Source organism: Flavobacterium sp. TS_SC_5 (genome assembly GCF_056156265.1).
This window is the reverse complement of sequence record NZ_CM149588.1, coordinates 2,167,627-2,225,297: the sequence shown is the minus strand read 5'-3', so window position 1 is coordinate 2,225,297 and position 57,671 is coordinate 2,167,627. Positions and strand designations below refer to the sequence as shown.

Here is a 57,671-nt window from a genome sequence, read left to right as displayed (position 1 = left end):
AGACTATTGCAGCTACAAACAAAAAATGATTCTTTATGGAAAATTAAAAGCCGAAGAAGAATTTAACAAGGGAACGCAACCTAATTTTTTCCATTTTTACATTCGTCCATTGTATCAATTTTTATATCAATACTTGTTAAGACTCGGAATTCTTGATGGCAAAAAAGGAATTATTATTTGTTATCTGAACGCTTGGAGTGTTTTTGTACGCTTTCAGGAATTAAAAAAAATAAAATTGAATCCTTAAGATTTCCAGAATTTTAATTTCTTTTTTAATCGTTGTTTATTGGCAAATTTTTCTTGAAATTGATTTGTAGATTCCCACAATTTCTCAAAAATAAAATTGCTTGATTCTGCATAATATTTTGCGTATTCATCGCTCATTACAGCAATCATTTCTTTTTTTGGCGTAAGCCTGCTAAGGTTTTTCATTCTCGAATCAAAATCCATTTTATCATGAAAATTCATTCGGTTTAAATCTACCAAATAGAAATTATACTTTCCATTATTGACTTTTTTGATCAATGTATTTCCTGGGGAATGGTCCAAAAACTCAATTCCTTTTTCATGCAAATCGAAAGAAAATTTGGTAAATTGTCTCAGAATATTTTCATGATCCGGATAATCAGGCATTTGCACCAGTTCTCTAAACGTTAATTCGGTTTCAAGATGTTCACTTGCATAATAACTGTCTTTTAAACCCAAACAACTGTAATTTTCAAGATAAGCAATGGGTTGTGGTGTGCCAATTCCTTTCTCTAACAAAGCAGTGGCGTATTCAAAAGAACGTTTGGCTTTAGACTTTCGGAAATATTTGTACGCAATTTTATTGATTAGATTTGGGATTTTGAAGGATTTGATATTTATCGTTTTTCCTTCTAATTCAAAAAGTTTTATTTTGTTTCTTTGTCCTTCACCAAAGAGAGTTCCTTTAGAGTTAAATCCCTTTATTAAGGAATAAACTTCATTTGAGTTATTTAAGGTTTTAGAATGTATATATTTTTCAATCATTTCAATAAGAAAAATTAATGCTTAGTATTTTTTCAAAATCGGTTCCCAAAAATCAATAACTTTAGGTTTATTAATACCATGGCATCCAAATGGAAATTTGTTATTAATTAATTCAAAAGCAATTTTAGGTTTTCGGTCTATTGCAAAATGTAAGGCTTCTTTATAATCCGGGATTTTAAAATTTATCTCAAATTCATGCGCTTTCAAAGACCAAAAAACATCTTCTATAGCATAGATTTCTTTTTTATCCGCATTCAAAAATTCAAAAATAAACGGTTCATTCTGTTTTGCAATTGAATAATGCGATGCTGTTCTACGCAATGAAAAACCGCCATTTCCTACTTTAAAAAAAGTTTGTTCCCTGTCATTTTTCTTTTTCGATCTAAATTTTCTGGCAATCAAATTAAAACCCTTAGCCCACATAGACTTCTTTAAACTTGCAATCCATGGAGCTCCAATATAATCATAACCTTTATCACACCATTCTTTCAGTTCATCTTTAAAAACAAAAGCATCTAATTGATAAATTAATATATATTCTGAATCCAAAAAACGTTCGTAAAATGAAGTTGACAATAACAATTCATTATAACCTTCAATATTTTCAAAATAGCGTTTTGGAAAACTTTCAATAGCAATTTTATCAAATTTTTCTGTAATATAGGAACTGTCTAAACCTTCAGGTTGAACCACAACAATTTCATAATTTTTAAGCACTTTAACGCATTGCAAGAAGGATTTCTCTTCAAGTTCTCCAAAAAAAGATTTATATATGGGGATGACAACTTTTACTAAATTCTTCATTTTATTGTGTTAGTTTAAATCAAAAATATAAAACAAAGTATTTATTAATACTTTGTTTCGTAATCAGCATTAGCAATTTTTCCGGTTTCATCTATCTTCCAAGAGCTGGAATTATTGGCGGTTTTAAAATAAAAAAGCTGCTCTTCAGAAAGGTTATTCATGTCTATATACCAACCGCCATGCAAAGCTACGTATGGATAATCCGTGCGCAAGGCTGTTTTAAATTTCTTGTTTTTTCTATGGTAAAAAGGTTTATATAAAGCAAAAGTTGTATCAATATCGGCATCAAAAACACCTTCGGAAATCTTTTTTTTCCAAAACTTAGCTTCCCAATTAATAACTTTTTCTCTATTAGGATTATTTAAGGGAATATCATCAATTTTTAATCCGAAACCTACTTTCATTCGTTTCTTATTTTTCGTTAAAACAGCTTGGAATTTTATCAAAAAATCCTCCGGACAATCGGTTAAAGGAACAATGTCTGGATCCGTAACAACATAATATCCATTCCCATATTTAACAAACAAATCATATCTTTTCCAAAAAACTAAATGGCCATAATTCTTTTTTAACCTGTGAATGGTTACTTTATTTTCGATTTCATCAAAATAACGTAATAAGGGATCGTAGGTAGAATTATTATCAATAATAACAAGGTTTGAAAAACTTCTTGTCAATAAAAAATCGATTAGCTTTTTTAAATATTCCAGTTGATTAAAGCTAGTAATAATGATTGGGATTTCCTTTGACTCTGTCAATGTCAAAGTCTTATGATCCTTACCGAGAAATTTGTAGAAATAAAAACAAATTCGAATATATAAATATTTTAAAACTGTTAGAATCATTTAAAAAAAAGATGAATTAATATTCAAAAGCCAAATCAATTATATAGATAGTTGCTATAATAGACAAGCAAAAATAATCTTATAATTAATAAAAGCACTACTATTCTAAATTAAATTTAAGATTTATACCAATTAGAAAGATTATTTTTGCAGCAGAATATAAAACTACTTTAAATGGAAAATATCAACGACGAAATACATAAAGCTTACGAAGTAATAAAAGAGGGTGGAATCATCTTGTATCCTACTGATACCGTTTGGGGAATTGGTTGTGACGCCACAAACCCTGAGGCTGTAGCCAAAATATACAAGCTTAAGAAAAGAGCAGAAACTCAAAGTATGATTGTTTTGATGAATGGTGAAAAAATGATGTACAATGTTTTTAAAGACATTCCCGAAGTTGCCTGGCAAATCATGGATTTATCTGAAAATCCTACAACCATAATCTTGGACAAACCAAGAAATGTAGCTTCAAATTTAGTTTCAGGAGACAACTCATTGGGAATCCGAATCGTGAAAGAGCCTTTTTGCTTTAAGTTAATGGAAAAAATGAAAAAACCATTGGTTTCAACATCAGCAAATATCTCCGGACAGCCTACTCCTATTGCCTTCAAAGATATTAGCCCGGAAATTATAAAAGGTGTGGACTATGTTGTAAATTTGCATCGCGAAAAAATAGCCGGTAAACCTTCGACTATTATAAAATTGAGGAATGATTCTCAGGTGAAAGTGATTCGGAAATAGTTATTATTTACCGCTAATTCACTAATTCAATTTGAAAAATGGATGATTTAATTTACAAAGAAGAATGTTATAAAATTGTTGGACTTTTATATGAAGTCCACAAAAATCTTGGCAGAGGTTTTTCTGAAATTGTTTATAAAGATGCATTGGAATTTGAATTTAACGAAAATAATATTCATTACGAAAGAGAGAAGGAATATACCGTTAAATATAAAAATTCAATTTTAAAACATAAATTTTACGCAGATTTTATTATTCATGACAAAATAATTCTTGAGATAAAAACTGTTGAATGTTTTAACAATAGCCATTACAATCAATGTTTAAATTATTTGAAAATTTCTGGAAACAAACTTGCAATTTTAGTTAATTTCAACCTTAACTCTTTAGAATACAAACGTATCGTTGATACCAAAAAATAATTAGCGAATTTGCGGTAATAAAAAATGAATTACAAAACAGCATTAAATAATAAAATTTTCGAAGTCATCTCTCAAGCTTCACAAGAACTTAACGTTGATAGTTATGTGATTGGTGGTTTTGTTAGAGATTTACTTTTGAACAGAGACTTCAAAAAAGACATAGATATTGTTGCCGTGGGCAGCGGAATCGAATTGGCTTTAAAAGTGTCTCAATTACTTCCTAATAAACCAAAAGTTCAGGTTTTCAAAACCTACGGAACAGCAATGTTGCGTTTTGAAGATACTGAAATTGAATTTGTAGGCGCCCGGAAAGAATCCTATCATTTTGAAAGCAGGAATCCGGTTGTAGAAAACGGAACATTAGAAGACGACCAAAACCGTCGTGATTTCACCATAAATGCGTTGGCTTTATCTTTAAATGCTGAAAATTTTGGAGAATTATCCGATCCGTTTAATGGTCTGGAAGATTTAAAAAACAAAATAATCAGAACACCCTTGGATCCAGATATTACTTTTTCTGATGATCCGTTGCGTATGTTGCGAGGCATTCGTTTTGCGAACCAATTGGGCTTTGAAATTGAAGAAAATTCGTTGAACTCCATTACTAAAAACGCAGACCGAATCAAAATCATTTCCGGAGAACGCATTGTTGATGAATTAAATAAAATACTTTCGACAGATAAACCCTCCATAGGATTTTTGCTATTGTTCAAAACTGGACTTTTAGAGATCATTCTGCCAGAATTAACAGCATTAAATCAGGTAGAGGAAATTGAAGGTCATACACATAAAAATAATTTCTATCATACATTAGAGGTTGTTGATAATATTTGCCCGCATACTGATGATGTTTGGCTTCGTTGGGCGGCATTGTTACACGATATTGGAAAAGCACCTACAAAACGTTTTAATAAAAAACAAGGTTGGACTTTTCACGGACATGAATTTCTTGGTGGAAAAATGGCGAAAAAAATATTTGAACGCTTGCACATGCCATTGAATCACAAAATGAAATTTGTGCAAAAAATGGTTATGATGAGTTCTCGTCCGATTGTTTTGTCCCAAGATACAGTAACGGATTCTGCGGTGCGCCGTTTGGTTTTTGACGCAGGCGAAGATGTTGAGAATTTAATGACGTTGTGCGAAGCCGATATTACGACCAAGAACCCTAATAAATTTAAGAAATACCATAATAATTTCGAAATCGTCCGCAAGAAAATTGTTGAAGTAGAAGAGCGCGATCAGGTTCGTAATTTCCAACCGCCAATTTCTGGAGAGGAAATCATGAAGATTTTTGACCTAAAACCTTCTAAAGAAATCGGAATGCTGAAGGAAGCCATAAAAGAAGCCATTTTAGAAGGAGAAATTCCCAATGAATATCAGGCGGCATATGATTTCATGTTAAAAAGAGCCACAAAAATTGGACTAAAGATTAACGCTTGTTGAATTAAGAATTAATCGCTTTTCAAATATCTTTGCAAAAATTAATTTCAAACAATGAAAAAAGAGAATAATTACGTTATCATTTGGTTGTTATCAGGATGCTTATTATTGTTTATAATGGTTATAGTGGGAGGAATTACACGCTTGACAAATTCCGGTTTATCCATGACGGACTGGCATTTAGTTACCGATACTTTCCCTCCTTTAACAGAAGAAAAATGGTCACAAGCTTTTGAAGAATATAAAAAATTTCCAGAGTATCAAAAAATCAATATTCATAATGATTTTACGCTAAGCGATTATAAATTCATCTATTTCTGGGAGTGGTTTCACCGCTTTATAGGTAGAATAATTGGTCTGGCATTTATAGTCCCCTTTGTTTATTTCTTGTTCAAGAAACGTCTTTCGACCGCAACCATCAAAAAATGTGTTGTTTTGCTTTTCATGGGCGGTTTTCAAGGATTTTTGGGCTGGTTCATGGTTCGTAGTGGTTTAATTGACAATCCCGATGTAAGTCATTTCAGATTGGCCTTACACCTCACATTTGCTTTCATTACGTTTGCCTATACGCTTTGGGTTGCTTTGGATTTAATTTACCCAAACAGATCCAAAGTAATAGTCCCTTTGCGTAATCTTGCACGCGTTGCATTAGTATTTCTGGTTATCCAAATCATTTATGGTGGTTTTGTTGCCGGATTGAATGCCGGTTTAATTCACAACCACTGGCCTTTAATGAGCGACGGACAATTCATTCACGACAGTGTATTTATTGAAAAAAGCACTTTGTTTTTGAATATTACCGAAGGAAAAAGTGGCGTTCAATTTGTTCATCGTACCATGGCTTATGTTGTAGTCGGGCTTATTTTGGCGTTGTACTTTATAAGTCGTAAACACTTGCTTACCGTGCTACAGAAAAGAGGAATCAAGACTTTGGTGATTATTGTATTTTTACAATTTACACTAGGTGTGTTTACTTTGCTATACGGTGTTCCGCTTTGGTTAGGATTGATACACCAAGTAATGGCTTTCATTTTACTGACAGCAATGACATTTTCTTTGCACAGATTATCAAAATAAAATCATAATTCAAAACCAATATTGCCTGACTATATTGTCGCATTTCTTTGTTTATTAACCTAAATGTCTAAACTTGCAGCTCAAGATAAATTTTTAGATTTATCAGATTATGGAAGAACCTTCGGAAAGTTTCTTGCCAATCAATTAAAAAATACCCGGGTTACTCCCATACATGTTACGCTGCTTTTTGGTATTTCCGGTTTGATAGCCATTTATTGTATTATTGATGGATCTTACTTTTTGGCTGGTTTTTTCATCTTGCTAAAATCTGGAATCGATGCTGCCGATGGCGAACTGGCTCGCTTAAAAAACACACCTTCCTACACCGGAAGATACTTGGACAGCATATTCGATATCATCCTAAATTTTCTCTTTTTGATGACCATTTGTTACGTCTCAAAAACATCTTTTTGGCTTACTATCTTGGCCTTTATTGGAATCCAATTACAAGGTACTTTATACAATTATTACTATGTCATTTTACGAAATAAATCCGTTGGCGGAGATACGACAAGTAAAATTTTCGAGTACAAATCACCAAGGGCTTTACCCGGAGAAACCCAAAAATCCGTCGATATTATGTTTCGCATTTACACTATCGTTTATGGCACGTTTGATAAGATAATTCACCTACTCGATAAAGAGGCCTACAAAGTAAAAACGTTTCCTAACTGGTTTATGACGTTACTTTCTATTTACGGTTTAGGCTTTCAATTATTGATTATAGCGATCATGTTACCATCAGGTCTAATAGATTATATCATCCCTTTTTTCATTCTCTTCACAGTATTGATTTTTGTACTAATTGCCATTCGAAAGACGTTTTTTAAGGTGTAAATTCATCATAGAGAATATCTATATCGAAAACACAGATTTCACATTACCATTGCGTTAGAATTATATACTTATAGTTATAATTTAACATCAATTTCAATTTAACAAATTTCCTCAAAACGCATAAACAACACTATTTATAGGAATTATACAAGAGATTTACAGAATTATATAACAATCAAACAGCTTAAAATTATCAAATTTGTATAGAACAAATAGTAATTTAAAACTTAGAAATTATGCCAAATTCAAAAGAGATTGAAGGAAACTGGAATGAGTTGAAAGGAAAACTTAAACAAAAATTTGCCGATTTGACGGATGATGATTTACTATACGATGAAGGTAAAGAAGATGAAATGTGGGGTAAATTACAACAAAAATTAGGCAAGACACAAAAAGAAATTAAATCATTACTTGATTAATTTTTAGATCTTAAAGGTATTTAAACTGTTTCAATTGTTGGAGTTAAAAAATTTCATTTTAAGATTTTTTGAGTCACATTTGAAACAGTTTTTTTTTGTTTTAAAACTACCCGATCCACTTTTTAAAATCGGTTACTTTTTCTCTGCTTACAATCACATCTTCTTCTTTAAAAGTGGGCAAAATAACTTTCAAACGAGAGTTGCTGTAAACAACAATTTCTTTGATTGCTTTCAGTGGAATTATAAATTTTCTGCTGATTCGAAAGAAATCTGCGGGATCTAATTCCTGTTCCAAAAGTTCCAGCGTACATTCCATTAAATAATTCCTATTGTCAAAAGTATGTAAATAGGTTCCTTTATTTTCACTGAAAAAACATTCAATTTCATCAGTCGAAATCACTTTCAGATGTTGGCCTATTTTTACCGTAAAACGTTTTTTATAATTTTTCTCAAATGGATTAGTCAACATTTTTTTGATCTGCTCAAAATCCATCCCGAAGTCTCGGGAGCCGGTTTCTTGTTTTGGTAAACGCGCCTTAAATTTAGAGACGGCAACCTCTAAATCATCCTCATCAATAGGTTTTAAAAGATAATCGATGCTGTTCAATTTGAAAGCCCGAAGTGCATATTCATCATAAGCGGTCGTAAAAATTACGGCACTCTTAATATTTACTTTCTCAAAAATTTCAAAGGACAACCCATCCGACAACTGAATGTCCAGAAAAATCAAATCCGGATGTTCATTTTTAGAAAACCAATCTAGTGCTTCTTCTACAGAGTGTAACATGGTTTGAACCTGCACCCCTAATTTCTCTACTTTACGTTGCAAGAGTCGTGCAGCTGGTTTTTCGTCTTCGATGATAATTGTTGTCATGAACTTTTACTATTGCTTTTGATAATGAAATGTTTTCGGAACTAATGGATTGAGAACAGTGTTTTCAATTTGTTTTATTCCCAGTTGCTATTTTTTTGTTTCTCCATGAGCTCTTTGATTTTTCTTTCCTCCCAGTTTCGACCTAAAATAATAGCCGGAATAAATACTGATAAACCGTGTGCGGCTATACCAATACCCCAAAACAAAGCAGTAGCAAAATTATTCCATTGAAAATAACTTTCGCCAGGTTTAAGGTTTTGTGTATTCAGTACTATAATCATTATGTTGATAACGATGTAAACAATAAGATGCGTGTAAAAACCCTTTATTTTACGAACTCTTTTTAGTGCATTATCGTATGCTATTTGATCTGTTGTAGTCATGATTACTCGTAGGTATTAGTTTTACTATTTTCTTCTTTAATGTATTGTTGAATTTTTCTTTCTTCCCAGTTTTGTCCAAAAAATGGAATCCAATTAAAAACTCTAATAGCGTGAAATAAAAGTCCAATTCCCCAGCTTCCGAAAGTCCAAAAGAAAAATAAATGGTTTGGAGAATATCTAAAATTAATTAAGATCAGAATTCCATTTACAAGTACAAATGAAGCAAGGTGCGAATAAAACCCTTTTAACTCCTCAACTTGCTTTTTAGCGATTTGATACTGCTCAAATTCGCTATTGTTTGGTTTATTTAGTTCCATTTGTTTGTTTTGTTTTTGTTTAAAATCTCTTGAATTTTTTGCTCTTCCCAATTTTTGCCGTAACCAAAGGTTTCCAGTGCGTGAAACGTAAGTCCCATTCCCCAGCCTAAAAGTGGGAACCAAAACCACTGAAAAGGATGTGGCGAACTCAGGTTGACAATGACTAAAATTGGGATTACAATACAGTACGAAATTAAGTTCCCGTAAAATCCTTTTAATCTTTCTACTCTTTCTTTAGCTCTTGCGTAGGCTAAATTTTCGTTGCTAATTGTATTTGTTTCCATAGCGGTTATTTGTTTGGTTAAAATAGGAATCAGTACTTTAAAGTCTGTTTCCGTTTGTTCTACTAAAACTTTTCTCTTTGATAGCAATGCATATCGGCTTACAATGTTTTGCAATCCCACACCTTGACGTTCTTGTAAAACTTCTTTTTTTTGTAAATTATTTTGAACCACCAGGTAATTATCCTGAATGAATATGGTAATTTGCAATGGTTTATTTTCACTTACTACATTGTGCTTAATGGTATTTTCTAGCAACAATTGCAAGGAAAGCGGCACTACTTTAGCTTCTGAATTATCAAAATCAGCTGGTAAATGAAAGGTGATGCTGTTTTCAAAACGCATTTTCAATAAATTCATGTACGTTTTGGCAAAAGCCAATTCCTCGGCTACACTCACTAATTCTTTGTCTTTTTGTTCCAAAACATACCGGTAAATTTTGGATAATGAAGTTGTAAATCGCTGCGCATTTTCTGGATTTTCTTCTATGAGTGAACTCAACACATTCAAACTATTGAACAAAAAGTGTGGATCAATTTGGTTTTTTAAACTTTCAAACTTTGCATTGGCTGTCCCGGCAATTATTTTTTGTTCTTTGACTTTATTTTCATTGTATACTTTGTAGAAATAGATGGCATGTATTGTTAGAGTAACAAAAAAAGTTATAATACTTGGTACTACATAGTTTTCCGGTTTTTCATTTTCCAGAAACTCTTGCAAACTTTGGTTATTATAGACTACCTCTTCAAACAAGTGCAATAAAAAAATTACGATTAAAGACAAGACAACCGAACCCGCGAAACCAACCAACAATCTCTTTTTAGAAAAACGATCAACAAAGAGAGCATCCAATTTCATAAAAAACAGTGCATTTGTTCCATACAACGTAAGCGTATACAAGGCCGTAAACAAAAAATGAGTTAGTAAACGCTGGTTGAATCCTACTGTTCCGCCCATAACTACCGTAAATAGTTGCATTAAGACAAAAACAACTACGGTTAGTTTGAATGCTTTTTGTAATTGTTGAAGAAATAAGTTCATTTTATAAGTTCTTTAGGATCATGCAAGTCGCAGCAGCGTCAATCGTTTTTATGTTATTTGCAATTTTTTTGAGCATTTTTAGCTCTATCCAATCCCCATTTTGGAGAAAAAGGTGTTTCATGTTTAAAAGTAGCAAAAAGTCCAATAGCTTTTTCAATTTGTGCGCACATTGGTTTAGTATCGGTTCCCCAAAATTGCGCTCCACCAATTTCAAATTCGGCCTTACCAAAAACAACTCTTGGATTTTCTGGCGCAATTGCCTGTGCTTTTCCGTACAATTCCATCACCGTTCCGGATAATTTTTGTCCGTTTGTCATTGGGTCAAAAGCAATCCAAGCGGTGTGAATCATCGCTTGCATCACCATCAATTCGGCATTATTTGGATTTTTATCCATTTCTATATCCAGTGATTTTTGTGCTTTCGAAAGTAATAAATTCATTTGATCTTTATCTTTCGTTCTAAAAGCAGTTGTCGTATTCACTAATGCCACGTAATAATTAGGCAACCAACTTGTTTTTTCCGCAGCGGCAATTCTTTCAAATAAATCCGAAGCTTCAGTGTTTTTTCCTTCGCCCCATAACTGGAAGGCTTTTCCCATTCCTTGCTCAAATTGCCCTTGAGCAGATACTAAACTACAAATAAAAAATACGATTGTGGTGATAACTTTTGTCATGATTTCTTGGTTTTAAATGGTTATTTTTTTGATGATTGAAACGTTATGTTATTTATACTTCAAAAGTAAATTGGTTTCTATTTATTTAAAATTTATTGATACTGAACTGTCAATTTTGATGGATGAATTGTGATTGGACTTGAATTTCAAATATTTTCATTGCTATTGAAATTGAAATTGTCATTTAAAGATTCCTCAACTGATTGTCTTTTTTATCATTGCTAATCGTCCAAAAGAATCCTACAAAGAAAAAACGATCGGCTGTAGGAATAATTTCTTTTCTGTTGTAAAAGCCTGCATTGTCCGGATTGTTCGCGTATTCGTATCCAAAGACATTCTGAGAACCTAAAACATTGGAAACCGAGAAGTATAAAATCTTTTGTTGACTCAATAAATACGCCCAATTAAAACTCAAACTGTTATAGGATTTCGTTTTTCCATTCATGAATTTCGTTTCGTTTGGATTGTTGTAGGGACGCCCGGAACTGTAGGAATTCGTGAAACCTATTTGCGATTTCCAATCCTTTATCCAATATTTAGTAACGATTGACAAACTGTGATCCGCCACAAAACTTGGCGTCACTTGAGAACTGAAATTTTTATAATCTCTTTCCGTATCGATGTACGAATAGGAAACCCAATATTCTAAATTTTTGATTGATTTTCCGTCTCTCCAAAACAAATCCAAACCTTTGGCATAACCAGAACCGGAATTATCATAAACCGAATTAAAAGCTGCCATTTTAGTGTCGAATTTCAATAAATCGCGATAATCTTTATAATAGGTTTCAGCACGAAATGTTTTTCCATTTTTATTGTATTGAAAATTCAAAATGTAATGTGATGCCTTTTCGCTTTCAAACTGATGATTGTTGGAATACTTGATGTATTCCGCACTTGGAGTTTGGGTAAAATCGCCATACGCAAATGAAAACTGACTGTTTTTAGCCATTTTATACGCAAATGAAATTCGGGGTGAAATAGCAGTTTCGTCAAGCAAATAATTATTCGAAGCTCGTATTCCTATTTTGGCAGCCCATTTTTTAGAGAAGAAAATATCAGCTTCTGTATAAACAGCAGTAATGTTCGCATCATAACCATTGGTAAAAACCGAACCTGAATTTTCGTTGAAATCTTCGTTGAATTGAGTCACAAAATAATCTGCTCCAAAGGAAAGTTTCACTCTTTCTGAAAAGCTTTTTCTTAATTTTAATTTCAAATGAGCTGCATTTTCATCATTCGACACTTTATCTGAATCTAAATTTATTTTGTTGTTGCTGTAGCCATAACTCAATCCAGAAGTGATTTGCCAATTGTTCCCAAAAACGCCTTTGTAAGACGAATTTAAATAGAAATTATTGTTGTTTAAATCAACTCTGATTTTCTCCGGTGAATTGATGCTTTCCTGATTTATGTCAAATTTAGACGAATCAAAAGCAGCGTATACTTTCAAAATTCCGTTATTGAAGTTATAGCGATACACCGTTTCTCCAGACAACGATTGAAAAGGACTGTTCCAATCCACGTTTTGAGGAATCACCTCTTGGTATGGCGCTAAATTCACGTAATTCGTATTCACGCTCAACGAACTTTTTTTCCATTTTTGGGTATTTCCAATTCCTAAACCAACGGTCATTAATGATATTTCGGTTTTATTTTGGTCTGGATCATCTTGCGTATTTAACAACAAAACACTGGACAAGGCTTCGCCATATTCCGCTGAATACCCACCTGTTGAAAATGATATTCCGCTGAACAAAAAAGGAGAAAACCTGCCTCGTGTTGGCAAATTATTTGTGGTTGCGCCATACGGTTGCGCCACCCGAATTCCATCTACAAAAGTTTGTGTTTCATTGGCCTCGCCACCACGAACAAACAATCTTCCATCCTCGCCTACCGTTTGTGTTCCCGGCAACGTTTGCAAAGCCGCAATAATACTTCCCGCAGCACCCGCGGTAGTTACGATGTCTAATGGTTTCAAAACCGAAACTCTTGCTTTATCGCCCGCTTCTAATGTTCCGGCCGTAATAACAACGGCATCAAGCGACGTCACACTTTCTCGTAGTTTTATGGTTTTATTTTGGAAATTAGCCACATCAATCACTGTTTTAGAAGTTTCATAAATCAAGAAACTCACCACTAATGTTTGATTCCCTTTTACAGTAGTTGTAAAACTAAATGCACCAGTTTCAGTAGTTGAGGCGCCATCATAAGTCCCTTCGATAAAAACATTAGCGCCAGAAACCGGTTTCCCTTTCTCATCAAGTATTTTTCCGGAAATTGTTGTTTGTGCAAAAAGTAGTGCCGAAAATAAAAAAAGACTGAGTGCGATTATGGTTTTCATTTTATTTGATTTTTGATAAAGCGAATGTATTTTAGAAACAATGGAAGAAAAACTATACTGTACCGAACTGTTGAAATTAGAGGATGAGTTGTAATGAATTTAATTATAGATTATATTTACAACATACAATTTAGTTCTATCAGCCGAATTTGCATGAGGGATAGCAGTGGAAATCCTCTCTTGTCTCGTTGTCAAAACGAGGCAAGAGAGATTGTAACGGATAGCCCGACCGCAGCTTTTGCGGAGGGCATGCCCAAAAAAAATAAGAAAATCAACCATGGAAGTAAACACAGAAAAAGAAAAAATGATTGCCGGTGAGTATTATTTAGCCGGAGATCCAGTTTTAGTAAAAGACAGGCGAAGATCTAAAAACCTGCTCCATAGACTGAATGTTACGGAATACAGGATTACTAAAAAAGCTAGAGAAATACTTAAAGAACTGATTCCAAATGCGGGACCAAATCTTTACATTGAGCCGCCATTTTTCTGTGATTATGGCTATAATATCAGTTGTGGCGAAAATGTTTATTTCAATGTTAACTGTGTCGTTTTGGATTGTGCAAAGGTTACTGTAGGCTCCAATGTATTTTTTGCTCCGGGGGTTCAATTGTACACCGCTACTCATCCGCTGGATGCTGAACTGAGGAAAACACTAGAAAATGCATTGCCAATAACCATTGGTGATGATTGCTGGATTGGCGGCAATTCTGTTATTTGTCCGGGAATCACTATCGGAAATGGTTGTGTTATTGGGGCAGGATCTGTGGTTACAAAAGACATTCCCGACAATTCTTTGGCGGTAGGAAATCCTGCAAAAGTGATTCGGAAATTGAATGTTTAATCAATATCGGAATTACAATTTCTCAAAACTAAATTTTCCTATCTTTGTTATAACAACTTAAACAAATCATAATGAAACATCTAAAAACATTTCTAGTCTTGGCACTTATTGTTGTCGCAAACTCTGTTTCGGCGCAATCTACTTTTGATAAATGGCCTGCCATAAAAGAATTTCATGAAGTAATGTCGCAAACTTTCCATCCGGCAGAAGAAGGAAATTTGACACCAATAAAAGCACGTTCGGAAGAAATGATGAACAAAGCAGCGATGTTATTAAAATCAGATATCCCAACAGAATTTAGAACCGACGCCATATTAGCATCAGCAGAACGATTACAAACTAAAAGTAAAGCACTTCACAAATTAGTACTGTCTAATGGAGCTGATGCAGCAATTGTGAAATCAATTACTGACTTACACGACACTTTCCATGAAATTGTAGGACTTTGTTCCGATGTGAAAAAATAAAAATCTAAAGCCTAATCAACCGATTAGGCTTTCTTCATTATAATACAAATGCTACAACTTAATAAAATTCACCACATTGCCATTATTTGTTCTGATTATCAAAAATCAAAAACGTTCTACACGAGCGTTTTAGGATTAACAATTGTTCAGGAAATTTACCGTCAGGAAAGACAATCATACAAACTTGATTTGGCACTTAACGGAGAATATGTGATAGAATTGTTTTCATTTCCAAATCCACCACAACGTCCTTCAAAACCTGAAGCGGCTGGTATGCGCCATTTAGCTTTTGAGGTGAATGACATTCAAAAAACAAGAGATTATTTAATAAATCAAAATATAACTTCCGAATCAATTCGTGTAGATGAAATTACTCAAAAAAGCTTCTTCTTTATCGCAGATCCAGATAACTTACCGGTTGAATTTTATGAAAAATAAAATCTCTTCCAAAACGATAAAATGAATATAATTATCACTCTCTTTTTTTCATAATGAATACTAAATATAAAATAAAAAGGAGTTACCGCAAAACCAAGTACATACTATACAAAGAAACTTTGGTTGATTTCAAAGAACATTTCTAGGCTTTTCTCGGTTCTTTTATAGGGATTGGAATAATCGCTTATTTACAATCTCACACATTACCACAATCTGATGTGATTTATTTAATAGGTTCCTTTGGACCATCGAGCGTATTGGTTTATGGTGTCATCCAAAGTCCATTGGCACAGCCGAGAAATCTTATTGGAGGGCACTTAATTTCTGCAATCATAGGCGTTACAGTATATAAATTCGTCCCAGATATTGTTTGGTTAACCGCTCCACTTGCTGTTTCCCTCTCCATTGTTTTTATGCAAATGACTAAAACATTGCACCCTCCAGGCGGCGCAACGGCACTAATAGCGGTAACTGGCTCAAATGAAATAAAAAATCTAGGCTACTAGTATGTATTTTCTCCTGTTTTAACCGGTGTACTTATTTTACTGGCCGAAGCTTTAGTTTTTAATAACATGACATCAAACAGACAATATCCAACTCATAAAAAATACCATCAGTTCCGAAAAAGAGTCGCATGTGTTTTTAAAATTAAACCAAACGACTAAAAACTTTAATTTCGGAGGTAAATATTTAGTTCTAAAACAAGATTTACTTTTTTCCTTTTCTTCGAAAATATTTCGATATTGATGTATTCCTTGTTTACGCATACGCAAAAATCTTATCAACAAATCTAAAATCTGAAATCTAAATCTAAAATTATATTTTACCTTTGACCTTTCAATAAAAACAAAGATTATGGTTTATAAATTTAGAGTGATTCTAGACGCGGAAGAAGATGTTTTTAGAGACATTGCAATACTTGAAGACGATACTTTAGAAGATTTACACAATGCTATTTTCAATTCCTTTGGTTTTGACGGAATGGAAGTGGCTTCTTTTTATACTTGTGATGAAACTTGGAACCAAGAAGAGGAAATTTCACTTTTTGATACCGGTGATGTTCCAGGCGAACAAAAAATCATGAGTGATTATCAACTATCAGATATTTTAGACAAGCAAAACACCAAAATTCTTTATGTCTATGATTTCATAAATATGTGGACATTCCTTGTAGAGCTTGCTGCCGTAGAAGATCAAGTTGTTGGTAATTTGTATCCGGAAACCATATTTTCTCATGGAGAAATGCCTGACGAAGCAATGGAAAAAAACTTTGAATCTGACAATGCTGATGACTACAACGCTGAATTTGAAGATGGCTTAGACGAAGATGATCTGGATATGTTTGAGGGCGATGATAGTTTTGAAGACTATGGATTTGAGGAGAACTGGAATTAATCCTCTCCCCGACCCTCTCCAAAGGAGAGGGAGACTAACCACATAAAAATAAAATGAATTTCCGTATCGATACCCAAGGACATTTTTTTTTAATGGCTTTCTTTGTTAGGCATTACTCCAGACAATTATAAAAAAATTTAATAAATACAAAATCACGTCTCGTCTCCCCCTCCTTCGGAGGGGGTTGGGGGGAGGAAACCTTATAAAAAAACATGATCAACTTATATAACACACACATCGAAAACTTATCCATTCATAGAGTGGGAAATAAAAGTAGAAACGAAGCCATTTTTTTATCGGAGCAACCCTTTAATCTGAATGATGAGATTGTGCCTTTGATGAAAGAATTCTTCTTTAAACCTTTTCGAGAAAAAGAAGAAAATTATTTTCAATTTGCCCATGAAATTGATTTGGATTACAATGACATGTTCAAATATGCAACGGAAGTTTTTGATAATCCAAGTACGATTCATGACGTTTCTAAAAAAATCACCTCACACTTATTTGAACAGTCCAATCATCCGCACATCAAGAATGGTGAAGTATATATTACTTATTTAACGAACGTGAGCATTGACAATAATGTGGTGGATGCTATAGGAATTTTCAAGAGTGAAATACAAGCGGATTTTTTGCAGTTTGAAGAAAAAGCAACACACTTAGAAATGATTTTACAACAAGGTGTCAGTTTGAATAAACTGGACAAAGGTTGTATTATCTTTAATTACAAGAAAGAAGAAGGATACAAAATCCTGACTGTGGACAGTAACCGTTATGATGCCAGATATTGGTTGGAGCATTTCTTATCTGTAGATGCTTTTGAAGATGAAAACTTCATCACTAAAAAGTATTTAAAATTTTGTCAGAACTTCGCTAAAGACGTTGTTTTCCCAGCCGAAGACAAGAAAGAAGAAGTGATGTTTATGAACCGTTCGGTAAACTATTTTGCCAAAAACGATGAATTTGAAGAGACAGAATTTTTAAATGAAGTATTGGATAATCCAGACCTTATTCCAGAGTTTAAAAACTACAAAATGGACAAAGGAGAAAAGTACAGCATTGAAGATGTAACTTCTTTTCCTATTGCAAATGCAGCAGTTTCTGATGCCCGAAAATCAATCAAAAACGTTATTAATTTAGATACACACATCCAAATTAAAATGGACTTCATCAATCCTGAAAGTGCTGAGAAATATGTGGAAAAAGGATGGGATGAAGAGAAACAAATGTATTATTACTTAGTTTATTTCAACAAAGAAGAGAAAAGTTAGTGTGCAGTAATTAGTGTTCAATGATCGGTGACTGTTTAAAGAGCGATAATTAAAAATATATTAATCTCCAATTACGAAAGTAGTTGGAGATTTTTTTTTTAGAAATAAACGCAAAAACCAACCATTGAAATTTGGATTATTTGTAAATTTACGAGTCCAAAAGCCAACAAAAAATGACGCCAAATTTTTTTAAAGAAAGTCCGTTCAAAACCTTGATTTCATTTCATAAGCTTATCGAAGCTTTGGAAGAAATTGCCATAAGCAATGTAGATTATCGAGCAAATTATGCTAAAGCATTACTAAAAGAAATAAAGCCCTTTCCTGAATTTAGAACTGGCATAGAAAATTTGGATTTGATTCACGAAAACGAAACTTTAATCCAATATTTACTGGCTGATTTATTCCCAACGGCTTTAACAAACAATGAAATTAAGGCAGTTACGATTCCATTTCAGAATTTTACTTTTAATTATACAGAACGCTTCAAAAAAATTGTAAATGAAGCAGGTGTATTATTTGACATGGCCATTCGGGATTTTGATGAACATCAATTTTATGTGATGAGTTGTACGCTGATTTTGAATCAGTTTTACGGTCAGAAAATTGATTTTAATAAACCTTTATTTTACGATATTCCAAATAAAAAAGGAATTATGAATCAGTATCGTATTTTGTATAATGCTGATTTTTTAGAAATAATTGCAACTGATAAAGCACCAAAACTATCACAAGACGATATTGATTTGTTAATGGATAATTATGACGACATTGCTTTGTGGAAAGAAAAATTTCCTGTTGAGAGTTGGATTCTAAAAGGTTTTGGTATCGCTATTTTGTTTGATGCAACAACCGAAAGTTCTATTTCCAAGTTGAAAAGTAATCTACTGAAACCGGAAAGAGAACAAATAACGCTACAGGAAAATTTCGAATCTATTTTTCGTTCCATTTTCAAAATAGGCGATTTAAGAGTTGGCGTCATTGTTTACAATGCAGAGGAAGATAAATTTGTAAAACCAACGTTGAATGACACTAGTTTGAGCAGCTTTATTCTTTCAACTGAAGAAGAAGTACCTTGTAAAAACGCATTATTGGGTTGTTCTTTTGAAAATTTATTAGAAAACAACAAAGCCATATCCATTTCTAATGTTGAAAAATTTGCTCGCGAACCCGGAAACCAAATATTTGGTAGTCATTTATTAAACCAAAACATTCACAGTTGTATTTTTGCGCCCATTACAAAAAACGGAATGCTTTTAGGAGTAGTTGAGCTTGTTTCAGCCAGTCCGAGAGAACTGAACAGCATTAATGCAAGCAAATTAGACTTGATTTTACCTTATTTGATTGATACGGTGGAACGATACAACACGGATATGCAAAACCAAATTGAGGCAATAATCCAAAGAGAATATACGGCAATTCACCCCAGCGTATATTGGAAATTTCGTAAAGAGGCACAGAAATATTTTCAAACGCAGACCCGAGATTACATTTTTAAAGAAATTGTTTTCAAAGAAGTTTATCCTTTATACGGACAAATTGACATTAAAGGTTCTTCAAATCACCGAAACGAAACCGTAAAGGAGGATTTAAAAAACCAGATGAATGCGCTTATCCAAATCTTTGACAATCAAAAAACAAAGACGAATTTAGTTTTATTAGAACAACGAAAATTCGAACTGCAATCGCTTCTAAAACAACTAGATTCGCCTTTGAAAGCAGATACGGAGCAACAAATTCAGCTTTATATTGAAAATGAAATTCATCCCATTTTAAGAAATACCAATACTGATTTGGCCGGAGAAACTTTAGAAAAAAATTATTTTGATAGTTTGGATGAAAAATCCGGCATGTTTTATCATTCGAGAAAGAAATTTGATAACGCCATGTCGATTATCAATAAAAAACTTGCTTCAATTCTTGATAAAAAACAAGCCGAAGCGCAAAATATCTATCCACATTATTACGAACGTTTCAAAACGGATGGTGTAGAACACAATCTTTACATTGGATCTTCCATTGCGCCATCAAAAGCTTTTGACGCCATTTACCTTCATAATTTAAGGTTGTGGCAGTTGCAAACCTTATGTGAAATGGAATTGGAACATCACCAATTGAAATATTCTTTACCGTATGAGCTCGATGTAACTTCATTGATTTTAGTTTTTAGTTCTCCCATTTCCATCCGATTTAGAATGGATGAAAAACGTTTCGATGTCGATGGTACATATAATGCCCGCTATGAAGTGGTAAAAAAACGCATTGACAAAGCCAATATAAAAGGAACAAAAGAGCGGATTACTGAAAAAGAAAAAATCACAATCGTTTACTCCCATAATAACGAAGAAACCGAATATTTGAATTACGTCAAGTTTTTACAATTCAAAAATGTTTTGGAACCTATCATTGAACAATTTGAAGTCGAAGAATTGCAAGGAGTTTCAGGTCTAAGAGCCATTCGAGTAAAAGTTAGCAATAAAAATTCCGACGAAACTCAAAAAAGCTTTTCATATCAAGATTTGTTGGATGAATTAAATTAAGCTGACACCATTTTGAAAGCAATTACAAATGCAATTACAGATAAAACAATTCCTATCATAAAAAAATTATAAGCAATTCGTAATAAACGGTATTTTTTTTCGAGAACCACTCCTAAAAAATACAAATCTTTGATCATAGAATTATAAAGGTATTCCTTGTCTTTCATCATTTCATTCATGGCCCACTGATATTCTGCCAAATCCATTTTATAAAAATTTCCAAAAAAAAGTAAATTCACTTTTTTGTCTTCGATATCTTGACGAGTAAAAATCCCCTTAGTCACTTTTGGTCGTGTGGAAAGTATTGCAAAAATAATGGTGGTCACACTGGACATCAACATAATAAAAGTAGGAATCATCAGGTGCGCATTACTTGGGCTGTCTAATTTTGGGATCAAAGTAGAAAGAGCAATAGAAATTATAATAGCATTTACCGAAAGTAAGATGTTAGCTTTACTATCCGCAATACCGCTTAAACTGGTATGATTGTTCAACGTTACCCGAAACAAAGTATCAATAGCACGATCAGGCTTTTCCTCCTTTTCGCGTTTTTTTAATTCCTTGTCTAATTCTTTATTGGTATTCAATTCCATTTTGTTTCTTTTTTTCTGCAATCTTTTTATATTTTTCTCCTTTAATGCTTGCCAATTTTCAAGAGCAAAATCAGTATAATATTGATGTCTGTTCGATAAAAAATCTATGTTTTCAGCTACCCAATCGGCATCAGAATATGTTTTTTGATTTACATTCTCCCATTCTATTCGCAACGCATTACAACTTGATGCATACTCCTCAGTGGAAAGATGATAGTAATCCGCATCTTTAATTATTTTTTCAGAAGGCGTTTTTGGCAGATATCCATACGTTGTAGAACGAATTAAATCAGACACTTTCGCTATATAATCAGCTGATTGTTTGTAATCCGTTAAGAAGTTTGTAGCTATTGCAGCGCTACTTTCTTCATGATTGCAGCAACCGTTGATGTATCCCGTATCATGAAACCATGCAGCAACGAGCAAAATTTCTTGATCAGATGACACTATATTTTGAGAATCAGAGAGCTTATTAACAGCGGAAACAACATCAATTGTATGCTTTAGATTATGATAAATATATAAGGAAGAAAGTTTATCTTTGAACAATTTTTCAACAAAGTCTTTGGCTTGTTCTACTACATTCATGGACATATTTTTACACTACTAAATTATGAAATTATTTTCGGATAATTGTTTTATTAGATTCAATAAAGCAGGTTTTATACTATTCTTTTCGGGATTAATTTTACAATCATGTGCCACTCATCACGCACAATTTGGAAAAAACATCAAAAAACCAGTTACTCTGAACGCGACAGACAGTTCAAAAATTGCGCATACATTTTATTTAATTGGCGATGCCGGAAATACCAATGAAACAACCGCAAAACAAACACTGGCAGATCTGGAAAATAGATTAAAAAAAGCAACAGAAAACACAACTCTTTTATTTCTTGGTGATAATATTTATCCAAAAGGATTGCCCAGTACTGAACTTACGAATGAAAGAATTATTGCCGAAAGTAAACTGATAAACCAACTGAAACTGTCTAAAAATTTCAAAGGGCAAACTATTTTTATTCCAGGAAATCACGATTGGTACAGCGGTATAAAAGGACTGGAACGTCAGGCAAAATTTGTTACTGAATACCTCAACGATAAAAAGTCATTCCTTCCTAGAAAAAGCTGTGGTATTGATGATTTAGAAATAAATAAAAATCTGGTGCTAATTACAATTGACAGCCAATGGTTTCTGGAAGACTGGGATAATAGTCCCACTATTAACGATGATTGCACGATAAAAACCCGAGAAGCTTTTTTTGTCGAATTTGAAGATCTTCTAATTAAAAATCAAGAAAAAACAGTCGTTTTAGCGCTGCATCATCCATTAATGAGTAATGGATCTCATGGAGGACAATTTTCAGTAGAGAAGCAACTTTTCCCATTGGAACAAAAAATTCCACTTCCGGTTTTAGGTTCTGTTGCTAATTTTTTACGAAAAACCTCCGGTGTAAGTCCGCAAGACATTCAAAACAAACAATACACCCTTTTTATAAAAAGAGTAAAAACACTGTTACAAGGTCAGGATAATGTTATTGTAGTTTCCGGTCATGACCACAATTTACAATACATTGAAAAAGACAATATCAAACAAATTATCAGTGGCGCGGGTTCCAAATCAGAAGCTGCAAGAGCAATTTACCCCAATGATTTTTCTTATGGCCGCAATGGATATGCCACTTTAGCTGTTTATGAAAATGGAGCCGCAAAAGTTTCTTTTTTTGGTAAGGAAGACAACAAAGAAAAACTTATTTATGAGCAATTGGTGTTGGATGAAAAAGACGATCATAACACCCAAATTTCCCCTAATACATTTCCAAAAACGACCACTTCAAGCATTTATACGAACAAACAAACTAAGAAGTCAGGATTTTACAGATTCTTCTTTGGAAACCATTTTCGAAAATATTACAGCCTTCCAATAGCAGCATCAATAGCGACCATTGATACCCTTTTTGGCGGACTGCAACCCAAACGTTCCGGTGGCGGCAATCAGTCAAATGCATTGCAACTCACGGATAGAAACGGCAAGGAATATGTTATGCGAGCCATGAAAAAAAGTACCACGCGTTTCCTGCAAGCAATAGCATTCAAAAACCAATATATTCAAGACGAATTTGAGAACACGTATGCTGACGATTTGTTATCTGATTTTTATACAACAGCCCATCCTTACACTCCTTTCGCTGTGGGGAATTTAGCTGCAAAAATTGGTGTGGCGCATACTAACCCGAAACTGTATTATATTCCAAAACACAAAGCCTTAAAAAATTTCAATGCTGATTTTGGTGACGAATTGTATCTTGTTGAAGAACGGCCAACGGACAGCCAGATTGGGGTTATTAGTTTTGGCAATCCTCTAGCCATTATCAGCACGGAAGATGTAATGAAAAATCTTCACAAAGACGAAAAATATTCAGTCGATGAAAGTGCTTATATCAAAGCACGATTGTTTGACATGCTCATTGGAGATTGGGACAGACATGAAGATCAATGGCGCTGGGGCGAATATCAGGAAGGAAAGAAAATTATTTACAAGCCAATTCCGCGTGACCGAGATCAAGCATTTACAAAGTATGATGGTGCTTTGCTGTTTGTTTTAATGAAAAACGTAGCATTGCGTCACATGAAACCCTTTACGGAGAAAATGTCAAATGTCAAATTGATGAACCGTGAACCATACCCGTTAGATCTCGCCTTTATAAAAAGTGCCGATGAAAATGAGTGGATCAAACAAGCAAAATACATTCAGGAAAACCTTTCAGATGCGGATATTGATGGTGCTTTTACAAATTTACCAAATGAAGTTCAAGACGAGACAATCAAAGACATCAAGCGCAAACTCAAACTGAGAAGAAATGAATTGCATCAATCTGCTTCAATATATTATTCAGTATTGCAACACACCGTCTTAATTGTTGGGACAGATAAAAAAGATAAATTCATAATTCAGAACAAAGAAAAAAACAAACTTGAAATCCAAGTATACCGAGTAAAAAATGGGGCAGAAGAATTGCAATACGCTAAAAGTTTCACCGCTAAAAAAACAAAAAAAATATGGATTTATGGATTAGATGATGATGATATTTTTGAAGTAAATGGCACATCAAAATCAGGAATTAAAATACGATTAATTGGAGGACAAAACGAAGATTCTTATTCCGTAGCAAATGGAAAAAAAATAAAAATTCATGATTTTAAATCAAAAGACAATACGTATAATTTAGATTCTAAAAGTAAAATTTTGTTATCTAACGACTATGAAACGAGTTTGTACGATTATAAAAAACCAAAATACAATTCCTTTTCAGCACTACCAAATATTGGTTTTAATCCTGATGACGGTATCAAATTAGGAATTGTCAGTGGTTACCTTGTCAACGATTTTAAACAAAATCCATACACTCAGAAACACAGCCTGAAAGCCAATTATTTCTTTGCCACAAAAGGATATGAACTGATTTACACCAGTAATTTTCCAAAATTATTTGGCAAGTGGGATTTAGATTTTGAAGGCCGATTCACGAGTCCTAATTTCACCATCAATTATTTTGGTTACGGAAATGAAACTGTGAATAATGATGATACTTTTGGAATGGATTTCAATCGCGTTCGTATCAAAATGTTGAAAATTATGCCATCCATAAAAAAAGTAGGCAAATACGGCAGTGCCATCCAATTTCAAACTAGTTTTGAAAGAATCACTGTGGAAGAAACCATGAATCGCTTTGTTGACATTTCGGGAGATATAAGTCGAACTGTTTTTGAAAACCAACAATTTGCCGGAGCAACCTTAAAATACAGTTTTGAAAATTACGATGTTCCCTCCTTCCCGACCATGGGAATGGGATTTTCTATTGCGGGTACCTGGAAGATGAATTTAGAGGATACCAAAAGAAATTTCCCTGCCATAGAAAGTAAACTGAATTTTAACCATAAGATTGATGCCAACGGAAAGCTAGTTTTAGCCACGATCCTTAGGGGAAAAATGGTATTGAATGATAATTTTGATTTTTTCCAAGGTGCGACTTTAGGCGGTGACTACGATTTGAGAGGATTTAGAAACGAACGTTTTTTAGGAAACCGATCTTTTTATCAGAGTAGTGATGTACGCTGGAACTTAGGCAAAATAAAAAGAAGTATTATTCCGATGTCTTTCGGAGTTTTGGGAGGTTTTGACTACGGGAGAGTTTGGTTAAAAGGCGAAAGTTCAGAGAAATGGCACCAATCTTTTGGCGGTGGATTATGGCTTAACGGCCTAAATGCATTGACGGCAAGACTGACTTATTTTAAAAGTGCAGGTGAAGAAGCCCGAATTGCTTTTGGGCTAGGATTTGGATTTTAACATTTTTATGGAAACATCGTAAACGTTTCCTCCCAGACTTTTGGTTCTCTCATCGGCAATGAACAACCGATCATTGTCGGTGAAGCAAGCCGCTTCTTTTTGGGAAAAATGATCTAATTCTAATGCTGTTTTTGTACCCTTTAGAAAATTATCCCCATAAAAATTTTCAAATAAAAAGAGTTTATCATGAGTTAGAACTGCAACTTTAGTCTCGTCAGGGCTAATCGTTGCACTTGTAATAGCACAAGAATTATACGCGTCACATGTCTTGAATTCCCCCATTAAAACCGCTTGATGAAAACCGGGCGTATTTGGAATTTTATACAAAAATGCGGTTCCATCAAATCCTTTACTTCGGTTTTTAGTAAAGAGATAGAAATTATTTTTAAACTCAAAAAAACCTTCCACGTCATAAAACAATTCAGTTTTTTTAGGAGGGAAATCTTTTTGCTCGGGATAGGCAAAGGAAACTTTGTAAACCGGATTTGTGCCTTTAGAAGTTAAAGCGTTTTTATCGATTTTATAAATGCTTAAATCCTGTCTTTCATTATCATTATTCCCAAAATCTCCAATATACAAGTTTCCCTCGACGTCTTTTGTAATATCTTCCCAATCGATATTCTCTGTGTTTTCGATGGTAATCATTCTCTCAATTTTGCCATTAGAATCTAATCCATAAATTGTATTGGCATTCCCACGGTCTTCCAAGGTCCAAAGTAAATCCGTTTCAGGACTGTATATTATTCCTGAAACTTCTTTTAATTTGTTGGGCAAAGCATAAAGAGTTGTCAAGGATTCAGATTCTTGCTGACAAGCAAACAGAGTAAAAACAATGACAAAAGAGCAATATTTTTTCATGTGATGGAAACGATTATTAATAGTAAATTTTGATGCTAAAATGATCCCTAAATACAATAACGAGTTAAATTCTATTCTTGAATACCTTATTTCCTTTGAAATTTCGAGTAATAAATTCGAATGCTGCAGCCATGATGTTACCCATGGATTTAGCCTTTTTAAAATTCAAATCATTCGTATAACGGTAGAGTTCCATTTGCAATTGTTTCAAATGAGATTCTGGCGCAAGTTCATCCTCACCCATAATTTCTAATAATCTGTTAATTCTGTTTTCGGCAGAAAGAATTCTTTTAGCCAGCACAGATCTTTCTTCATCTTTATATTGTTCGATAGAACTGTTTTGAAGTTTGTCTTTGACCAATTTTACCATTGGATAATTTTCTTTAAAAAACTGTGGACGATAGACTTTGAAATTTCCTTCATAACACTGTTGGTCAAAATCGATAGCGCGGATTTTATAAACTACCTGATCAAAATCATGCGTAGGAACTATCACATAATTATAGGAACGCATGTCTCCTAACAATCGAATCATGCAACGCTCATTGAACTTTACAAATTCTTTGGCTATTTGTGATTTCTCGGTTTCTGTACAATCAGCCAGTAAGGTTTTGATAAACACATCGCCGGGAATTCCCATAATGTGCTCTTCTATCAAAGTATCTTTGTAGACTAAAAAATTTATTTTATCAGGAGAAAGAATGTGTTCCAGTTCTAAGCCATACACTCGGGAAGCATCTGCTTTCTTGATATAAAAATGAGTGTAATTGTCATTGAGAATATTTCTTACTTTTATACGAAAAGGCTTCGAATTTCCAAAAGTGCAATAATCGATAGAATCGACATTTAGGAATTTGATAATTCCCAAATTTCCATCGGAGTGCAACAGCGAATAGATTTTTTTTAGATTTAAATCAATTTCTTCTCTTTCAAATTCATTGTAATACACCCTAATCCATAAAGTATCTTGATCGTTTTTGTCATACACCGTCACAGAGCCCGAAAAGCGTAATAAATCATCATAAAAAATAGAAACTTTAGATACCCGATCAAAGCGTTCCAAATACTCCAAAAGGGAATCATTTATAGGATAGGAAGGCTTTTTGAAAAGCATTATTGGCTCACTCATTTGAAAAAAGTTTAATACAAAATTACAATAAATTAACCTGTTCATTGGGAATAATTTCGAAATATATACCCGTTTCGAATTAAATGATTTTAAAGAGAAAACAGGTTGAAATTTAAAAAAAGAAGGTAATATAATCATCTAAATTAGTTTAGAATCCCAAAAAAATCTTTGAAGCACCCTCTCAAATTTTCATCAATTAAAGACTAGAAATAACATTAAATCCTACAGAAAAAATAAACTGAACAATCTATTTCAAAATTGTAACAAAAAAAACAAACGTATTTACTGTTAAATCTATAATACGTTATCTATAAATTATAGTTGGGACTTGGAAAAAAAAAGTCTTTTTATGTTAAAAAAAAATGACACCGAAGATATTAGCTTTATATTTGGAAGCCCCCAATGCCTTAAAATATTTAAAACCTACTAATGACAGAAAAACTTGAACTCTATTTCAAGGCTGCGCAATCAGCCAAGATTGGTATTTGGAAAATGAATTTAGAAACCAATTACATTTTCTGGGATATGGTTACAAAACGTATTCTGGAAGTTTCCGATGATTTTGAGCCTGTTTACGGTAGTGGAATAAGTTTTTACACTGCTGGCACAAATAGAGAGCGAATTACAATGCTTATTGATAAAGCAATAAACGAGGGCATTTCATTTGAAGAAAAATTTGAAATAACGACGGCAAAAAACAATATTAAATATGTAGAATGTATTTGTCAAGTAGAATTTGTGAATGGAAAACCTTCCAATTTATTAGGGACTTTTCAGGATATTACAAATGAGCAAAATTTAATTAATGAGCTTCAACTTAATGTAGAAAAATTTTCATCTATATTCTCAAGTGCTAATGACGCTATTTTCATCATTGACACTTCTAATGGGGTTATTACCGATTGCAATCCGAGATCCGAAGAACTCACCGGATATCAAATTTCTGAATTAAAAGGCTTACACAATTCCAGACTTTTTCCAGAGGAACACAGAAAAGAGGTTCGATATTTTCTTAAATATAATTTAGACAGGAATCAATATACTGTAAATGAAACGTATATCGAAACTAAATTTGGAAAATCAATTCCTGTCGAAATAGCATCCGGAAAGAAATTTCAGATGGGTGACATCACGTATTTAGTATGCTATATCAGAGATACCAGTGAAAGAAAAAATGTTGAAAATAAATTGAATATGCTTTCTCTTGCTGCTTCCGAAACTACAGATACAATTGTAATTGCTGATCCAAAAGGAGTTGCTGTGTGGGCAAACAAAGCTTATCTGGATCTGACGGGTTTAGAAATAGAAGAAGTCATCGGACAAAGACCAGGTTATTTATCCAAAGGTCCTGAAACGGACGAACAAGCTACTTTATTGATGAAAAAAGCAATCAAAAATAAAGAAAGTATAAAAATCACGATACTCAATTATACTAAAAAGAAAGAAAAATACTGGTTTGAGTTGAATATCACAACAGTGTTTGACAGTCACAATAACTTTGTCAATTTCATTGGTGTAGGACGAAATGTTACTTCAAGAATTGAAAAAGAACTAGAACTCAAAAAACTATTAGAAGTCACGAGCAGTCAAAACAACAAATTATACAATTTTACACATATTGTTTCCCATAACATCCGTTCACATACCAGTAATCTATCTATGGTTGTTGATGTGATTGAAAACACAGATGATGTTCAGGAGAAACTTTCGTATTTTGACCTGTTTAAAGAAGGAACCGAGAAACTAGCGGAAAGTATTGAATATTTAAACGAAATTATAACCATTCAACAAAAAACAAATATTGAAAAGAAAGGAATTCGTTTAAAGCAAGAAATTGAAAAAACAAAAAAGTCATTACGCCTAGCGATAAAAGAAAGCAAAATACAAATCACTGACACCATCCCTGATGATTTGATTGTAACTGCAATTCCCGCTTACTTAGACAGTATTTTACTAAATTTGTTTACGAATGCCATAAAATACAAATCACCAAGACGAAATGCTACCTTAACAATAGGATTTGAAATTATTAAAAATTATATCGTAGTCAATTTTAGAGACAATGGTTTAGGATTAAATTTAGAAAAAAACGGTCATAAACTTTTTGGAATGTATAAAACGTTCCACGGTAACGAAGATGCTAAAGGAATTGGCTTATTTATAACCAAAAACCAACTAGAAGCCATGGACGGCAAAATTGAAGTAGAAAGTGAAGAAGGTCAGGGTTCTAATTTTAAAATTTATTTAAATGAAAAATAAATTGACATATATCATTGATGATGATAAATTAACTGTGAAATTAATGAGTATTCTCATTTCAAAAAATGATTTTTGTGAGGAAATCCAATCCTTTTATAATGCACAACATGCGATTGATAAATTAAAACAAAATGCGCTTGAAGACGGATTTTTACCCGATGCTATTCTGCTGGATCTGAATATGCCACTTATGGATGGATGGCAGTTTTTAGATGAATTTATTTTGTTAGCCATAAAAAAAGAAATTTCTATTTTCATCATGACTTCTTCTATAGATCCTGCAGATATTGAGATGGCAAAAAAATATAGCGTCGTTAAACAATATATTATGAAACCCATAACAGCCGAAAAATTAAATGCGCTTTGCATCTTAATTGGAGAAATAAACTAATTCCGATTAAATAGTAACAAATTCCTTTCTTGTTCGTCCTATATAAAATGTAAAAGATGAACCCATTGGAAACAATACTTTCAATAAAAAACCTCAACAAGCGTTATGGCGCACTTCAAGCCTTAAAAAACGTTTCTTTTGATATTCATAAAGGCAATGTGTACGGAATTTTAGGTCCCAATGGCAGCGGAAAATCTACAACTTTAGGTATCGCCCTGAATGTTGTCAATAAAACTTCCGGAGAATACAGCTGGTTTGGTGGCACAATGGAAACCCATGAAGCGCTAAAAAAGGTGGGTGCAATCATAGAAAGACCTAATTTTTATCCTTACATGACTGCTAAGGAAAACTTAGAACTAGTTTGCAAAATCAAAGGAATAAACTATGCTAAAGTTAACGAAAAATTAGAATTAGTTGGCTTGACTGATCGCCAAAACAGTAAATTCAGTACTTTTTCTTTAGGAATGAAACAACGCTTAGCCATAGCCTCTGCCCTATTGAATGATCCTGAAATTTTAATTCTGGACGAACCCACAAATGGTTTAGATCCTCAGGGAATTCATCAAATAAGAGATATTATCAAACAAATTGCCGCCAAAGGAACAACAATTTTACTCGCTTCCCACTTATTAGACGAAGTAGAAAAAGTATGTACTCATGTTTTGGTTTTAAGAAAAGGAGAAATTTTATATACCGGATTAGTAGACGGAATGTCGGCAAACGAAGGTTTCTTTGAAATACATGCTGATGACATTGACAATTTAATAGTAGTGGTACAAACACATCCTGCCGTAAAAAAGGTTGTGAATGAAGAAGGAAAGGTTTTAGTTTATTTAAAAGATGATTTAGACGCAAAAGAATTAAACCGATTTCTTTTTGAAAAAAATATTGTATTAAATCACTTGGTTAAGCGAAAAAATAGCTTGGAAGAACAATTTTTGGAATTGACAAAAAATCAATAACAACGGTCTTACTAATCGCACCCTTTTATAACATAAATCACAATTTCATAATGAAACGACTTCTCTCAATAGAACTTCAAAAAATCTGGAAAAATAAAGCAAGCCGGGTTCTGACTTTGACCTATTTTATACTTTTAACTTTTATAGCTCTTATCGCCTCGATAAAATTTGATTTGGGTATTTTCAAATTTCATCTGGCAGAGATGGGAATATTCAACTTCCCGTTTATTTGGCATTTCAACACGTATATTGCAGCTGTGTTAAAATTGTTTTTGGCAATCGTAATCGTTTCCATGATGGCAAACGAATACAGTTATGGAACACTTAAACAAAATTTAATTGATGGAATGAGCAAGAAGGAATTCATTCAATCAAAATTTCTAACCGTCGTTTTATTTGCAACAGTATCTACCGTTTTTATTTTTGTAATGTCACTCCTCTTAGGATTTAGCTTTTCATCGTACACTGAATTAAGTATTGTATTCTCGGATTTAGAGTATCTGATGGCCTATTTCATAAAATTGGTTGGGTTTTTCTCATTCTGTTTGTTTTTAGGAATATTGGTCAAACGTTCTGCGTTTGCACTAGGATTTCTGTTGGTTTGGAATATTATCGAAGGAATTATCAAGGGAGTTTTGACTTTCAAAATTTTCCCTGAAAGTAAAACAGCAGCCTCAATTATGCAATTTTTTCCATTAGAATCAATGTCGAATTTAATTGTAGAACCCTTCACCCGATTGTCCGTGGTAAAAAACTTGGGAACACAAATTGGCTTGGATAATATGAAAAAATACGATGTAGAATTATCATCCATTGTTATTGTTTTGTGCTGGACGGTGATTTTCATTTTCCTTTCCTACCGGTTATTAAAAAACAGAGATTTGTAGTATCTTTATGTTTCTATGACTGGTATAAAAAAAATATTACTTTATATTTTCATCTGTTGCATTTTTACTAATGCAACTGCACAATCTATTACAGTAAACGACTCGTATACGGCTAATCAACTTGTAGAAAATGTTTTAGTAAATAGTTCCTGTGCCACCATTATGAACCCAACAGCAACTGGGGATAATTATTCTGGAAGTCAAAAAAGTTATGCTTATTTTAATGCTGCTGCCAGTACTTTTCCGTTCAAAGAAGGAGTAGTTTTAAGCACATGGACCAGTCAAAATTCTGTAGGTCCATTTGTAACAAACAGAGGTGGCGGCGACTCGCGTTGGGCTGGTGATTCTGATTTAGAACAAGCGTTAAATTTAAATCAAACATTTAATGCGACAGTTCTTGAATTTGATTTTGTTCCGTTGACTAATTTCATCAGCTTCAATTATATCTTTGCATCCAATGAATATCAATTGTATTTCCCTTGTCTGTATTCAGATGGATTTGCTTTTTTAATTAAAGAAAAAGGTAGTAATGAAGCCTATAAAAATATAGCAGTAATACCCAACACTGCGATTCCGGTCTCCTCAACAAATGTGCATCCCCAAATTTCTCCATACAATACTGCCAGCGGACTCATAGCAGGATGTCCTCCATCCAATGAAAACTATTTTGGCGGATATAATGGTAGTACCAGCCCAATAAATTACAGCGCCCAAACCGTGGTTTTGAATGCTCAAAGTACTGTTATTGCAGGCAGGACATATCAAATCAAATTAGTCATTGCAGATGATGAAAATGAAGATTATGACTCAGCTGTATTTCTTGAAGCAGGTAGTTTTTTGCCAAAAATCGACTTAGGACCAGATCGACTACTGACAACGAATACTGCCATTTGCTTTGGCGAAAGCTTTACAATCGATCCTAAATTGCCATCAAATTACACGTACCGATGGTACAAAAATAATGTGCTTTTACCAGAAAACACACCAACTTATAACGTTACCAGCCCCGGAATTTATAAAGTAGAAGTGTTGCTTACCTCCAGTTGTATCGCTACTGAAGAAATAAAAATCGAATATATTCCAGAAATCGATTTAAAGGACACTACCCTTTCACAATGTGACGATGATGCGGATGGAATTACCATTTTTGATTTGACTAAAGTAGATGCCATTGTAAAAAATAACATTCCAAATCTAAGTGCGGTGGTTTATTATAATTCTTTGGCTGATGCCAAAGCAAAACTGAATCCAATTACTAATGCCACTTCTTTCACAAATACTGTCGCAAATCAAATCGTATTTGCAAGAGTGACCAATACATTGGGATGCGAAAGTTTTGCAACAGTAGAATTAATTGTTTCTACTATTGTAATAGCTCCACAAAATCCTATTGCAACTTGTGATGTCGATGGTTCCGAGGATGGATTGGCTCAATTTGACTTAAATTCGCAAGTTACGTCTCAAGTTTTAGCAGGATTACCAGCAGGATTAGTAGTTAAATATTATTTGAATACCAATGATGCTGTCAGGGAACAAAATGAGTTATCTACTCTTTTTAAAAATACGATTCCAAATCAACAAACGATTTTTGCTAAAATTTTAAACGGTCCTGATTGCTATTCAATTACAGTCATTACTCTTGAAGTAAACTCTTTTGATCCGCCTAATTTTCAAGATGAATCTTTAATACTATGTGAAGGTAACACAATCAACTTAACTGTTAATACTGGTTTCTCGAGCTATTTATGGAGTACACAAGCTACAACAAATAACATAACAATTGATTCTCCTGGAACATATTTTGTTACCGTAACGAATGAAAAGGGATGCCAAAAAACAAAAAAATTCATTGTTTCTCTTTCCGGAATTGCAACAATTACCGGAGTAAAAGTAAATGATTTTGCCAGAAATGAAAATTCAATTACAATTGAATATACCGGAATTGATGCCTATGAATTTTCAATTGACGGTGATTTTTTTCAGGATAATTCAACTTTTGAAGGCGTTGCTCCAGGCGAATATTTACTCTTCGCCAGAGATAAAAATGGTTGTGGTTTATCGCTTCCTTTTACAACTTATATTTTAGATTATCCACGTTATTTTACTCCAAATAATGATGGGTATAATGATGTTTGGAAAATTAAAAATTTGGAGACACTTCCAAAATCAACATTGTACATATTTGACCGTTACGGAAAGCTGCTGAAACAGTTAACTGTTTCATCGAATGGTTGGAACGGAACTTTCAATGGTTCGGCGTTACCTGCTGATGATTATTGGTTTCATTTAAATTTGGAAAATGGCAGAACAATAAAAGGTCATTTTTCATTAAAAAGATAATGTAAAATTTGCTATTTTTAGCAAATGAAAAAAACTTTACTATTCCTTTTTATTCTTTTTTCCATAAGTTGTTTCTCGCAGTTTAGCAAAACACATTATATCCCACCATTGACCTGTTCTAACAATTTAGCAGGTGATCAGTATTTATATATTTCTACACCCAGCACCAACAATGTAAATTTCAAAATTATAGCAAGTGGAGGCAACACCATAACAGGTGTAGTAACAAATACTAATCCCTATATTTACTTTATAGGACAAGGACAAAATACGCAAATATTCATTCCAAAAACTAATACTGGTGTTGTAACAACTAAAGGATTTATAGTAGAAGCCGAGGATTTAATTTATGTAAGTGTTCGTGTTAATGCAGGATTTTCAGCTCAGAATAACTCATACAATCATGCGGGAGGATTGGTATCAAAAGGGAACAGTGCTTTAGGGAAAGAATTTAGATTGGGAGCAATGTTAAATCCTCTATACGATCCGAGTCTGTTGAATTTTGCTTCAATACTATCAACAGAAAACAATACAAAAGTCATTATTTCAAACATTCCTATTGGATCTGTACTATCTGACGGAACCATTGTCAATGGACCTCTAATTGTTACATTAGGTAAAAATGAAAGTTATGTTTTAGCTTTGGAAAATTACAACACAACTGTTTCTAATAGTTCTAAAATGATTGGTGCTCTAGTAGAATCGGATAAACCTGTCGTAGTTAATTCAGGTTCTTTTGGAGGGAGCAACAGTTCATTTCTTAACGCGCAAGGAAATATACCCGGAAGAGATGTAGGTTTTGACCAAATTGTTCCGACAGAAAAAACGGGAAAAGAATATATTTTTGTAAAAGGATTAGGAAGTGATGATTTAGAACAGGTTTTATTAATTGCAAATGTTGATAATACTAAAATTTTTATCAACGGATCAACAACTTCCCTTGCTCCTATTAATAGCGGACAATATACTGTACTCGATGGAAGCCAATTTATTGATGGAAACTTATATGTTTCTACGACCGAAAACGTATCTGCTTACCAAAGTATTGGAGGTGATTTTTCTCCTGCTAACCAAAATTTATTTTTTGTACCGCCATTAAATTGTGCAACACCCAATATTGTAGACAATATACCAGCCATTCAGTCAATAGGAAGTACCTTTTATAATGGAGGATTGAACATTGTAACTGAGACAGGTGCTACGGTAACAATAAATAATAATCCTATCAATACAACCGCTGTTCCTGTAATAGGGAATACCAATTATGTAAGATATTCCCTTTTTAATTTGACTGGAAATATTGCTGTAAAATCCACGAGACAAGTGTACGTATCTTACTTTGGAACAAATGGAGCTGCAACTTATGGTGGCTATTATTCCGGATTTGATACTAAACCAGAAATTGTTACTGATAAAATTACTGTATCTAATTTAGCTTGTATCCCAAATGTTGTCCTCAAAATAAGCACTTTATCCTCTTACGATACGTTTCAGTGGTACTTTAACGACCAAATAATTGATGGTGCAAATTTAAATTCATACACGCCCTTAATTCCTGGATATTACCAAGTGAAAGGAAGTATTGTGGGTTGTCCAACTACAGTTCCTATTTTCTCAGATAAGATTCCGGTAAGCGACTGTCCATTAGATTCAGATAATGACGGAACAAATAACAACATTGATATTGATTTGGATAATGATGGAATAATTAATAATCGTGAAGCCAATATATCGCTGTTCAATCAGTCAAATCCTATTGCAAGTACACATTACAATGCAACAACATCAGGAAGCGGAACGGTTACCGGTAAACCATTGTACGGATTTGTATCACAAGTACCTGCTGGAATTACAAATTTCGCAACTTACACGTTAAATTTTACCAAAACAGAAAGTATCAGCATTAATTATATAGCACAGGATAATCCAAACCAAATTACTGATGTTTCTGAATATCTAAATGCAGAAGGCGATTTTATAATAAAAGTGCCGACAGATAAAACCATTACTTTGACAGATCCTCAAAACCAATTATTGGTAGATACTAACTATGACGGAATTTACGAAAGCGGTGTAACTGAATTTTCTTCCTTTGAAATCCGATTCCGATTAAAAAGTACTATTCCACTACTACCTGGTTTAGGAAATTTTCAATTTTCATCTTATCTTACTAATTCAATATCATTCAGTCATATTAATCTTTCTGAAACCACCGCAAACAAAGCTATATTCATGATTAGCCATACAGAAACATTTGATTCAGATTCTGATGGATTTCCCGATTTATTAGATATTGATAGTGATAATGATGGGATTCCAGATACCGTTGAGGCGCAAGGAAAAGGATTTAAAGTTTTTTCAGGAATAGACGGAAACAAAAATGGTTTGGACAATGCTTTCGAACCAGGCATAATTCGGATTGATACCGATGGTGATTTAATTGCGGATCATCTTGATTTAGACAGTGACAATGATGGTATTTATGATTTAGTTGAATCAGGTCATAATGCTATCGATTCCAATCAAGATGGAATTATTGACGGAGGTTCTATTCTTTTTGGAGCGAACGGACTTTTAGACGTCCTTGAAACAGCTGCGGATAATGGCAAAATCAATTATACTATTTCTGATACCGATTCCGATGGAACGTTTAATTACATCGATTTGGATAGCGATAATGATGTTTGTTTTGATGTTACAGAAGCCGGTTTTACAGATAGTGATACTAATGGAATCTTAGGCAGCAACCCAACAACTGTGAATCAAAAAGGCAAAGTTACCAGCGGCATAGGCTACTCGACCCCAAATAACAATTATATAATTGCCGCACCAATAGTAATTACCTTTCAACCGGTTGCAAATCCTACCTGTGAGTTAGAAAACACAACAATTACTGTTGCTGACAATGGCGGGAATACCTATCAATGGCAGTTATCAACTGATGGAACAATTTGGAATGACATCTTGAATACTGTAAACTATCAAAACACCACTACAAACACATTGGGATTGATGAATATTACTAATGCCATGAGCGGTTACAAATACAGAGTAAAATTAGAAAAAACAGGAAATTCATGTGGCTTGATTTCTAATGAAACTACTTTGACAATTTATACTTTACCAGTCGTAAATAGGGTCACAATAGTACAATGTGATGACGATACAGATGGATTTTCAGCTTTTAATCTAACGGTAAAAAATAATACCATTTCTGCTAATTCAGCGTCAGAAACATTCACGTATTACACTTCACTTGCTGCTGCTGAAAATGAAGATTCCACGGATTTAATTTCCAATCCTTTCGCATTTACAAATACCATTGCCGGAGGTATGACAGTTTGGACACGGGTAACAAATTCAAATGGCTGTCATAGCATCACTGCAATTGATTTGATTGTATCTACTACACAAATTCCAGCATCATTCAGCATAACTTTCAGTAATTGCGATGATTTAGGTTTGAATAATGATGATACAGATGGCGTTGCTACTTTTGATTTTAGTAACGTTACTACAGAAATCACAGCCATTCTTCCACCCGCCGCAACACCTTACTCCATTCAATATTACAAAAATGAACAAGATGCACTATCCGAGAGTGATGAAATAACAAATACTTCAAACTATAGAAATGAGGGATATCCAAATGAACAAAAAATATGGGTTCGCGTCGAAAGTACGGCTGATAATGCATGCTATGGTCTGAGTCCAAAAGTTACCTTAACCGTAAATCCAAAACCAAATATTGATACGAATGAAGATTTAGAAGAAAATGAATTAGTTTGCTCTAACCTTCCCACTTTCTTTGTAACATTAGATGCTGGAATTCAAGATGGTTCACCAACTACTGATTATACCTATGTCTGGTCAAAAGATAATATCGTTCTGACAAATCAGACAAGTTATACTTTAGATGTAAATCAGGAAGGTAATTATGCTGTAGAAGCAATGTCACTTGAAGGCTGTAGCAGAATTAGAACTATACAAGTAACCGCTTCAGATGTTGCAAAAATTACTAATATTACCATTACAGATTTATCGGATGTAAACTCCATAACTATAAATGTTAGTGGGCAAGGAAAATACGAATACAGTCTTGATGCTCCGTCCGGACCTTTTCAAGATTCTAATTTCTTTGACAATATAGCCGCTGGAATTCATGAAATATACATTAATGACAAAAATGGTTGTGGGACGGTGAGCCAAACTATAGCTGTCATTGGAGTACCTAAATTTTTTACTCCAAACGGAGACGGCCAAAATGATTATTGGAACGTAAAAGGAGTTAATGCAACTTTTAATGCTAATTCTACCATCTATATTTATGACCGTTACGGCAAGTTGCTAAAACAAATTACGGCTTCAAGTCAAGGTTGGGACGGTACTTTTACAGGACAGCCTTTACCCTCTGATGATTATTGGTACGCTATAAAATTAGATGACGGAAGAGAAGCTAAAGGCCATTTTAGTTTAAAGAGATAGTTAAGCTTTAGGGCATGCCACCATAAAAGGAAAGGGCTACTCATTGCAACAATGAGTAGCCCTTTCCTTTTATGATGTCGGGCTATCCACGCTACTTCGGTAGCTAGTTCCTATCCCTCATGCAAATCTATAATAATAAAGAAATCTAATTTTAACAATTACAATTATCCTGTCAAAAAAAAAGCCATTCGAATTAACGAATGGCTTTTCAGTTTTATAAAAAATAGAATTAGATTTTAAATCTTTTTCTATCTGTTTCTGTCAAATATATTTTTCTCAAACGAATAGATTTTGGAGTTACCTCAACATATTCATCTTTTTGAATGTATTCTAAAGCTTCCTCTAATGAGAAAATAATTGGAGGAATAATTCTTGCTTTTTCATCATTTCCAGAAGAACGAACGTTAGATTGTTTTTTCTCTTTAGTAACGTTTACACACATATCATCACCACGAGAGTTTTCTCCAATTACCTGACCTTCGTAAATTTCAGCATTTGGTTCAACAAAAAACTTACCACGATCTTGTAATTTATCAATTGAATAAGGAATAGCTTTTCCTTTTTCCATAGAAATCAACGAACCTTTGTTACGTCCAGCAATTTCTCCTTTGTAAGGCTCATACCCAATAAAACGGTGTGCCATAATAGCCTCACCAGCAGTAGCAGTAAGTAATTGATTACGCAATCCAATAATTCCACGTGATGGAATATTAAATTTTACAATCATACGGTCTCCTTTTGTTTCCATACTTAGCATTTCACCTTTACGCATAGTAACAAACTCAACCGCTCTACCCGAAAGTGTTTCTGGTAAATCAATAGTTAATTCCTCAATTGGCTCACATTTTTTACCATCAATTTCTTTGATGATAACTTGTGGTTGACCAATTTGTAATTCATATCCTTCTCTTCTCATTGTTTCAATAAGAACAGACAAGTGAAGTACTCCACGACCAAAAACCATGAACTTATCAGCTGAATCAGTTTCACCCAATTTCATTGCTAAGTTTTTCTCTAATTCTTTATTCAAACGATCTCTAATGTGACGAGAAGTTACAAATTTACCTTCTTTACCAAAGAAAGGAGAGTCATTAATGGTAAATAACATACTCATCGTTGGCTCATCAATAGCAATTGTTTTCAATGCTTCCGGGTTTTCAAAATCAGCGATAGTATCTCCAATTTCAAAACCTTCTACTCCAATGATTGCACAAATGTCTCCAGCAACCACTTCTTGTACTTTTTTACGACCAAGTCCTTCAAAAGTATGAAGTTCTTTAATTCTAGATTTCATTACTGTACCGTCTCTTTTTACTAATGAGATTGGCATTCCTTCTTTCAAAACACCTCTTTCTAAACGACCAATAGCGATACGACCAGTAAATGCTGAGAAATCTAAAGATGTAATCAACATTTGAGGAGTTCCTTCAGAAACTTTAGGAGCTGGTACATTTTCGATAACCATATCTAACAATGCTTCCACATTGTCCGTTACGTTTTCCCAATGGTCAGACATCCAATTATTTTTAGCTGAGCCGTAAACAGTTGGAAAATCCAATTGCCACTCTTCAGCTCCTAATTCGAACATTAAGTCGAAAACTTTTTCATGAACTTCTTCAGGAGTACAGTTCTCTTTATCAACTTTATTGATTACAACACAAGGTTTAAGACCTAAGTCAATGCTTTTTGTAAAACAAAACGTGTTTGTGGCATTGGTCCTTCAAAAGCATCTACTAGTAGACAAACTCCATCAGCCATGTTCAATACACGCTCTACTTCACCACCAAAATCGGCGTGACCAGGAGTATCGATAATGTTGATCTTTGTTCCTTTGTATACTACAGAAACATTCTTTGAAGTAATAGTGATACCTCTTTCACGCTCTAAGTCGTTGTTATCAAGGATTAAGTCACCTGTGTTTTCGTTGTCACGAAATAACTGACAGTGATACATAATTTTATCAACCAAAGTTGTTTTACCGTGATCGACGTGGGCAATAATTGCAATGTTTCTAATAGATTCCATCTGTGATTTTTAATGGGTGCAAAGGTACACTTTATTTTGATATAAAAAATATTTATCCAATAGTTTACATATTGTTAACAGTTTATCTCTTTTAGCAAAATTAATATTAATTAAAATTTTACAGCAACCAAAAAAATTAACCCGCATCAAAAACATCGAAAAAAAAGAACCTGATATTCAAATTCTTGGATTTAAATAACTGTGGTTATTTCTAAAAAAGAAAAACCTCTTATACTTTTAACATCTCAATGTATAGCTCAACAATCAATTAAATTAATTCAAAACCAACATGTTAGACAACATATTTAAATAAACTCAAAAATAAGTTTAAAATCTTATTTAATAATATCGCATTAATTATTTATATTTGATTAATGAAAAATCAATCCAATCAAATCGCCTTAATTTACATTATCCTTTTAATGTTTATTTCGATTATTTATTATAAATCTCTTCAAGATTACACTTATAATAGCAGTTATCAATCTTTATATTTTATTAAAGACATCTTGTTTGTTCTTTTTTCAGGAATGCTTCTGAAATTTATTTTAGCTCACAACAACTCAAAGAGCTATGCCATTTATCAAAAATTAAAAGATACAAATCAAAAAATCAAAGAATCAAATGACAAATATGATATTGTTGCAAAAGCCACTAGCGATACTATTTGGGATTGGAAAATTCAAGAAGACAGCTTTAGTTGGAACCAAGGAATTAATAATATTTTTGGCTATACAGAAAACCAAATTGGGGACACTTCTAATTGGTGGTTTGATAAAATTCATCCAGAAGACAGCATAAAAATGTCAATTAAATTATATTCTTTTCTCGAACAAAAAACTGAAAAATGGCAGGATGAATATCGTTTTAAATGCGCTGATAACACCTATAAATATATACTAGACAAAGGTTTTCTTTTGAAAGACGAAAATGGAAAACCAACAAGAATGATTGGCGCTATCCAAGATATAACCAAACAAAAAGAAGAGGAACAACGCCTTAAATTATTAGAAACCGTAATTACTCAATCAAAAGACTCTATAATCATCACAGAAGCATTTTCTAATGACAGTACCATTCCTAAAATCATTTACGCGAATCCTGCATTTTCTATTATGTCCGGATATCTTTTCAATGAAATTATCGGCAAATCTCCTAGTATTTTTATAGGACAAAACTCTGACATGAAGGAGTATGAGAAACTTCTTAAAGCTATAAATAATAAAGAAGAATGCCAAATAGAAACGATAAGCTATACTAAGAAAAACGAGCAATATCTCGTCCGATTCTCAATGATTCCTGTTTACAATTCTGAAGACGAACTTTCGCATTGGATTTCAATTCAAAGAGACATATCAAAAGAAAAGAAACAAGAAAAAGAAAAAGAAAATTTAATTATAGAATTAATTCAGAAAAATAAAGATCTAAAACAGTTTTCTTATATAACATCACACAACCTTAGAGCTCCATTATCTAATTTAACAGGCTTACTTAATTTAATAGAAGATATTCCGATTGAAAATTTAGAATTAAAAGAAATACTAAATGGTTTCAATAAATCAACTCACCTATTAAATGAAACTATAAATGATTTAGTCAAAGTTATCGTAATAAAAGAAAACTCTTCTTTACAAAAAGAAGCTATTCAACTGGAACATATTTTTGATAAAATTATCAATCAACTTAGTTTTCAAATTGAATTCTCGAAGCCTACAATAAACATCAATTTAAAAAAAGTTTCTATTTTAAATACAAACAAAGCTTATCTGGAAAGTATAATCCTAAATTTGATATCTAATTCTTTAAAATTCAAATCAGAAAATCGAAAACTTGAAATAAACATTACAGCAAGCAAAAATGGAAACACAGTAATTATAATCTTTTCAGATAACGGTATAGGAATCGATTTAAAAAGAAATCGCGATAAAGTTTTTGGCCTCTACCAACGTTTTCATAATTACCCGGATAGCAAAGGATTGGGCTTGTATCTAGTAAAATCGCAGGTAGAAACTATGGGAGGAACTATCGATATAGAAAGTGAAGTTAACAAAGGGACGACATTTACATTAACTTTTAGAAACTAATAAAATGCTTAATCAAATTTTATTCATCGACGACGACCCTATAACACTTATGTTATGTAAAAAAGTTATTACTAAGTCAAACTTTTGCAATGAAATTATCACTTGTCAAAACGGAGAAGAAGCACTTCTTTATTTCAACACTATCAAAACTTTAAACTCAAAGAATCACCCTCAGTTAATTTTTTTAGATTTAAACATGCCTGTAATGGGAGGTTGGGAATTCTTAGATCATTTTAACAGCACTACCTATTCCGATTTTAATTCAATTAAAGTCGTCATCCTCTCTTCAACAATAGACCCTGAAGACTTAGAAAAGGCAAAAAAATACCCTATGGTAATTGACTTTATACCAAAACCTATCACAAAAACAATGCTTGAATACCTAAAAAATAAATTAGAATTAAAATAAAAAAAATAAGGCACAAAAAAAAGCTCTCATTTATGAGAGCTTTTTTTATATATAACAAATTGCATTAATTACAATTTAGCAACAAGTTTTGTTAATTTAGATTTTAAATTAGAAGCTTTGTTATCATGAATGATATTTTTCTTAGCTAATTTATCAATCATAGAAATCACACTTGATAATTTAGATGTAGCATCAGTTTTATCAGTCGCTATTCTTAATGCTTTAATTGCATTACGAGTAGTTTTGTGTTGGTATCTGTTTAATACTCTTCTCTTTTCGTTACTTCTGATTCTCTTTAGAGCTGATTTATGATTTGCCATTTTATTGCTTTTTTATCTTTTACTATTTTTTTTTGTAGTCCGTAAGGGAATCGAACCCCTGTTACCAAGACGAAATCTTGGCGTCCTAACCCCTAGACGAACGGACCATTATCCCCTAAGTTTTATCAATCTAAAATATTGAAATTGTAGCCCGTAGCGGAATCGAACCGCTCTTACATGGATGAAAACCATGCGTCCTAACCGATAGACGAACGGGCCATACTTCCTTCTAAGTTCAGGAAAACTTTAACATGCAATAAAAAAAGTAGCCCGTAGCGGAATCGAACCGCTCTTACATGGATGAAAACCATGCGTCCTAACCGATAGACGAACGGGCCCTGCTTCTCTAATGCGGATGCAAAAATACAACTATTTTTGAAACGTACAATAGTAGATGCAAAAAAAATTATTTTTTTTTAATATGCCTTCGCAAACAGCACTCTACCTACTGAGCTTTCACCAGTAAAAACGCAGCTTCCCACCTCTTCTCTTCTGTCCAAAGGAATACATCTGATAGTAGCTTTAGTCAGGTCTTTAATCTTCTCTTCAGTAGCTGCAGTTCCATCCCAATGCGCTGATACAAAACCTCCTTTAGTATCTAAAACTTCTTTAAACTCTTCAAAACTATTTACTTCAGTGATATGTGTATTTCTATAATTTAATGCTTTTTCGAACAATTCTTTTTGAATTTTCTCTAGCAAATCGCTAACATAAGTTTCGATTCCATCTTTAGAAACAACTTCTTTTGTCAATGTATCTCTTCTTGCTACCTCAAAAGTTCCATTTTCTAGATCTTTCGGACCAACAGCAATTCGTACAGGTACTCCTTTTAATTCCCACTCCGCAAATTTAAAACCTGGTTTTTGGGTAGTTCTGTTATCAAATTTCACGGAGACATTCATTTTTCGCAAAACAGCAGTCAAAACATTTACCTCAGTACTTATAACTTCTAATTGCTCATCTGATTTATAAATAGGTACAATCACGACTTGAATAGGCGCTAAATTAGGAGGCAATACTAGCCCTTGATCATCTGAATGCGTCATTACAAGAGCTCCCATCAAACGAGTTGAAACTCCCCAAGATGTTCCCCAAACATATTCTTGCTTCCCTTGGGCATTTGCAAATTTTACATCAAAAGCCTTAGCAAAATTCTGACCTAAGAAATGTGAAGTTCCCGCTTGCAATGCTTTTCCATCTTGCATTAAAGCTTCAATACAATACGTTTCTTCCGCTCCGGCAAAACGTTCTGTTTCTGTTTTTATTCCTTTTATCACCGGAATTGCCATGAAATTCTGAGCAAAATCAGCATATACATTCATCATTTTTTCTGATTCTTCCACAGCCTCGGATTTGGTCGCATGGGCAGTATGCCCTTCTTGCCATAAAAATTCTGCAGTACGCAAAAACAATCTGGTTCTCATTTCCCAGCGCACCACATTTGCCCATTGATTAATCAACAATGGCAAATCTCTATAAGATTGCACCCAACCTTTGTACGTAGACCAGATAATAGCTTCACTAGTAGGGCGAACAATTAATTCTTCTTCTAATTTAGCATTAGGGTCAACCATAAGCTTCCCAGGTCTATCAGGATCATTTTTCAAACGGTAATGAGTGACAACCGCACATTCTTTTGCAAACCCTTCCGCATTTTTTTCTTCCGCTTCAAACATGCTTTTTGGAACAAATAAAGGAAAATAAGCATTTTGATGCCCTGTTTCTTTAAACATTCGATCCAACTCCGCTTGCATTTTTTCCCATATCGCATACCCGTAAGGTTTGATAACCATACAACCTCTAACTCCTGAATTTTCGGCTAAATCGGCTTTTACAACCAACTCGTTATACCATTTTGAATAATCTTCCGCCCTTGTAGTTAAGTTCTTACTCATATTTAATAGTTTGGCACAAATTTTGCATTAATAATTTTAAATAAATAATTCAGCAAAACTAACTATTTTTGCAATGTACAACAATAAAAAACTCCATATATATGAAAACTAGTACTCTTCCCTTCAAAAACAGCGCAATATACTATTTTGCTGGATTTTTGAGCGTCCTATTTACATCTTGTGGCTCATACCAAAACAGCTCTTACTATGATTCTGACGGAATCTATGGTAACACTCCAAATAGAGCCGTTCAAACTGAGACTCAAAATGCTCCAAACAATCAATATGCAGACTATTTCGGGTCTTTGCAAAACAACAATCAACCAGTTGAAATTTTTACAGATGTTGATAATTATAATGATTATCATTTAGAGAACGATACGCTACAAGAGAACAATTCAAACTATCCTGGCTGGGGAAGCAACCCTCAAAGCGTAAGCATCAATGTTTACGATACGGGTTGGGGAATGAATAATTGGTATGGAAACAACTGGGGATGGAATGGCGGTTTCGGATGGGGAATGAACAACTGGTATGGAAACAATTGGGGCTGGAACGGTGGTTTCGGCTGGGGAAACAACATTGGTTTCGGCTGGAATAACTGGGGATGGAATAATTATTACGGAAACAACTGGGGATGGAATAATTGGGGTCTTTCTAATTATTACAACAATAGAGTATACACCAATAATGCAGGCAGAAGAGGATCGTATAACGCAAATACTGTGAATTCTAATCGCAATGCCTCCACTTACAACCGTAACATTAACTCATCAGCCAACAGGAGAGCTGTAAATTCAGATTATAGAAACAACAATACAACTAATTTTGGAAGAGGAACTTCTAATCGCATGAATCAGACCAGTCCAAATTTTTCAAGAAATCAAGGACAATCACAAAATAACTCTAACTACAATCCAAGCAGAAGAGACAACACCAATGGAGTTCGCAATCAAAACAACACTCCAACAAGGTCTTACACCCCTTCTACCAGAGACGATAATAGCTCAAGATCATATAGCCCAAGTTCAAACAGCAGCTCAAGATCCAGTAATTCTGGTGGCGGTGGTGGAAGATCGACTGGCGGGGGCGGAAGAGGCGGAAGAGGATAATCCGATTCGTTTTACTTAAATATTACTAAATTAAAACTTTCGAAATACATGAAAAAATATTTATTTTTATTAGCATTAGGTTTGACAGCAAGCGTTGCGCAATCACAAGAAATCTCTGATGCGATGCGTTATTCACAGGATAATTTGAACGGAACTGCCCGCTTTAGAGCAATGAGTGGCGCATTTGGTGCACTTGGCGGTGATTTGTCTTCTATTAATGTTAATCCTGCCGGTTCAGCTATTTTCACTAATAACCAAATGGCGATTACTCTAAGCAATAACGACATTAAAAACAATTCGAATTACTTTGGGACTAACTCATCCGAGAAATCCAATTCTTTCGATTTGAACCAAGCGGGAGCTATTTTTGTATTCAACAACAGAAATACAAATAGCAACTGGAAAAAAGTTTCATTGGGTGTCAATTATGAAAATACCAATAATTTTGATAATGGATTATTTGCGGCAGGAACAAATCCAAATAATTCCATAGATCAATATTTTTTAAGTTATGCCAATACTGGAAATAATGGAGCGCCCGTTCCGCAACAGTTTGTCAATAGAGAACAAGAAAAAAGTATCTCCACATTGTATTCCTTTCTAGGGCTTAACCTCCCAAATAGACAGTTCCCTAATCTAAACGGTTTTGCTGCGCAGCAAGCAATGATAGCATTTTATAATCAAGGTTATATAATCGATGCTGCTGATATAAATGACCCAAACAGTCCATACATAACAAATGTTCCTGCTGGTGGAAACTATTATCAGGAAAATTCTGTTTACAGCACAGGATACAACGGAAAACTTTCTTTTAATGCAGCCACCTCTTACAAAGACAAATTATACGTTGGTTTAAACTTAAATTCGCATTTTACTGATTATCAAAAATTGTCCAGTTTTTACGAGGACAATAATGCTCCCTTAACCAATAATTACACTGTTTCAAGATTGCAATTCAACAATGACTTAAACACTTACGGAACTGGATTCTCGTTCCAAGTGGGAGCCATTGCAAAATTAACCAATGAAGTTCGTTTGGGATTAGCGTATGAATCTTCAACCTGGTACAATTTAACCGATGAACTATCACAAAGCCTTGTTGCCGTAAGTGCTAATACTGACGGAGAATTACCCTCAGATGTTGTGGACCCCCAGTTCATCAATGTTTACGAACCCTATAAACTGCAAACTCCAAGCAAGTTAACCGGAAGTTTCGCTTACGTTTTTGGGAAATCTGGATTAATCAGTATTGATTACGCTATTAAAGATTATAGCAATACGAAATTCAAACCTGAAAACGATTCTTATTTTAATGATTTAAATAGTGACATCAATTCAATATTAGACACTACGGGAGAATTAAGAATAGGCGCTGAATATAAAATAGAAGCTTTGAGCTTGAGAGCAGGATATCGTTATGAACAAAGTCCTTATAAAAACGCAGTAACTATAGGCGACTTAACTGGTTATTCAGCAGGTTTAGGATACAGTTTTGGTTCAACCAAAGTTGATTTAGCCTATTCGTATGCAAAAAGAAACTCTCAACAAGGATTTTTCAATCAAGGATTTACTGACGGAGCAAGTATCGATGCTATTAATAATACAGTGTCTTTATCTCTTTTATTTGAATTGTAATTTTACCAAAAAATAAAATTTAGAATCCGTTTCGTGATTATGAAACGGATTTTTTTTTAGCCCTGATTACTTCACTTAATTTCAATTTTAAGCGGAGTTCAGTAACCTTGGTTTGCAGTAAAAATCCTCCCGATTTTTATCAGGAGATTACTTCACCGAGTAGTCATTTTTATAAGAGTTCAGTGAACTTTGTTTGTAGCGTATAGCAGGAGCAGCTCCAAAAGAACATCGGCAGGAAGCCCAAACAATACCGAAAAGTATCGGGAAAGTTTGAATAAAAAATTGTAATTTTGCAAAATTCCCAAATTATCGGGATTCTAATGATATGAGAACTAAGTCTTTAAAAAAGAATAAAATAAACGTAATCACTCTTGGGTGTTCTAAAAATGTATATGATAGTGAAGTGCTTATGGGTCAGCTTCGCGCCAGTGGCAAAGACGTACAACATGAAGCTCCAGAAGCCGAAGAAGGCAATATTATTGTTATAAACACCTGCGGATTCATTGACAATGCTAAAGCAGAATCAGTGAATATGATATTGGAATATGCTGACAAGAAAGAAAGAGGATTAGTCGACAAAGTGTTTGTTACCGGATGTTTATCAGAGCGTTACCGTCCAGATTTAGAAAAAGAAATACCAAATGTAGACCAGTTTTTTGGAACTACAGAGTTGCCACAATTATTGAAAGCTTTAGGTGCGGATTATAAACATGAATTATTGGGAGAACGTTTGACTACTACCCCAAAAAATTATGCGTATTTAAAAATTTCCGAAGGTTGTGACAGGCCGTGCAGCTTTTGCGCGATTCCATTGATGCGAGGAAAAAACGTTTCGCAAACTATTGAAAAACTGGTAAAAGAAGCGGAAGGTTTAGCCAAAAATGGGGTGAAAGAATTAATTTTAATTGCTCAGGATTTGACCTATTATGGTTTAGATATTTACAAGAAAAGAGCTCTCGGAGAATTACTGGAAGCGTTGGTAAAAGTAGAAGGAATCGAATGGATTCGTCTGCATTACGCATTCCCTACCGGTTTCCCAATGGAAGTATTAGAAATAATGAAACGCGAACCCAAAATTTGCAATTATATTGATATTCCGTTGCAACACATTGCTGATTCAGTACTGAAATCAATGCGTCGTGGAACAACTCAAGAAAAAACAACAAAATTATTAAAAGACTTCCGCGCAGCGGTTCCGGGAATGGCGATTCGTACTACTTTAATTGTAGGTTATCCTGGCGAAACGCAAGAAGATTTCAACATATTGAAAGATTTTGTCCAAGAAATGAAGTTTGACAGAATGGGTTGTTTTGCTTATTCACACGAGGAAAATACGCATGCCTACTTACTTGAGGATGATGTTCCAGATACTATAAAACAAGAACGCGCTAATGAAATCATGGAATTACAATCTCAGATTTCGTGGGATTTGAATCAGGAAAAAGTTGGGCAAATATTTAAATGCATCATCGACAGAAAAGAAGGTGGACATTTTGTGGGAAGAACTGAATTTGACAGTCCTGATGTTGACAATGAAGTCCTAATTGACGCTACTAAACATTACGTAAAAACGGGTGAGTTTGTAATGATAAAAATCATTGAAGCAACGGAATTCGATTTGTACGGAGAACCTGCATAACTTTTGGGAACGATTTTTAAAATCATTTTAAAACGCTATTTATGAAACTAATTCAATCTTTACTAATTTTCGCATTTGTACTATTATCAACAAATACTATTTTCGCACAATATGGAAATGGCGGATATGGAAATGGTTACGGGAGCAATCGCCGAATGAATAGCGGAATGGATCAATCCAGAGCACAGGATAAACCAAAAGAAATTCCCGTTGAAGTTACCGTTGGAAAAATAATCGAGCGCATAAAACCGGAACTCAATCTTGATGCACTTCAGGAAATTGCCATATCGAATATTCTGCTAGAGAGGATAAGAACACAAGGTATGCTTATAAAAGCAGAAGTTAGCCAAGAGGATAAAATAAAAAACATCCAAGCGCTATCAGAAGTTACAGACAGGAAAATAATGGACGTATTGAACGAGGAACAAAAGGAAAAATATATTGCTATGAATGAAGAAGCAAAAAATCCTAAAAAATCGAAAGCTAAAAAGAAAGCAAAACAATAATTTTTTTTGTTAAACACAAAAATTAATTCCCAATATGAGAAATTTTTTTTACTACATAATTTTTGCTGTTGGCATCACTTCATGCGCCACGAATCCTTACAAAAAGAGCGAGAAAATCTACGACTCTAAACTAAAAACGCTTAAAGAAACTATTTCTAATAAGGAATCACAACCACTACCGGTTATCCCTCGAGTAATAGTAAATATTGACACTTTATACACCAAACAATTGCACACGTATAAAGACACAATATTCAAAATGGGTTCAACACCACTAGAAAATGGCATTAATACGGAATGGATTGGAACTGTAAATTTTAATTTGAGAAAACCCAATTTCATCATTATTCACCATACTGCACAAGATTCATTACAACAAACTATAAAAACGTTTACAAAAATAGAGGCACAAGTTAGTTCTCATTATGTCATTGCGGACGATGGAAAAGTGGTCCAAATGTTGAATGATTATCTCAGAGCTTGGCATGCAGGAAATGGTTCTTGGGGGAAAAATACTGATATTAATTCCACATCAATAGGAATCGAACTTGATAACAACGGAACTGAACTATTTACTGAAGCGCAAATCAATAGCTTATTGGCGCTTTTGACTAAACTGAAAAAGGACTACAATATACCAGCACAAAATGTCATTGGTCACTCCGATATTGCGCCGACCAGAAAAAAAGATCCTAGCGCATTATTTCCATGGAAAATCCTAGCTGAGAAAGGATTTGGAATTTGGCCTGATGAATATTTAGAAACAGCTCCTGCTGATTTTAATGTAGAACAAGGATTGCGAATCATAGGATATGACACAAAAAATTTACCAGCGACAATTATGGCTTTCAAACTCCATTTTATTCAAACTGAAGTCAACGATCTTTTAGATGAAAAAACAATAAACACTATTTATTCTATTTATAAAAAACAATAATTAGTAGTACTATCAAACTATAAAAACGGTTTTTTGAATCATTCAAAAAACCGTTTTCTTTTGCAATAATGTCACATCAAACGCTAGTCAATACCCTATTGCAAATGGTTTCCGCAGCGAAAACTTAATAAAAAAAACTGCCAAAATACTTTATGGTATCTTGGCAGCAAAAAAAAAATATTATTGAGGAATTAGAAAGAATAAGTTGTTGCCAATAAAGCATAAGCAGTAACACCTTTTGGCGCTGCATCACTATTTGAAAAGATATCTTCAGATGCTTTATCTACGCGAAACTCCGGAATAATAGTTAGGTTTCCTACTTTATAATTTAATGATAAAGTATTCCCTACCACACTTGTTCCTGCTAGTACACCAAGACCCGCTCTAGCTTCTTTAGCATCCAAATATTCTAATCTGTAAGCCAAACTCAATGATTCTTTAAATGCTAAATTTGCGTATCCAACTAAAGAGAACCATTCTCCATCTAAGGCACTATCAAAATCATTGTTAGTCATTGCGTACGTTCCATTAAATCCTAATGAAAAGGCATCACTCAGTTTTTTTGTTCCAACGAAGTCAAACTGCGTTTTATTTTCATCAGAAGATGGATTACTGCTTCCTGAGGTTAAATTAAAATAAGCACTTCCTGTATCTCCTAAAAATGCAATTTGTCCAATGAAAGTTTTCTGAGAAGAACCAGCCTCAATAGTTGTTTTGAAATCGGTTGGGTTAGAAACTCCTGCCATAAAACTAATCTTTCCTGCAGTATACTGTGCTTTTACACCCGTATTAAAAAAAGGTCCATAGGTAAATGCATAGGACATACTGTAGTTTTTATTATCTACTGCATCCAATAATTCATATCCAATATGCGTTCCAAAACTTCCCGCAGTTACTTTAAATTTATCTGAAAACTCATAAGTAAAATTCAATTGTTTAATCATAAATGTAGCCGAATCATCATTATAAGTAAATTGAGCCGCTCTACTTCCGAAACCCAAGTCCACAAAAACTGATGCTTTTCCAATTTTATGAGAAGCCTCAATAGAAGCCATTCCCAATTCAAATGAGTTGTGAGAATTTGTAAAACTGGTTAAACTATTATCTATTCCGGAAAAATCATATTTGTAATACGCATCCGCAGAACCTGCAAAAGTAGTGGCAGGTGCCGGTGTTGTTTCTTGTGCAAATGTTAAAGTTGTAGTTAGCAATAATGCTATGGCTGCTAATTGGTTTTTCATCTTTAGTTGGTTTTAGTTAGTAATCTAGTTGGTAATTTTTTGGTTTTGGTTAATCCTATTTTGAAATTCAGGAACCCGGTATTTTAAGAAAAAAATGTTTTTTTTCACCTTATTAGACCTGAACTTTCCCTTTATCTGAAGCGAATTTATTAACTTTTATTTCACTAAAATTACTATTTACAACTTTTTTACCTTGATTTGAGAAGAATTATCAATAACAAAAAATGAACAAAAAAAAATGGATATTCCGTATTTATAAAGAATAATTTTAAAAATTCAATAATCACAATTTTAAATTAATACCCTGTTTTTTTAAATACAATTATTAAATTGTACTAAAAAATACATACATATACCAAATATTTAATTAAAATAAAACAATGAACCCCTTATAAAATAGGGGTCTAATTTTTTATTAATAAAAACACAAAACGATATTTGTATAAAAACATTAGATTAAAATTTCATAAATTGATTCAATTTCACCAAAATTTAAACTCATTAAGCCAATAATTAAACTGTAATTCCATCAGGTTAGTTCCCCTTTATTTCTCTCTTTTTTTATGAAAATTTTAATAGCATAAAAAATCCTTTTTCATTAAATTTATAATATGATTCGATTACTTATTAAGCTTTCCGTTTTGCTATTATTTGTCGCTTTTTCCTCCCTTTGGATAAGCGAGAAACTTTTTATGATTACAAATGAAAAGAATCATGATTTATATGAACAAAGCGAAAAAAATGCAGAAGAAAATACATTCGAGAGTAAATCTAAAACACTATTTCTTGCTTCAATTGAAAGTATAAATTGTTTTGAAAACGATTCTTTTGAAAGTAGAAAAATTACTTCTTTTGATTCGTTTCAAATTAAAGAGTTTGTTTTACAGAATCTGACTCCTCCACCAGAACAAGCTAAAACTCATTTTTTTACTAAAAACCTTAATAATTTATGTCCTAATTCAAAATGGAGTTATAAAAACTCATAATTATATATACACATGAAAAATTTATTTATAGCTTTTACATTTTTATTTACTACTTCTTTACTTGCTCAAACGCATCAAATAGTCAAACATAATGGCGAAACGATGGATGTAAACTTTATAAGAAAAGAAAAGAATATGATTTACTACTCTTTACCGCAGAGTATTGAAGAAAAGACAATTAGTCAATATGCCGTGTCACAGCTGAATGAAAAATCAAAAAGTACTTCTACAATCATATCTGAAAAAATTCAACTGAATGGAAAATCTGATTATAAAAAGGTTATAGTGTTAGAGAAACATCAAACTGAAGGATTGAAAGAATCTGGAATAATCACAAGTTTTTACGGTGGAATAAAAGGAGAATCTCCTGTATCGTTTTCAGATAACGGTGAAAAACGATTGAAACAGAATGCAGCACTTAAAGGATCTCCGTTTATTGTAATTCTTTCCAATAATCCGAAAGATTTAAAAGCGGCATTGTATACCTATTAGTAGAACTAAGCAATTGATACCTGATGGCAACTTGTATTAATAGGTAGAAATTCAGTGAAAAATCGAGAACAGATTTGTTACAAATACAAATCCTGTTCTCGATTCTTTATTTATAATACATCTTAGATACTTGCATTCTATACCAAATCTGTATTAAAATAACACTGTGCCAGTTAATGATAATCGTTTATTCGATAACTAAGGATTTCATATTCATAAATTCCTTGATTCCTATTGCTCCTAATTCTCTGCCATAACCTGATTTTTTTATTCCTCCAAAAGGAACTCTGGAATCTGAACGTACCAAAGAATTTACGAATACATTTCCCGCTTCAATTTTACGCGCCAGTTGATACGCATTTTCACGGTCTTCGCTCCAGATTGCTGCAGCCAAACCATAGCTGTGATTATTAGCAATAGCAACTGCATCATTTGCATCCTTCGCTCTAATAATCGTAGCTAGCGGTCCAAAAGTTTCTTCCTGGAACGCAATATTTTTTGAATCTACAAAATCAATTAATGTGGGTTGGAAATTACAATTCTCCCGCTCTCCGCCTACTAGTAGTTTCGCTCCTTGTTGAATTGATTTCGCCAATTGACCTTCCAATTTTTCTGCTAAGTCCAATCGTGCCAATGGCCCCATGTGGATTCCTTGCTGTAAGGGATTTCCTTGTTGCAGCAATTGTACTTTTTGCGTAAAAAGAGCAACGAATTCATCCGCAACTTTCTCAGTAACAATAAAACGTTTGGCACAAATACAAGCCTGGCCTGCGTTCAACATCCTTGATTGTGTGGCAACAGTTACGGCTTTTTCAAGATCAGCATCATTCAAAACTATAAAAGCATCTGAACCTCCTAATTCCATAACAGATTTCTTGATGTGCTTTCCTGCCAATGCAGCTACAGATGAACCCGCCATTTCACTTCCTGTCAAAGTGATACCACAAACACTATCTGATGCGATGACACTTTCTACTTGAGGAATATCAATAGTTATCTCTTGGAAAACACCTTCGGGAAAACCAGCTTCTAAAAAAGCACTTTCTATTGCTTTGGCACAGCCTATAACATTTGGCGCATGCTTTAAGAGCGTCACATTGCCTGCCATAATTGCCGGAGCGGCATATCGTAACACTTGCCAGAAAGGATAATTCCAAGGCATAATGGCAAAAACAGCTCCCATCGGATCATAAACCGACATACTTTTAAAAGGCGTATCGTAATATTCGTCTTTCAACATTGCCGCTGCATGCTCAGCATAAAAATCACAATTTCCTGCTGATTTTTCGACTTCTGCTATACTTTCAGAGATAATCTTGCCCATTTCATTTGTAATCAGCAATCCAAATTTCTCCTTGTTTACACGGAGAATATTAGCTAGTTTAAGCATCTTGTCTGCTCTTTCTTGGAAAGAAGTTTTGCTCCAGTTTTTAAAAGCATTTTCTGACAATTGCAATTTTTGATTAAGTTGCTCATTTGTCAATACTTCATGCTCCGCAATCACTTCTTGCGAAAACGGATTTATCGATTTAAATATCATGCTTTTTATATTTTAAATTCTTTGCAACTTAGGTAGTAGAAATCCAGTAATCAATGAGGTAACAGTTAACTTGTTTGATTTAAAAGAAGAAACTAAAAAGATAATCAAAAGTACGTAAATCAGGAATCTTAAGTACTTATTATTTTAAATTTGATGAATTAATTTCAATAAAGATAATGTCCAACAATTCGAATATTTTTTCTTTATCCAATGGTTTTGTAATGTAGTCCATAAAACCAAATTGCATGATTCGCTCTCTGTCTTCAAAGGAAGAATACGCGGTTTGCGCAATAACGGGAAGTTCTGGTTTGAATACTTTTATTTGTTCAAATGCTTCAAAACCGTTTAATACCGGCATCTTTATATCCATGAAAACCAAACTGATATGTGGATTTTTAGCACATATATTAACAGCTTCCTGACCATTAAATGCTCGTAAAACAGTGTGGTTTTTTGATTCAATAATTTTCTTTAGCAATAAGAAATTGATATTATCATCTTCTGCTATCAAAATAATTTTATTCTCATAATTCCCAGAAAAAGATATTTTTTTTCTTGGCGTACTTTCTACTACAGTTTGATCATACTTTAAGGGTATAGTAAATGTAAAAACAGATCCAATCCCCATAGTCGATTTTACACTTATTTCTCCGCCCAACATTTCAACATATGCCTTAGTGATGGACAAACCAAGTCCTAATCCTTTCATTTCGGTACTCGCGTTATCTTCAATTCTTCTGAATCTGTCAAAGATAACTTTTGAGTAATCCTGGCTAATTCCTAAACCAGAATCTTGAATCGTAAAGACTACAACTTCTTTTTCTTTATTTATTTCATATCCAAAAGACACGAAACCTTTTTCGGTAAATTTTACTGCGTTTGTTACTAAATTTACAATAATCTGTTTCAGTTTTGTTTCATCAGTTAAGATGTTTTTTGGGTTTTTATCTGCACTTTCTAATACAAAAAACTCAATTTCTTTTTCTTTTGGAATCGTTATTTTAATAGACTTATGCAAATCGGCCATACATTTTTCTAATTCTAAGCCTTTGTAATTTGGCGTGATTTGCTTAGCATCAATTCTGGACATTTCAATTAAATCCTCAATTATTGAAACCAAACTACTTCCGCTATTTCTGATGATTTTTAAATATTCGGCTTTCTCATTTTCTGTCAGATTAGCATCCGTCAATAAATCACTAAAACCCATAATGGCATTCATAGGAGTTCTGATTTCATGCGATAAATTAGCTAAGAATGATGATTTTAACGTATCACTTTCCTCTGCTTTTTGCTTGGCGATTTCTAATTGCTGCCTTTGGTTATTATTTTCTTCAAAAAGATTTCCAATATAACCAAACTCCCCTTTGGATTTTCTTAAACTATTTATCGACTCAACATTTCCAGTTTCCAAGATATTCTTGATTAACTTTAAAGGATTGTAAACCCATTTTTTAGTGTAATAAATAAAAATAAGCATGTTTATTATCGAGGCCACAACAACTATAAAAAGAATTTCTTTTGTTTTGTTGTAATTTAAATTAAAGGGTCTTTTAAAAAGGAATTTACTTACCACTTTATTTTTCCAATCTTTTAAATCCAAAAGTACAACAACAAAATCAACCTCGGGATTCACCACATAATCGGCAGCAATCAATTTAACTTTAGAGCTGCTAATATTACCTAATGAAGACGAAAAAGTTTCATCTAAAAGTCTGGCCATAAAAAAATAGCCTGATGGTTTTGTTTTACGTTTTTTTGGATCTCCCGAAGGATGAATTGTTGCGGCAAAAACCTCAACGATACCTTCAGGAATTTTCAAATAAAATTTTTTAAGTTTAGATTTATAAAGTACAGCCATCATCTCTTTTGGAATAAAATCAAAACTTTTAATCCTGCTTGATGTGGTCTTATTTATTAAATTCCGGTCCAAATCATAAATTCCTATATAATCCATTTCATAGGATTCAAATTCACTTGCTATAAAATGATTGTACCAGTTTTCATCCTTAGATTTTGTGAAATTGACTAGTGCATCCCAAAACGTAATATCGATAATTGTTGCTGTTGGCGTTTTAGAGTTAAGCCTAAACAACGATCTTATTTCTCTATCATATTGCTCATAGGTAGTTT

Annotated in this window: 46 protein-coding genes, 3 tRNA genes and 2 pseudogenes (2 of these 51 only partly in view); 30 read left to right on the top strand and 21 right to left on the bottom strand. The window is 33.5% G+C overall.

The window, feature by feature from the left end; all coding sequences use genetic code 11:
• A protein-coding gene (locus tag AC0J6S_RS09905) for a glycosyltransferase family 9 protein (protein ID WP_474953654.1) crosses the window boundary here: on the top strand, positions 1-247 show its 3' end. The gene continues 1,607 nt to the left of window position 1, outside the view; only the last 247 of its 1,854 coding nucleotides appear in the window; its start codon lies off the left edge, out of view; its stop codon occupies positions 245-247.
• Here AC0J6S_RS09905 and AC0J6S_RS09900 read toward each other — a convergent pair.
• From AC0J6S_RS09900 to AC0J6S_RS09890, 3 genes are read right to left on the bottom strand one after another with little or no spacing between them, the layout of a single operon-like run.
• Positions 244-1,011: a lipopolysaccharide kinase InaA family protein gene (locus AC0J6S_RS09900; protein ID WP_474953653.1), complete on the bottom strand. Its 768-nt coding sequence runs from the start codon at positions 1,009-1,011 to the stop codon at positions 244-246. The genes AC0J6S_RS09905 and AC0J6S_RS09900 overlap by 4 nt on opposite strands.
• A gap of 21 nt (positions 1,012-1,032) precedes the next feature.
• Positions 1,033-1,815, bottom strand: coding sequence for a DUF5672 family protein (locus tag AC0J6S_RS09895; RefSeq protein WP_474953652.1), 783 nt, complete (start codon positions 1,813-1,815; stop codon positions 1,033-1,035).
• 44 nt (positions 1,816-1,859) lie between these two features.
• The gene (locus AC0J6S_RS09890) at positions 1,860-2,492 is read right to left on the bottom strand and encodes a glycosyltransferase family 2 protein (RefSeq protein ID WP_474953651.1); all 633 of its coding nucleotides are present in this window, start codon (positions 2,490-2,492) and stop codon (positions 1,860-1,862) included.
• 342 nt (positions 2,493-2,834) lie between these two features.
• Between AC0J6S_RS09890 and AC0J6S_RS09885 the strand changes: the two genes are divergently transcribed.
• From AC0J6S_RS09885 to AC0J6S_RS09860, 6 genes are all read left to right on the top strand, one after another.
• Positions 2,835-3,404 (top strand): L-threonylcarbamoyladenylate synthase, encoded by a 570-nt coding sequence (locus AC0J6S_RS09885; protein ID WP_474953650.1) that lies wholly within the window; start codon positions 2,835-2,837, stop codon positions 3,402-3,404.
• A gap of 38 nt (positions 3,405-3,442) precedes the next feature.
• Positions 3,443-3,826, top strand: a complete 384-nt coding sequence (locus AC0J6S_RS09880; protein WP_165152920.1) for a GxxExxY protein — start codon at positions 3,443-3,445, stop codon at positions 3,824-3,826.
• A gap of 24 nt (positions 3,827-3,850) precedes the next feature.
• Positions 3,851-5,272 (top strand): CCA tRNA nucleotidyltransferase, encoded by a 1,422-nt coding sequence (locus AC0J6S_RS09875; protein ID WP_474953649.1) that lies wholly within the window; start codon positions 3,851-3,853, stop codon positions 5,270-5,272.
• A gap of 51 nt (positions 5,273-5,323) precedes the next feature.
• Positions 5,324-6,346, top strand: a complete 1,023-nt coding sequence (locus AC0J6S_RS09870; protein WP_474953648.1) for a COX15/CtaA family protein — start codon at positions 5,324-5,326, stop codon at positions 6,344-6,346.
• A gap of 63 nt (positions 6,347-6,409) precedes the next feature.
• A complete protein-coding gene (locus tag AC0J6S_RS09865) occupies positions 6,410-7,183 on the top strand; it encodes a CDP-alcohol phosphatidyltransferase family protein (protein ID WP_474953647.1) in 774 nt (257 codons plus the stop codon).
• A gap of 236 nt (positions 7,184-7,419) precedes the next feature.
• Complete coding sequence (locus AC0J6S_RS09860; protein WP_091208473.1) at positions 7,420-7,602, top strand: CsbD family protein; 183 nt, start codon at positions 7,420-7,422, stop codon at positions 7,600-7,602.
• Between the two features lie 106 nt (positions 7,603-7,708).
• Here AC0J6S_RS09860 and AC0J6S_RS09855 read toward each other — a convergent pair whose 3' ends face one another.
• From AC0J6S_RS09855 to AC0J6S_RS09830, 6 genes are all read right to left on the bottom strand, one after another.
• Positions 7,709-8,476: a LytR/AlgR family response regulator transcription factor gene (locus AC0J6S_RS09855; protein ID WP_474953646.1), complete on the bottom strand. Its 768-nt coding sequence runs from the start codon at positions 8,474-8,476 to the stop codon at positions 7,709-7,711.
• 74 nt (positions 8,477-8,550) lie between these two features.
• Positions 8,551-8,859 carry a 2TM domain-containing protein gene (locus AC0J6S_RS09850; RefSeq protein WP_474953645.1) on the bottom strand — a complete coding sequence of 103 codons (309 nt, stop codon included), beginning with the start codon at positions 8,857-8,859 and terminating at the stop codon, positions 8,551-8,553.
• A gap of 2 nt (positions 8,860-8,861) precedes the next feature.
• On the bottom strand, positions 8,862-9,176 hold the full coding sequence (locus AC0J6S_RS09845) for a 2TM domain-containing protein (protein ID WP_474953644.1): 315 nt from the start codon (positions 9,174-9,176) through the stop codon (positions 8,862-8,864).
• Positions 9,167-10,498: a 2TM domain-containing protein gene (locus tag AC0J6S_RS09840; RefSeq protein ID WP_474953643.1), complete on the bottom strand. Its 1,332-nt coding sequence runs from the start codon at positions 10,496-10,498 to the stop codon at positions 9,167-9,169. The genes AC0J6S_RS09845 and AC0J6S_RS09840 overlap by 10 nt, the downstream gene beginning before the upstream one ends.
• A 53-nt stretch (positions 10,499-10,551) precedes the next feature.
• Positions 10,552-11,172, bottom strand: coding sequence for a hypothetical protein (locus AC0J6S_RS09835; protein ID WP_474953642.1), 621 nt, complete (start codon positions 11,170-11,172; stop codon positions 10,552-10,554).
• Positions 11,173-11,356: 184 nt separating this feature from the next.
• Positions 11,357-13,516, bottom strand: a complete 2,160-nt coding sequence (locus AC0J6S_RS09830) for a TonB-dependent receptor (protein ID WP_474953641.1) — start codon at positions 13,514-13,516, stop codon at positions 11,357-11,359.
• Positions 13,517-13,793: 277 nt separating this feature from the next.
• On the opposite strand from AC0J6S_RS09830, the gene AC0J6S_RS09825 reads away from it, so the two are divergent.
• The 7 genes and pseudogenes from AC0J6S_RS09825 (at position 13,794) to AC0J6S_RS09795 (ending at position 20,465) form a co-directional block, all read left to right on the top strand.
• Positions 13,794-14,357 carry a sugar O-acetyltransferase gene (locus AC0J6S_RS09825; protein WP_474953640.1) on the top strand — a complete coding sequence of 188 codons (564 nt, stop codon included), beginning with the start codon at positions 13,794-13,796 and terminating at the stop codon, positions 14,355-14,357.
• A 71-nt stretch (positions 14,358-14,428) separates the two neighbouring features.
• Positions 14,429-14,824: a hypothetical protein gene (locus AC0J6S_RS09820; protein WP_474953639.1), complete on the top strand. Its 396-nt coding sequence runs from the start codon at positions 14,429-14,431 to the stop codon at positions 14,822-14,824.
• 48 nt (positions 14,825-14,872) lie between these two features.
• Positions 14,873-15,262 carry an SMU1112c/YaeR family gloxylase I-like metalloprotein gene (gloA2, locus tag AC0J6S_RS09815; RefSeq protein ID WP_474953638.1) on the top strand — a complete coding sequence of 130 codons (390 nt, stop codon included), beginning with the start codon at positions 14,873-14,875 and terminating at the stop codon, positions 15,260-15,262.
• A 53-nt stretch (positions 15,263-15,315) separates the two neighbouring features.
• Positions 15,316-15,927 (top strand): annotated as a pseudogene (locus tag AC0J6S_RS09810) (HPP family protein).
• Positions 15,928-16,117: 190 nt separating this feature from the next.
• Positions 16,118-16,657, top strand: coding sequence for an IS1096 element passenger TnpR family protein (locus AC0J6S_RS09805; protein ID WP_113634318.1), 540 nt, complete (start codon positions 16,118-16,120; stop codon positions 16,655-16,657).
• 212 nt (positions 16,658-16,869) lie between these two features.
• A complete protein-coding gene (locus AC0J6S_RS09800) occupies positions 16,870-17,928 on the top strand; it encodes a nucleoid-associated protein (RefSeq protein ID WP_474953637.1) in 1,059 nt (352 codons plus the stop codon).
• Between the two features lie 173 nt (positions 17,929-18,101).
• Complete coding sequence (locus AC0J6S_RS09795; RefSeq protein ID WP_474953636.1) at positions 18,102-20,465, top strand: GAF domain-containing protein; 2,364 nt, start codon at positions 18,102-18,104, stop codon at positions 20,463-20,465.
• Here the strand turns inward: AC0J6S_RS09795 and AC0J6S_RS09790 are convergent.
• The gene (locus AC0J6S_RS09790) at positions 20,462-21,646 is read right to left on the bottom strand and encodes a Pycsar system effector family protein (RefSeq protein ID WP_474953635.1); all 1,185 of its coding nucleotides are present in this window, start codon (positions 21,644-21,646) and stop codon (positions 20,462-20,464) included. The genes AC0J6S_RS09795 and AC0J6S_RS09790 overlap by 4 nt on opposite strands.
• Positions 21,647-21,671: 25 nt before the next feature.
• On the opposite strand from AC0J6S_RS09790, the gene AC0J6S_RS09785 reads away from it, so the two are divergent.
• Positions 21,672-25,406, top strand: a complete 3,735-nt coding sequence (locus AC0J6S_RS09785; protein ID WP_474953634.1) for a metallophosphoesterase — start codon at positions 21,672-21,674, stop codon at positions 25,404-25,406.
• Here AC0J6S_RS09785 and AC0J6S_RS09780 read toward each other — a convergent pair.
• Together AC0J6S_RS09780 and AC0J6S_RS09775 are read right to left on the bottom strand one after the other, a co-directional pair.
• Positions 25,389-26,264, bottom strand: coding sequence for a hypothetical protein (locus AC0J6S_RS09780; protein ID WP_474953633.1), 876 nt, complete (start codon positions 26,262-26,264; stop codon positions 25,389-25,391). The genes AC0J6S_RS09785 and AC0J6S_RS09780 overlap by 18 nt on opposite strands.
• Before the next feature lie 64 nt (positions 26,265-26,328).
• Positions 26,329-27,393, bottom strand: coding sequence for a hypothetical protein (locus tag AC0J6S_RS09775; RefSeq protein WP_474953632.1), 1,065 nt, complete (start codon positions 27,391-27,393; stop codon positions 26,329-26,331).
• Between the two features lie 429 nt (positions 27,394-27,822).
• Here AC0J6S_RS09775 and AC0J6S_RS09770 point away from each other — a divergent pair, with 429 nt between their 5' ends.
• The 6 genes from AC0J6S_RS09770 to AC0J6S_RS09745 all read left to right on the top strand — a co-directional run bounded on the left by AC0J6S_RS09770 (position 27,823) and on the right by AC0J6S_RS09745 (position 38,717).
• On the top strand, positions 27,823-29,652 hold the full coding sequence (locus tag AC0J6S_RS09770) for a PAS domain-containing sensor histidine kinase (protein WP_474953631.1): 1,830 nt from the start codon (positions 27,823-27,825) through the stop codon (positions 29,650-29,652).
• A complete protein-coding gene (locus tag AC0J6S_RS09765; protein WP_474953630.1) occupies positions 29,642-30,043 on the top strand; it encodes a response regulator in 402 nt (133 codons plus the stop codon). The genes AC0J6S_RS09770 and AC0J6S_RS09765 overlap by 11 nt, the downstream gene beginning before the upstream one ends.
• Positions 30,044-30,108: 65 nt before the next feature.
• Complete coding sequence (locus AC0J6S_RS09760) at positions 30,109-31,005, top strand: ABC transporter ATP-binding protein (RefSeq protein WP_474956349.1); 897 nt, start codon at positions 30,109-30,111, stop codon at positions 31,003-31,005.
• A gap of 50 nt (positions 31,006-31,055) precedes the next feature.
• The gene (locus tag AC0J6S_RS09755; protein WP_474953629.1) at positions 31,056-31,892 is read left to right on the top strand and encodes an ABC transporter permease; all 837 of its coding nucleotides are present in this window, start codon (positions 31,056-31,058) and stop codon (positions 31,890-31,892) included.
• Positions 31,893-31,907: 15 nt separating this feature from the next.
• On the top strand, positions 31,908-34,232 hold the full coding sequence (locus AC0J6S_RS09750; protein ID WP_474953628.1) for a choice-of-anchor L domain-containing protein: 2,325 nt from the start codon (positions 31,908-31,910) through the stop codon (positions 34,230-34,232).
• 24 nt (positions 34,233-34,256) lie between these two features.
• Positions 34,257-38,717, top strand: coding sequence for a T9SS type B sorting domain-containing protein (locus AC0J6S_RS09745; protein ID WP_474953627.1), 4,461 nt, complete (start codon positions 34,257-34,259; stop codon positions 38,715-38,717).
• Between the two features lie 229 nt (positions 38,718-38,946).
• Here the strand turns inward: AC0J6S_RS09745 and typA are convergent.
• Positions 38,947-40,742, bottom strand: a pseudogene (typA, locus tag AC0J6S_RS09740) (translational GTPase TypA).
• Between the two features lie 374 nt (positions 40,743-41,116).
• On the opposite strand from typA, the gene AC0J6S_RS09735 reads away from it, so the two are divergent.
• Together AC0J6S_RS09735 and AC0J6S_RS09730 are read left to right on the top strand one after the other, a co-directional pair.
• On the top strand, positions 41,117-42,826 hold the full coding sequence (locus AC0J6S_RS09735) for a PAS domain-containing sensor histidine kinase (RefSeq protein WP_474953626.1): 1,710 nt from the start codon (positions 41,117-41,119) through the stop codon (positions 42,824-42,826).
• A 4-nt stretch (positions 42,827-42,830) separates the two neighbouring features.
• On the top strand, positions 42,831-43,235 hold the full coding sequence (locus AC0J6S_RS09730; RefSeq protein ID WP_474953625.1) for a response regulator: 405 nt from the start codon (positions 42,831-42,833) through the stop codon (positions 43,233-43,235).
• Positions 43,236-43,303: 68 nt separating this feature from the next.
• Here the strand turns inward: AC0J6S_RS09730 and rpsT are convergent, their stop codons facing one another.
• From rpsT to proS, 5 genes are all read right to left on the bottom strand, one after another.
• Positions 43,304-43,555: a 30S ribosomal protein S20 gene (rpsT, locus tag AC0J6S_RS09725; protein ID WP_113634332.1), complete on the bottom strand. Its 252-nt coding sequence runs from the start codon at positions 43,553-43,555 to the stop codon at positions 43,304-43,306.
• A gap of 35 nt (positions 43,556-43,590) precedes the next feature.
• Positions 43,591-43,662: transfer RNA gene (locus tag AC0J6S_RS09720), tRNA-Glu, on the bottom strand.
• Between the two features lie 40 nt (positions 43,663-43,702).
• Positions 43,703-43,774: transfer RNA gene (locus tag AC0J6S_RS09715), tRNA-Glu, on the bottom strand.
• A gap of 47 nt (positions 43,775-43,821) precedes the next feature.
• A tRNA-Glu gene (locus AC0J6S_RS09710) sits at positions 43,822-43,893 on the bottom strand.
• A 78-nt stretch (positions 43,894-43,971) separates the two neighbouring features.
• Positions 43,972-45,450 carry a proline--tRNA ligase gene (gene proS / locus AC0J6S_RS09705; RefSeq protein WP_474953624.1) on the bottom strand — a complete coding sequence of 493 codons (1,479 nt, stop codon included), beginning with the start codon at positions 45,448-45,450 and terminating at the stop codon, positions 43,972-43,974.
• Between the two features lie 101 nt (positions 45,451-45,551).
• On the opposite strand from proS, the gene AC0J6S_RS09700 reads away from it, so the two are divergent.
• From AC0J6S_RS09700 to AC0J6S_RS09680, 5 genes are all read left to right on the top strand, one after another.
• Positions 45,552-46,562, top strand: coding sequence for a hypothetical protein (locus AC0J6S_RS09700; RefSeq protein ID WP_474953623.1), 1,011 nt, complete (start codon positions 45,552-45,554; stop codon positions 46,560-46,562).
• Between the two features lie 48 nt (positions 46,563-46,610).
• A complete protein-coding gene (locus tag AC0J6S_RS09695; RefSeq protein WP_474953622.1) occupies positions 46,611-48,197 on the top strand; it encodes an OmpP1/FadL family transporter in 1,587 nt (528 codons plus the stop codon).
• Positions 48,198-48,522: 325 nt separating this feature from the next.
• Positions 48,523-49,836: a 30S ribosomal protein S12 methylthiotransferase RimO gene (gene rimO / locus AC0J6S_RS09690; protein WP_474953621.1), complete on the top strand. Its 1,314-nt coding sequence runs from the start codon at positions 48,523-48,525 to the stop codon at positions 49,834-49,836.
• 41 nt (positions 49,837-49,877) lie between these two features.
• On the top strand, positions 49,878-50,342 hold the full coding sequence (locus AC0J6S_RS09685) for a hypothetical protein (RefSeq protein ID WP_474953620.1): 465 nt from the start codon (positions 49,878-49,880) through the stop codon (positions 50,340-50,342).
• A 34-nt stretch (positions 50,343-50,376) separates the two neighbouring features.
• Complete coding sequence (locus tag AC0J6S_RS09680) at positions 50,377-51,279, top strand: N-acetylmuramoyl-L-alanine amidase (protein WP_474953619.1); 903 nt, start codon at positions 50,377-50,379, stop codon at positions 51,277-51,279.
• Positions 51,280-51,470: 191 nt separating this feature from the next.
• On the opposite strand, the gene AC0J6S_RS09675 is transcribed toward AC0J6S_RS09680, so the two are convergent.
• Positions 51,471-52,520: an outer membrane beta-barrel protein gene (locus AC0J6S_RS09675; RefSeq protein WP_474953618.1), complete on the bottom strand. Its 1,050-nt coding sequence runs from the start codon at positions 52,518-52,520 to the stop codon at positions 51,471-51,473.
• Positions 52,521-53,212: 692 nt separating this feature from the next.
• Here AC0J6S_RS09675 and AC0J6S_RS09670 point away from each other — a divergent pair.
• Together AC0J6S_RS09670 and AC0J6S_RS09665 are read left to right on the top strand one after the other, a co-directional pair.
• Positions 53,213-53,506: a hypothetical protein gene (locus AC0J6S_RS09670; RefSeq protein ID WP_474953617.1), complete on the top strand. Its 294-nt coding sequence runs from the start codon at positions 53,213-53,215 to the stop codon at positions 53,504-53,506.
• A gap of 12 nt (positions 53,507-53,518) precedes the next feature.
• Positions 53,519-53,998, top strand: a complete 480-nt coding sequence (locus AC0J6S_RS09665; protein WP_474953616.1) for a hypothetical protein — start codon at positions 53,519-53,521, stop codon at positions 53,996-53,998.
• Positions 53,999-54,185: 187 nt separating this feature from the next.
• Here AC0J6S_RS09665 and AC0J6S_RS09660 read toward each other — a convergent pair whose 3' ends face one another.
• Together AC0J6S_RS09660 and AC0J6S_RS09655 are read right to left on the bottom strand one after the other, a co-directional pair.
• Complete coding sequence (locus tag AC0J6S_RS09660) at positions 54,186-55,538, bottom strand: NAD-dependent succinate-semialdehyde dehydrogenase (protein ID WP_474953615.1); 1,353 nt, start codon at positions 55,536-55,538, stop codon at positions 54,186-54,188.
• Positions 55,539-55,677: 139 nt separating this feature from the next.
• On the bottom strand, positions 55,678-57,671 hold the 3' portion of the coding sequence (locus AC0J6S_RS09655) for an ATP-binding protein (RefSeq protein WP_474953614.1). Its footprint extends 130 nt past the window's final position; 1,994 of the gene's 2,124 nt are visible here — the last part of the coding sequence; the start codon falls outside the window, past its right edge — the gene reads right to left on this strand; its stop codon occupies positions 55,678-55,680.

Coding starts and splice junctions, on each gene's coding strand:
- AC0J6S_RS09900 (WP_474953653.1), bottom strand. CDS start 1,011: ATGATTGAAAAATATATACATTCTAAAACCTTAAATAACTCAAATGAA.
- AC0J6S_RS09895 (WP_474953652.1), bottom strand. CDS start 1,815: ATGAAGAATTTAGTAAAAGTTGTCATCCCCATATATAAATCTTTTTTT.
- AC0J6S_RS09885 (WP_474953650.1), top strand. CDS start 2,835: ATGGAAAATATCAACGACGAAATACATAAAGCTTACGAAGTAATAAAA.
- AC0J6S_RS09880 (WP_165152920.1), top strand. CDS start 3,443: ATGGATGATTTAATTTACAAAGAAGAATGTTATAAAATTGTTGGACTT.
- AC0J6S_RS09875 (WP_474953649.1), top strand. CDS start 3,851: ATGAATTACAAAACAGCATTAAATAATAAAATTTTCGAAGTCATCTCT.
- AC0J6S_RS09870 (WP_474953648.1), top strand. CDS start 5,324: ATGAAAAAAGAGAATAATTACGTTATCATTTGGTTGTTATCAGGATGC.
- AC0J6S_RS09865 (WP_474953647.1), top strand. CDS start 6,410: ATGTCTAAACTTGCAGCTCAAGATAAATTTTTAGATTTATCAGATTAT.
- AC0J6S_RS09860 (WP_091208473.1), top strand. CDS start 7,420: ATGCCAAATTCAAAAGAGATTGAAGGAAACTGGAATGAGTTGAAAGGA.
- AC0J6S_RS09855 (WP_474953646.1), bottom strand. CDS start 8,476: ATGACAACAATTATCATCGAAGACGAAAAACCAGCTGCACGACTCTTG.
- AC0J6S_RS09850 (WP_474953645.1), bottom strand. CDS start 8,859: ATGACTACAACAGATCAAATAGCATACGATAATGCACTAAAAAGAGTT.
- AC0J6S_RS09845 (WP_474953644.1), bottom strand. CDS start 9,176: ATGGAACTAAATAAACCAAACAATAGCGAATTTGAGCAGTATCAAATC.
- AC0J6S_RS09840 (WP_474953643.1), bottom strand. CDS start 10,498: ATGAACTTATTTCTTCAACAATTACAAAAAGCATTCAAACTAACCGTA.
- AC0J6S_RS09835 (WP_474953642.1), bottom strand. CDS start 11,172: ATGACAAAAGTTATCACCACAATCGTATTTTTTATTTGTAGTTTAGTA.
- AC0J6S_RS09830 (WP_474953641.1), bottom strand. CDS start 13,516: ATGAAAACCATAATCGCACTCAGTCTTTTTTTATTTTCGGCACTACTT.
- AC0J6S_RS09825 (WP_474953640.1), top strand. CDS start 13,794: ATGGAAGTAAACACAGAAAAAGAAAAAATGATTGCCGGTGAGTATTAT.
- AC0J6S_RS09820 (WP_474953639.1), top strand. CDS start 14,429: ATGAAACATCTAAAAACATTTCTAGTCTTGGCACTTATTGTTGTCGCA.
- gloA2 (WP_474953638.1), top strand. CDS start 14,873: ATGCTACAACTTAATAAAATTCACCACATTGCCATTATTTGTTCTGAT.
- AC0J6S_RS09805 (WP_113634318.1), top strand. CDS start 16,118: ATGGTTTATAAATTTAGAGTGATTCTAGACGCGGAAGAAGATGTTTTT.
- AC0J6S_RS09800 (WP_474953637.1), top strand. CDS start 16,870: ATGATCAACTTATATAACACACACATCGAAAACTTATCCATTCATAGA.
- AC0J6S_RS09795 (WP_474953636.1), top strand. CDS start 18,102: ATGACGCCAAATTTTTTTAAAGAAAGTCCGTTCAAAACCTTGATTTCA.
- AC0J6S_RS09790 (WP_474953635.1), bottom strand. CDS start 21,646: ATGAATGTAGTAGAACAAGCCAAAGACTTTGTTGAAAAATTGTTCAAA.
- AC0J6S_RS09785 (WP_474953634.1), top strand. CDS start 21,672: ATGAAATTATTTTCGGATAATTGTTTTATTAGATTCAATAAAGCAGGT.
- AC0J6S_RS09780 (WP_474953633.1), bottom strand. CDS start 26,264: ATGAAAAAATATTGCTCTTTTGTCATTGTTTTTACTCTGTTTGCTTGT.
- AC0J6S_RS09775 (WP_474953632.1), bottom strand. CDS start 27,393: ATGAGTGAGCCAATAATGCTTTTCAAAAAGCCTTCCTATCCTATAAAT.
- AC0J6S_RS09770 (WP_474953631.1), top strand. CDS start 27,823: ATGACAGAAAAACTTGAACTCTATTTCAAGGCTGCGCAATCAGCCAAG.
- AC0J6S_RS09765 (WP_474953630.1), top strand. CDS start 29,642: ATGAAAAATAAATTGACATATATCATTGATGATGATAAATTAACTGTG.
- AC0J6S_RS09755 (WP_474953629.1), top strand. CDS start 31,056: ATGAAACGACTTCTCTCAATAGAACTTCAAAAAATCTGGAAAAATAAA.
- AC0J6S_RS09750 (WP_474953628.1), top strand. CDS start 31,908: ATGACTGGTATAAAAAAAATATTACTTTATATTTTCATCTGTTGCATT.
- AC0J6S_RS09745 (WP_474953627.1), top strand. CDS start 34,257: ATGAAAAAAACTTTACTATTCCTTTTTATTCTTTTTTCCATAAGTTGT.
- AC0J6S_RS09735 (WP_474953626.1), top strand. CDS start 41,117: ATGAAAAATCAATCCAATCAAATCGCCTTAATTTACATTATCCTTTTA.
- AC0J6S_RS09730 (WP_474953625.1), top strand. CDS start 42,831: ATGCTTAATCAAATTTTATTCATCGACGACGACCCTATAACACTTATG.
- rpsT (WP_113634332.1), bottom strand. CDS start 43,555: ATGGCAAATCATAAATCAGCTCTAAAGAGAATCAGAAGTAACGAAAAG.
- proS (WP_474953624.1), bottom strand. CDS start 45,450: ATGAGTAAGAACTTAACTACAAGGGCGGAAGATTATTCAAAATGGTAT.
- AC0J6S_RS09700 (WP_474953623.1), top strand. CDS start 45,552: ATGAAAACTAGTACTCTTCCCTTCAAAAACAGCGCAATATACTATTTT.
- AC0J6S_RS09695 (WP_474953622.1), top strand. CDS start 46,611: ATGAAAAAATATTTATTTTTATTAGCATTAGGTTTGACAGCAAGCGTT.
- rimO (WP_474953621.1), top strand. CDS start 48,523: ATGAGAACTAAGTCTTTAAAAAAGAATAAAATAAACGTAATCACTCTT.
- AC0J6S_RS09685 (WP_474953620.1), top strand. CDS start 49,878: ATGAAACTAATTCAATCTTTACTAATTTTCGCATTTGTACTATTATCA.
- AC0J6S_RS09680 (WP_474953619.1), top strand. CDS start 50,377: ATGAGAAATTTTTTTTACTACATAATTTTTGCTGTTGGCATCACTTCA.
- AC0J6S_RS09675 (WP_474953618.1), bottom strand. CDS start 52,520: ATGAAAAACCAATTAGCAGCCATAGCATTATTGCTAACTACAACTTTA.
- AC0J6S_RS09670 (WP_474953617.1), top strand. CDS start 53,213: ATGATTACAAATGAAAAGAATCATGATTTATATGAACAAAGCGAAAAA.
- AC0J6S_RS09665 (WP_474953616.1), top strand. CDS start 53,519: ATGAAAAATTTATTTATAGCTTTTACATTTTTATTTACTACTTCTTTA.
- AC0J6S_RS09660 (WP_474953615.1), bottom strand. CDS start 55,538: ATGATATTTAAATCGATAAATCCGTTTTCGCAAGAAGTGATTGCGGAG.